A 45613-nucleotide genomic window follows, 5' to 3' on the forward strand; every position below is an offset into this window, starting at 1 on the left:
GACACTGCCTTTGTTCTGACACTGCCTTTGTTCTGACACTGCCTTTGTTCTGACACTGCCTTTGTTCTGACACTGCCTTTGTTCTGACACTGCCTTTGTTCTGACACTGCCTACTGAGTCAGAACTGCGGCAAACTGTTATGCGAACTCACCCCGTTTTGGCTACCGGCATTTCTTTGCCGCAACGAGCGTTGCCACAAAGCTTGCCCTGAGATGCCGGTCCGCACTGACCCGCTGCGATCATATCGTTCCAATTAGCTGCGCGACAATAACAGGATTAGTCACTGAGGCGGCGCGCTCGCCTGCGCTTCCGATCATAATCTCGCCGCGTAAAAATGCAAGCGCTGACATGCGACTTTTGTGAGAAGTGTGTTAAGACCGAACCTCAATTCATAAACCGCAAATTTCGCTCGGACCCCGCTCACTTTGCGGAAGACCAGGAACGTCGGGATTCGATGGAGATCAAGCTCTTCAAAGGCGGTTCAGGCCTTATCTAATCATGATTGCCGTTAACTAGCAGTGCCGCCAGGCTTGGCAGGGGTGGAGCCGCCGTTTTGGCCCAGAATTCGCCGCCATTGCCAGGCTCCGGGTTCCAAAATTGCCATCGCCAAAGGCACAGCCAGCAATCGTAACACAAGTGCCAAGCCGAAAATTGCAACGTACGGATTCACTCCGACCCAACCCCAGCGGGCCGGAGCGTCGGCATCGGCAAGCCAATCGAACAAAAATCCCCCGGCCAATGTGGCCAGCGCATGGCAAACGCTGGCCAACGCTTCGTGCGCCCCCACATAGGGCGATTTTTCTTCCGCCGGCGCCAACTTCAGGGCCAAATTTGGCAAGCAGATATTGTGACCTGCGTAAAATGACCACAACGCCCAAGCTCCCAACAGGAGCCACGCGTGCCAGGCCGGCGCCGGCGAGGCGATTAGAAAAAACACCATCGCGACCGAAACCATCCATTGGCAAGCGATCAAGACCGGCCGGTTGCCATAGCGATCGCTGAATGGGCCTGCCCACCGCGACACGCCGATCTGACCCACTTGCATGACGTTTCGCATGATGGTCATGTCGCCCACGCCCAGCAACAACACATTTTTGGGAAACGACTTTTCGGCTGCCTGCGAAATGCCGTTCGCAATCGAAAGTCCAGCCCGAAACGAAAGCAGCCGACGAAATTGCCACTGCCGAAACGGGGTCAGCATCGCACGCCACGGTATGCCGACCAAGCTCGGCACATTGCCTTCCGCGGGCATCAACCATAAGGGAACGAGCGAAGCCAACATGCAGGCTGTGCCCACCGCGTTGGGAATGGCGTAACCAAGCAGCTTCATGCTCGGCACGCTTTTGTAGGCCGCGCTCCAATGATCGGCAAAAAAACCTGCCGCAAGCGCCGTCGGAATGCTGACGCAAAGCTGCACCACTTGTCGCCAGCCGAAATAATTCCCGCGCACTCGCAATGGCGCCAGTTCTGCAAACCAGGACCAGAGCGCAATGTAGCCGATAAAATCGAGCACCTGATAAATACAGACGACGGTAATCAGTAGTGCCAGGGCGATCCCCGGCGGCATACTCGGCGCCAGCCAACCGACCAGCGGCAAACCCAACAACACCAGGTAGCCCGTCCCCAATGCTCCCAGGCAGGTTCGCTTCGTGCTGCCTGAAAAAGCAATGATCGCCGGGGTGAATAACCGCAGCAGCCCTGCCAAGGAGGGTGCGGCCAACAGCAGGCTTAACCCCCGCCCTTTCGCTCCCAAATCCTGAGCCAAATAGGTGACGAGGGCGCCGGTGGTCAGCGCATAACCCAGCGAGTAAACCGCCGCGTTGATCAGTCCCAGCCGCAGTGCTCGGCGGCGCGCAATTGGCGTCAGTCGATTGGCCATGGCTGTGTGAAACCAGATGTGGTTGAATGTCAAAAGCTGGCCGCCGGACTACCTTTAACCACCGGTTACCCTTGCCTCCTGGATTGCTCGATGAGTTTTGCCGCGCCGGCCGCCAACAATTGTTCGGCGGCCTGTCGACCGATTTGAATTGCATCGGCGGCATTGCCCAGCAGGTCGACGCTCAGTCGGTCTGCTCCATCTGCGCTGAGCACGCAGGCCGATAAGTGCAAGCGGCCGTCATCTTCCACGCGTCCCCAAGCGCCGATCGGTGCCAAGCATCCCCCGCGTAACGCGGCTAACAAGGTGCGCTCCGCCAAAACCGATTGATGTGAGGCCAAATCATCAATTTTGGATAAAACATCTCGCGTGGCCTGATCGCTTGAGCGAGCTTCCAAACCCAGCGCTCCTTGACCGACCGCCGAGAGCATCACACGCGGCGACAAGACTTCGGTGATTTGTTCGGCGAAATTCAATCGCTTCAGCCCCGCCTCCGCCAGGACCAACGCCTCGTACTGTCCGGCACGTAGTTTTTGGAGCCGCGTTTCAACATTCGCTCGGATATCGGCCATGTGCAAATCGGGCCGAGCGTGCAGCAATTGGCTTCGCCGCCGCAAGCTCCCAGTGCCCAGCCGCGCCCCCGGCGGCAATTTGAGGAGCGTTTCCCCCTCGCGGCTCACCAACACATCAAAGGGGGATTCCCGTTGCGGTATCGCCGCCAGAATCAAGCCCCTCACCACCTCGGTCGGCAAATCTTTGAGACTGTGGACGGCCACGTCAATGCGCCCATCGAGCAGCCACTTTTGCAGCTCTTTGGTAAACACCCCCTGCACGCCCATGGATTCCAGCGGTGCTTCAGGCTGCTGATCGGCCGGGGTGCTAATCCGGACCACATCGCACTTCGTTCCAATTTCTCCCAAACGCATGGCAACCCAATTGGCTTGCCACATAGCCAACGCACTGCCGCGGGTTCCAATACGAAGCGCTCGATTCATGGATTTTCCGTATCGACGGCCCCCGCCGCTCCCACCGCCAGTTGATGGCTCGGCAATACCACGCCGCAACTGATGATGAACTGAAGCGCCTGGTCGATCGTCATATTCACGTTGTGCGTTTTGCTTTGTGCAATCATCACCGGCTTCACGGTGAACAGCGCGGGCGAAGTGGGCAGCATCACCGTGACGCACGGTTCCTTCACCGCCGCACTAACATCGGTGATCGCTTCCCCCATCACCAGGCCGATGCTCCACAAACCGGGTCGAGGATATTCGATGGCCACGACTCGTTTGTAATGGGCAGGTAAGTTTTCGGCGAGATTCTCGCCGAATACGAAATCGGTGACCTGCTTCACGGCGGCATATACTTTCCGCACCATCGGCAGCCGCAATATGCCCCAATCGAACAGGCCCCCGATTTGCTTCGTCAAAAATTTCCCAAGTACGTAAAGCAACAACACAAATACGCACAAAAACACCGGCACAACCACCTGCGGCTGCAACTGCCGGGCTTCCACATAACGGCGATAGACAGCTTCACCGGTGGCCGGCAGCGGTTCGTCAGGCAGGTTTTGATGCAGCCAGTCGACCACCCTGGACGGCACATACTGGCCGCTAGCAAGCCGGGTATACGTCTGCCCATCGAACAGCAGCGTCGTTTGATTTGGGACCGTGCCCGGCGGTTCCTCGCGCACGTCCGCGGTGGCCCACACCAATACTTCGCGGGCCGCCAGCTTAACCGGCTCCAACACGTAAGTCTGCACGGTATTGGCCACCCATAACAAAATCACGATCGTCAGAATTGGCGGCAGCAGGAGCGACAAGCCGCGCAACAACACGCCGCGAAAAGTGCGCGGCCGGGGACGAAGTCGGCGGGCAACAGGCGGAGCGGTGGACATCAGCTTAATCTACCACAATACACGGGTTTGGAAATTGGAATTGGCCGCGTGACTCGTACTTGGCAGTCGCCAATCACATTTTTCTTACAAGGCATCGTCTCCGATTCCGCGGGCGATAGCTGCCACGGTTACCGCCGCGGCGCCGGCTGTTAGCAGGGTGTGAGCGGCCTCCGCGGCCGTGGCGCCGGTGGTCAATACATCGTCGACTAACAGGACTCGCCGATCCTGGATTTGCCGCCCAGCGCAGACGCGGAACGATTTTCGTTGATGGATGTGCCGCTGGGCGGGCAGCACGTCGACTTGCAAAGGCGTCAGCCGACGCCGCTTCAGCACGCCGGTTTTCAGCGGCAATTTCAGCTGCGCGGCTAAGGCTTCCGCCAGCAAATCGGGTCCGTTCACGCGCCGGCGCAGTCGCCGAAGCCAATGCATGGGAAGCGGTGCCACGATCTCGGGCTTTGATTCCTGTAAATCTGCGCCGCGGCGCTCAAACAGCAAACGGCCCAGTGCTAAAGCCAGCGGTTCGTTTCGAGGCGTTTTGCAGCGAACTATGGCGCGGCTCAAATCTCCCCGATAACGCCCCAAGGCCACCACACGCTCCCAGGGAAATGCTTCCCCAGCGCAATGCTCGCACTCGTCAGCCTCGGCAGCGATTCCTTCCAAAGGCGCGCCACAGCGCAAGCACCAACCACTGACCGGCGGCGCCAGCCGTCGACGACAATCCTGGCACAGCGCTGAATGATTACCGTGCTCCTTGTCCGATCCCGAAGCCATGTCGATATGGCACCACACGCAACGCTTCGGGTAAACCATGTCCGCCACTGCGTTGCCCGATATCGACACCCCGCGATGCCAGGGGCTGCTTGATGCGTTCGCGGGGTCAGAAAGCCTGCGCGTCGATTTCACACGGCACCCATGCGGCGAGAGACGAATCGGAAAAATCTTCGTTCCCAAGTCGACCAAAAGCAATGAATTAATCCAAAACCAATCCACCGACATCATAGCTCGGGCGAATTCGGCTGCAATCATGATGACAGCACCTGATCGGTCTTGACCATTTTTTTGGGACCGGGTATGCGGTACGCGATGGGTAGGGAATTTCCTGCGAAATCGGCGCAAAGCCGCAAACGGATGGAATGTTCCTCGACCGCGAATCGGCCTAGCGGCCCCAGGCCAAACCACCGGACCGCGCCCTCGGGCAACTCACGCCTCACTACTTGCTCCCCATCCGCCCCCATGACCATTCTCGATCGCTATTTGTTGCAGCAGTTTTTGCAAAACTTTTTGATCTGCTTTTGCAGTTTGGCCGGACTGTACATCGTCATCGATGCGTTCGGTTATCTGGACTCTTTCATTCGCGCTGCGGGCGAGCACGGAAGCCTGTGGGCCATCATGGGCGAGTATTATGGCTATCAAACAATCGGCTTTTTTGATCGGACCAGCGGCATCCTGACGCTGGTTGCCGCCATGTTCACCATCTCGCTATTTCAGCGCTACAACGAAATGACCGCACTCCAGGCCGCCGGCATTCGCAAGTGGCGAATTATTAAACCGTTGGTGGCGGCCATCCTCGTGTTCACTGCCCTGGCAGTCGTGAACAGAGAAGTGGTCATCGCCAGTCCAGCAGTCCGTTCGCATTTGAGAACCGGCCTCGCTCAAGACCTCAAGGGCGAAACTGCCGTCGACATGATCCCCCGCACCGACAACAAAACCGGCATCATTCTGCGCGGCAAACAAACCGTGGCCAAGGAGCAGTGCATCGAAAAGCCGGCTTTCGCATTGCCGGCTGAACTCGACGATTACGGTAGGCAGTTGACTGCCGCCAAAGCCTTTTATCAGCCGTGCAACACCGAGCATCCCAACGGATATTTGCTGAAAGGGGTCACGCTCCCGAAATCGATCGCTTCCAAGCCAACGCTCAGTTTAGATGGCGAACCCGTGATTCTGACGCCCCACGATTACCCCTGGCTGGCGCCCGACGATTGCTTCGTCGTCAGCGGCATTACCTTCGAATACTTGGCCGGCGCCGACGATTGGCGGCGAAACGCCTCGCTGCCGGAATTAGTCGCCGGTCTGCACAACCCCAGCCTCAACTTAGGGTCTGACGTGCGTGTGGCCATGCACGCGCGGGTGGTGCAACCGGTTTTAGATGTGGTGTTATTGTTCCTGGGTTTGCCGCTGTTGTTGTCGCGATATAATCGGAACGTGTTTTTCGCCATCGGGCTGTGCGTGGCGCTGGTCGTCGGATTTTATTTGGTGATCTTTGGCTGTCAGTATTTGGGGTCCAACTATTTGATTAACCCATCGCTGGCCGCCTGGCTGCCCCTGATGATTTTTGTGCCGCTGGCCTTTTGGATGAGCGAACCCCTGCGGGAGTAAGTGAAAGCAAAAGGCAAAGTGTAGAATGCAGGGGACGATTGCGGATTACTGATTGCAAATTTCCGATTGCAGACTGGGGAAGCAGGGAGTGCCGAGTGGTTTTTGGGGAGTTGCCGCTATGTCCGGAGCGACGCCGTCGCTATGGCTTCAAGACCTGACAATCCCACAAGTGTTGGAGCACACGGTCCATCGCTTTGGCCAGCGCGATGCGGTGGTCTTTCCACAGCTTGCTCTGCGCTGGAATTATCGGCAATTCTCCGATCAGGTTGACCAGGCGGCAAGAGGCTTGTGCGCACTGGGAATCCGCCGCGGCGAGCATGTCGCCATTTGGGCCACAAATTTGCCCGAGTGGGTCGTACTGCAATTTGCCACCGCTCGGATTGGCGCTGTGTTGGTGACAATCAATCCCGCCTATCGCGCTCACGAGCTGAAATACGTGCTCCGGCAAAGCGACGCCGTCACGCTGGTTTTGACGGACCACTACAAATCGTCCGATTACTTCGCCATGCTTGCGGAAGTTTGCCCGGAGACCATTCATTTAGCCCCCGGCGAGTCGCCGGGGGCGCGCTTGAACTCTGTCGGATTTCCGAATCTGCGCCACGTGATCACGCTCACGGGTAATCCTCCGCCGGCCGCCCTCTCCTGGCAACATCTGCTCGCATTGGGCAACACCGTGCCGCTGGAGCAAGTACGGACCGCCGCGGCGCAACTCAGGCCCACCGATCCGATCAACATCCAATACACCTCGGGCACCACAGGTTTCCCCAAGGCCGCCATGTTAAGCCATCGCAACTTGCTGCTGAATGTTTTCTACAGCGGCCAATGCCAGGCGCTTACGGAGCAGGACCGCATTTGCATTCCCGTGCCGTTTTATCACTGCTTTGGTTGCGTGCTGGGCACGCTGATGGCTGTCACTTATGGAGCCGCCATGGTGGTGCCGGCCCAATCGTTCGAGCCCGCCGCCACGCTGGACGCCATCCAGCAGGAGCGTTGCACGTCGCTATACGGCGTGCCCACAATGTTCATCGCTCAATTGCACGATCCGTCGTTGGCCGGCCGCAATTTGAATTCGCTCCGCACGGGAATTATGGCCGGCAGTCCGTGCCCCATCGAAACCATGCGGGCGGTAGTGAACACGTTGGGTTGCCGCGAAATCACCATTGGTTACGGCCAGACCGAAGCTTCGCCGATCATCACGCAAACCCGGATCGACGACCCGCTGGAATTGCGCGTCGAAACCGTGGGCCGGCCGCTGCCAGGGTTGGAAGTGAAAATTGTTAATACAAATTCGCTTAGCCGCGCGCCGGTAGGCGAGCGCGCTGCAGTTGGCTTGGGCGACAATCAGCCCGGCGAATTGTGCGCCCGCGGCCATTGCGTAATGCTGGGTTATTACAACAATCCCGACGCCACAGCCGAAGCCATCGATTCCGACGGCTGGCTGCACACCGGCGATTTGGCAATTCGACTGCCGGACGGTTACTACAAAATCACCGGCCGCATCAAAGATATGGTGATCCGCGGGGGCGAAAACATTTATCCGCGCGAAATCGAAGAATTTTTGTTCACGCACCCGTCCGTGGAACAGGTCTCCGTAGTGGGCGTGCCCGACGCCAAATTCGGCGAGGAACTGTGCGCGTGGATTAAATTGAAGCCCGGATTTTGTGCCGAGGTGGGTGATGTCGTCGCGATTGGATCGGAACGAGGAACCGCCATCCCACCGTTTAGCCGCGACGCGGAGTCTTCGGAGCGGATCGCTACCATTGTCACCGCCGACCAAATCCGCGACTTCTGCCGCGCGAAACTAGCCAAATACAAAGTCCCTCGGTACGTGAAATTCGTAACGGCGTTTCCGCAAACCGTGACCGGCAAAATTCAAAAATACAAAATCCGCGAGCAAATGCGCGACGAGCTGGGATTAAAAGAGCAGGAAACGGCGTAATCAATCCCCAAGCCGACGCCATGGCGTCGATGACCGACCGCGAGTGGTTACCTGGTACCTCCGATGGCTGGAAATTACAGCCGAAATCCGCTGCTTTTGTAAGAAAGTTCACCGCGGCGGAGGCGGCGGTACATGTCGAGCGCTTCGCGGATAATCTTGATGGCCTCCGGCGGGCCCAAAATATCTTCCACTTCCACGGTTTTGTGTTCCAGCTTTTTGTAATCTTCAAAAAACCGTTTGATTTCCACCAGGGTGTGCTTGGGGAGTTCCGAGCGATCGTTGTATTCCTCCACGGCCGGATCGCAGACGCTGACGGCAATGATTTTATCGTCCAGCCCTTTTTCATCGCGCATCCGCATCACGCCAATGGCCCGAGCGGTAACAATGGTCAGTGGATAAACCGGTTCCTGGCCCAGCACGAGCACGTCGAGCGGGTCGCCATCTTCGCAATGGCTGCGGGGAATGAAGCCGTAATTGGCCGGGTAGTGGACGGCGCTGTAGAGCACGCGGTCAAGGCGCAGCAGGCCGGTTTCCTTGTCGAGCTCGTATTTATTTTTGCTGCCTTGTGGCACCTCGATGACGGCGGGAAAGGCGTGCTCGATTTGATGATCGTCAACGTAAATATCATGCAGGGGATGCATGTGCGAAGTGTAGCACATGCAAGGGCAGGTTGGCGACGGGCGGCAAGACCAGGAGTTGCTAGTTGAAAGCGAAGCTTGTCTATCGCCGCGAGCCGCCGAAGATGCCGCCCAGCACGCCGCGCAAAATTTGCCGGCCGACTTGGCTGCCGACGGTGCGGGCGGTGGATTTGGCCATCGCTTCCACCATTCCTTGTCGGCGGCCGGAACCCCAGAGAATTTCGCTGACCTCGGCGCCAAAACCCGTTGCTTTTCCGGCGGCGGCTTTTCCCGACGCGGCTTTTCCGGCGGATGAATCGCCGGCGGAAGCGGTTCCAGCCGGCGCGGCAGCAGCGGAACCATCGGCCCCGCCTTTGCGCGCGTTCAGCATTTCGTAAGCCGATTCGCGGTTGACGCGGGTATCGTACTTGGTGCCGACGGGGCTGCGGGCGCGGACGGCGTTGCGTTCGTCGGTGGTAATGGCGCCCATGCGGCAGCGCGGGGGACAGATGAGCGTGCGCTCCACGGGCATGGGAATCGCCTGTTCTTGCAATGTGGAAACGAGGGCCTCTCCCACGCCAAGCTGCGAAATGACTTGGGCCACGTCGAGCTTCGGGTTGGGCACAAATGTTTCGGCGGCCGTCTTCACTGCTTTTTGATCGCGCGGCGTGTATGCCCGCAGGGCGTGTTGAACCCGGTTGCCGAGTTGGCCGAGGACTTCGCTGGGCATATCGTCGGGGAATTGCGAGCAGAAGTACACGCCCACGCCTTTGGAGCGAATGAGCCGCACGACTTGCTCTACGCGCTGCAGCAGAGCGGGCGGGGCATCGTTGAACAGCAGGTGTGCTTCGTCGAAAAAGAACACGAGCTTGGGTTTGTCCATGTCGCCGACTTCGGGCAGCGTTTCGAACAGCTCCGAAAGCAGCCACAGCAAAGAGCTGGAGTAGAGCCGTGGTTTGAGAACGAGCTGATCGGCCGCCAGAATGTTGACAATGCCGCGGCCGGTCGTATCGGTGCGCATGATGTCGGCCAGCTCCAGCGCCGGTTCGCCGAAAAAGCTGTCGCCGCCGTCGCGCTCCAGCGTGACCAAGGCGCGCTGAATGGCGGAAATCGACTGCGTGCTGACCAGCCCGTAATGCGTGGAAATATCTTTTTGGTTTTCAGCTACAAAGCCGAGGACCGCCCGCAAGTCGTCCAGATCTAACAGCAGCAGGCCGCGATCGTCGGCCATTTTAAAGACGATTTGCAACACGCCTTCTTGCGTATCGTTCAGTTCGAAAATGCGGGCCAGCAGCGTGGGGCCAATTTCGCTGACGGTGGCGCGGACCGGATGGCCCGACTTGCCGTACAAATCCCAAAACACGACGGGGCTGGCTTCGGGAGCAAAGTTTTGCACGCCGACCTGAGCGGCCCGCTGCGTGAGTTTGTCGCTGGGAGTGCCGGCCAGCGCGACGCCGGAAACATCGCCCTTCACATCGGAAATGAACACGGGGACGCCCATTCGCGAAAAGCCTTCGGCCAGCACTTCCAACGTGATGGTTTTGCCGGTTCCCGTGGCGCCGGCGACCAGGCCGTGGCGATTGCCATATTTGGCCAGCAGAGTGACGGGCTTGTCGCCTTTGCCGATGAGGATATCGCTCATGATTAATTACTCCCGAAGTGTGGAAACTGCCGCGGGCTGCAGTTGCGACCAGATGGATAAGGAAAGAATGCCGAAGAGATCAATTTACCCATCGCGTCTGGGAAAATCGACAACCCGGCGTAGAAAATTGAAGAGTAAAAAAAGCACCAGGACCATCGCGGCGATGGTACCCGCAACCCCGGGGCTTGGCATCGATCGCTAATCTAAATGCATGGGCAGCAAATTCACTCGGTTAATGCGCTTCGCGGAAGATGCCGGTGGCGTACCAAATGCCGTTGGTCCCTTCGCGGATGTCGTAGCCGTAGCTGGCTTGCTTGGCGCTCACGGCTTCCCAATGGCCGGGCGATTGTCGCCAACTATTGACGCAATCGACGCAGGAATCCATCAGGTCTTGGTCAGGCCAACTTTCGGCCACCACTTCCACCGGCGTGCCCGGCTCCCCACGGCCCAACAGCTTGCCGAGAATGCGCTCAAACCGTTCGCCCCAACCTTGGTGTCCCTGCACATGAATTTGAGCCTGATAGTCAGAGTGCGCTGTCGCCTCCGAGAGCAACACCGGATTGTATTCTCCGTTGGTGCTGGCCGGATGTTCTGGATGAATCCGGACCGCGAAAATCATGCTGCGCTGCGTCAGCGTTCCTTCGGGCAAGTTGACCAACGTTTCCACCTGGCTGGGATGAAATCGGTAATACTTGCCGGGCGTGAACGGTAGCGCGCTGACAACATAGCCCCAGTATTCGGTCTTTTCGTGCGCCAGATCAATCACGGCCAGCCCAGGGCCCTTGTGCAATTCGGAAAAAGCACCGTGATCGAGGAGCCGAATGGTTTGCCCTTTGACGGTAATTTGCGCGTCGATGGGGAGCTTGGTGAGCACCATGCCGGATAGTTTTTCGCGTATGGCCGGTTGGTTGAAGGCTTTTTCCACGTTCACGACCGAATCGCCGGCGTTTGCAGCCTCTGATCGTTTTTGGTCTGACGGCCGGTAAAAGTGAATCAGCATCAACTTCTTTTCAGCTTTGGCCTGGTCCATGGCTTGCGAATAGCTATCCAGCCAACTTATCGGAAGCGAAGCAGCGTCGGTTGCCGATGCGGCCTCGACCGCTGCTGGTGCCGCGGTTGCAATGGGCGTCGTAGCCGCAGACGTTGAGGCGCTGCTTGAACCCGACGGAACCGTGCTGGATGCCGACAAAGCAACGGCTACCGCTGATGGAACGGTGCCCGCCGCGGTTGATGCTGCAACCGACGCAGGCGGAGCGGATTCCGTTATTTGGTCAGCTACATTCAATGCCGCTACCACTGGCGGCAGCGGAGCCGGCGGATAGTCGTCCTCAGCATTGGCAATCTGAATAGCCAAGCAAAGGCACATGGCCATCGGAGCCAGTCCAAACCAGCCCCACAAATCGTCGCGTAAAGTCACCATAAACTGCCTCCCTACATTGCAATCCAGGAATAATTGGGTGAACTCTTCGAGCACAACAAAGGCGGGCCAAACTCTGCACTAACCAGCTGCTAGCCAGTGGCTTATCATCAATTTCACTCGAAGGATTGCCGGTGCTGTCAGGCATTGGCAGCAGGGGCATTATGGGCGGGTTCGAGCTTTTCTATTGTGCTAGCGTCCGAAAGGTAATCCGGGACATTAAGGCAGCATGAATAGAATCCGGCAAGGGGGTTAATCAAGCGATTTGAGAAAAATAATCAGACTTTTCCGATTTTTTCCCTTACTGCAAGATGCTCTCTGACCAGGAACGAATTACGCTCAACTGCTTCCATCTGGATTTTTGGCGATCAGATCGAGTGGGATGTTTGTTCTGATTTTTCCAAAGTTGCAAATTAGGGTGTTGGCGTGGCCTGGGATTTCGTGGTATGAATTGACGGCACACACTCTGCCTTGCCCATTTTTGTAAGGAACCGTACGGATGCGATTGCCCACACATTTTCTGGGTGCCATAGCGCTTGGAATTAGCTTGCTGGTTTTATCCCATGTCGCTGCCCAATCTCGTTCGCAGCTAGATGTTCAGGATGCCATTTCCGAACAAGAAACATGGCTCTCTGGTCAAGCCAGCGGGGCGGGCTGGGACAAATATTTGCACACCCAGGAACTCGAACAACAAATCAAGAAAGGCGCCGCGGCCGATCGCGATGCGGTTCGCAGCATTCTAGAAAAATACGAAGCGCACGAGCCCGGCTTGCGGCTGCCGCAATTCCAATCGACACGCAAAGCCCTGACCGCATGGCTCGAGGAGCTTTCGCAACCCAAAGCGGCCGACTTACCAGCCCTGGCTCGAGCGGCCAAAGCCGACTACAAGCCGGTCGATAAAGCGGATGTTATGGAACACCAAGTGGCATTGGATGCGGCCGTGCGGCGCTTGGATCGTTACTTGAAAGCCTCCGGTCCCAACGGCGAAGCTTGGCGCAAGTTCCTCAACTTGGACGACTTGCAGACTCAGTTGAGAAAAGACTTGAACGCCGATCCCAAAGTCCTGGATGCACTGGCCGATCATTACACCTCCGGGTATTCGGGATTGGAACTACCTCAATTTCGCGGCGTGACCGGCACGTTGCGACCGTTCGCCGATTTGTTGGCGGCTTATCAAAATGCACAAGCTCGTGAGGACTTTGATAAAAACTTGGACGCCTTGGCGGCTAGTTTGGAAACAGCGGTGAAAGATCCGGCCAAACTCGATCGGCAACAATTGGGCGATTTGCTCAACCGAATCGCCGCTTCGGGACAGGTGCCGGCATTGGTCTCCGCGGTTCGCAGTCAGTTCTCGCAATCGAATTTGCTCGTCCAAGTTTCCAGCAATATCGTGGTGGCCGGCATCAATGATGATGTCGATGAACAAACCCCCATCAAAGACGAGATCTTAGGAACCGATGTCGTCGGCAAAGGACACACCACGGGGCAAGTGCGGGCGGAACTCGTGCCCAATCGCGACAAAGCCGTCGTCGAAATTGGTCTCACAGGCCAAACACAATCCAAAACCGTCGGCTATCACGGCATCGTTACCGTCTTCAGTCACGGCACGACGCAATTGTCTGGAAAAAACCGTGTTGAGTTTGACGAAGCCGCTTTCACCGCCGATCCGGCCAGCGCCCAGTGTTGCACCAATAACGATATCGATGGCATCGATGTTTGCGCCGGCGCCCTGATCACGCACCTGGCTACCAAACGCGTTTACGCCAGCAAATGCGAAGCGCAAGCCATTGCGGGCGAACATGCGGAAGCTCGGCTGGAAAATCGCATGGACAGCCGCACAGGAACTATGTTGGGCAATTTGAATCGTTCGTTCGATGACAAATTCCGAAACCCGCTCACACGGCGCGGGGCGTTTCCGCAACAGCTTTCGTTCAGCACCACCAGCGATTGGCTGAATGTGGTGGGCTTGCAAGCCCGCGCTGACGAATTGGGGGCGACTACTCCGCCGCCCGACGCCGCCGCCGACACGCAACTTTCGCTGCGGTTGCATGAATCACTGGTCGATAATTTAACCGCCGCGGTGGAAGCAGGCCGAGAAGTTCGCTCCCTCGCCTATCGCCGGTCGGTGCGCGATGCCGCTAGTATGCGGTATGAACAGTCTGAGTTTAATGACTATTTGCAGTGCCTCGCCGAATCCGCCGCTCCAACCGATCATCGCGACAATTCGCTGGTGGTGCCGCTCGATCAATTCCAATCGTTGATGAAAGATCGAAATGGCCTCACCGTGACCCAGGCTGATTACGATGCGCTGACCAGTGCTGTTTACAACGCCACCCTCACGCAAGCACAGTTCGACCGGTATTTGGCGGGCTTGTCGCGAGAATCGGTTTCCTACGCCGACGTCATGAAGTTTTTAGCCGATGTGAAACGAGGCGACGCGCAGGTCAATTACAGCGGCATGACCTTCGCCGACGAGCAGCCGGTCGAGATTCAATTTCGCGATGGCACGGCCCGTTTGACGTTGCACATCAAATCCACCACGCAGCCCAATTTGGATTCCAACGGCAAGCGGGTGGTCAATCCGTATCCGGCCGAAATTTTCGTGACTTACAAGCTCACGCTGGAAAATGGCGTGGCCAAGGTCACTCGAATCGACAACGAATTCGGCGTGAAACCGCTGCCAACGCCGGGCGAATCCGAGGCTAATCTTTCGCTCCGCGAAAAAACTCGCCGCAGCACGCTGCTGACCAAAACGCTGCCACGGCGATTCTTTGGCGTGGGCGAAGCGCCCAGCGATGACACCGAACCCGCCGCCGAACCCATTTTTCCCCAGCAATTAAAATCCGAAGGCTTAACTCTTAAGGGTCGTTGGGCCAAGCTGGGCCAACTCGCCTGGACGCAGTTGGTGACTAAGGATGGTTGGCTCGCCGTCGGCTGGACCGTGCCGGCGCAAGGCGCTACTGCGGAGCAGGCGCAGCCCGCGCGGAGTTTAGCATTGAACCATGCAGCGTTACGTTGAAATTACGTTCGATTGTTTGCCGTTGCGTTCCATATCGCGGCTGGAAATTCCGCTCGATGCTTCGCCCCGTTACCGTCAACGGTGCGAGAACATCAAGGCGGCTATGGAAACGCACGGCTCACATAATTCCTACTATGTTTACAACGCTCATTGCGTTTTCCATTTAACAAATTCGGCGGACGAAGGCATGCTGGAATTCAGCTTCGAAGGCACCGTGCTTACCGACGAAGCCGATCAACAGGCCGCTCACGCCCATCTGCAAGTCAAATTGGAACGCGAAACTTGCGAATGGCTCACCGAACCTGTCGTGGCCTGGTTCAAAGACACGGTGCCCCGCGCCCTGATGGTGGAGTTCAATCGTTACATCGCCGCCGGCGATTTGGAACAGGCGAAAAAGCGGATTGCCGCGCTGCAAGCCAAAGCTGACCAATCGGGCGGCTACATGGGGATGTATTTGTAACGCAGTGGCCGATTGATGTGGCAACTGCGTCGATGGCAAACCCAGCGAACTCATCTGCGGCGAAATGCGTATAGTGCAATGAGGGGCTTATAATACGCGCAAAGCGGGCGAACGTTTCGATTTTTGCAGCTAACGCCGAAAACCCGCACGGAACGCAAATCTTTTCCTACTAAGCCAGTTCCGGGCTTGGCAGCGCCAAGGTGTTTTATGCCCCGGTTCCCCCGCGATGTGACTGGGTACATTCAGAAACATCGGTTTCTGGCGTATTCGATCAGCGTGCTCAGCGTGGCGGTTGCCTCGGCGGTGACATTTTATGTGGAACCGCTGCACGAAGCCCCGACAGATTTATACTTTGCGGCGATTGTAGTCACGGCCTGGCTGTGTGGAAAGTGGCCGGCGATATTGGCGACGGCGCTGTCGACATTGGCGGTAGATTATTTCATCATTCCGCCCATTTTTTCGATTTTGCTGGACTTTGCCGATTTAACGCGGTTTGTAATTTTCGCCTCGGTGGCGCTTTCGATTTGCTACTTGCAAGACCGTTACAAGCAGGCTGCAAATCGGCTGCGCGAAGCAAACGACGTGCTGGAGGCACGGGTCCAGGAGCGCACCGCCACCTTAGCCACCGCAAACGAAGCGCTGCTTAACGAGATCAAAGAGCGGCAAGCCGCGGAGGACGCGTTGATCCAGTCGGAGGCCAACCTGCGGCTGGCACTGGGCAGCACGGAATTGTCGCTCAAGGAAAAAGAAGTGCTCAATCGCGAATTGAATCATCGGGTAAAAAACAATCTGCAGATCATCAGCAGTCTGCTCAGCATTCAATCCAGCAAAATTCAAGGCCGGGAAAATCAGGAGATTTTTAAGGAATGCCAGCACCGCATCCGCGCGATTGCGCTCGTCCATCAACGGTTGTGCGGCGCCGCGAATTTGACGAGCATCGATATCTCCGATTATTTCGGCAAGCTTGTGCAGGAGCTGTTCCGGTCCTACTACGTGGGGCGTGGCCAGGTTACGCCACATGTCACGGTTGAGGCCCTGGCACTGGGCATCGATCGGCTGGTGCCCTGCGCGCTGATTGTCAACGAGTTGGTTTGCAACGCTTTTAAGTATGCATTTCCTGACGGTAAATCGGGCGAAGTGAGCGTGGAACTTCGTCGAGCCGACGATCGCATCAGCCTCTCGGTTCGAGACAACGGCATTGGCTTTTCTCCAAAACAAGCGCCTCAGCGCTCCAGTGTCGGGCTGCAAATTGTGCGGGCCCTGGTCGATCAGCTTTCCGGTGAATTGCAATGGACCAATGGCTGTGGCACCGGCGCCACCGTTACTTTTCCAGAAATAAATTAAAAGGAGCTTGCTGTCATGTCGGCGACACAAATTCTTGTGGTTGAAGACGAGCGTCTTGTCGCCACGGCGATTCAAAATGAGTTGGAGCAGTTCGGTTACGAAGTATCCGGCATCGCCTCCTCGGCCCGCGAAGCCGTGGAAAAAGCCTTGGAGAATAAACCGGACCTGGTGCTGATGGATATTCACCTGCAGGGAGAACTCGACGGCATCGAGGCCGCCCGAAAAATCCGCTCTTATTGCGGCGTTCCCATCGTTTATCTTTCGGCCTTTTCCGATCTGGAAACGGTCGCCCGCGCTGGAGAAACCCAAGCTTTCGGATACTTGCTGAAACCTTACGAGGAGCAAGAACTGCACACGACCATTGAAATGGCGATCGCCAAGCATCGAGTGGAGCAAAAGTTGGAAGAAACAGAGCGGTGGCTGGCCGCCGTTCACAATAGCATTGGCGATGCGGTTATCACAATCGATCCGGAGCAGCATGTCCGGATGATGAACGCCGCTGGTGAATCGCTGACCGATTGGGAGAAAGATCAGGCGGCGGGCGTGCCGGTGATGACGGTTTGTAAAATCACTGTTGGCGATCAGGCGGCGCCGCTACAAGCGCTGATTGATTTAGTTTCTCGGGAAAACCGCGCGGAAGATTTGCCGGCGGGGTGCAGCATTGTTTCGCGCAAAGGCCGCGTCACGCCGGTGGAGGGAACGCTGTCGGCCATTTTCGATTCGCGAGGCGATTTTCTCGGAATCGCCCTGGTGCTGCGCGATATCAGCGTTCGTTTGGAATTCGAAGCGCTGCGGCGGGAAAACGAAGAAAAGTTGCGCCGCCAGCAAAAAATGGAAACCCTCAGCCGGTTGGCCGGGGGATTGTCGCAAAAATTGAACAGCTTGTTGACCTCTGTCATGGGCAACACGTCGCTGGCTTTGGCCATGACGTCGCGGAAGTCCGAAAGACGCGAACTGCTGGAGCGCGTCGAAGCGGCGGCCCAACATGCCGTGGAGCTGGTTCAACGGCTGCAAATGTTTTCGTACGCGGGCCGCAGCACCGGCAAAATCCAGCCGCTCGATTTGGAAGAGTTGGCCACGAATTGCTTGAAGGAAATCGATGCCCGCACCGATGCACGGATTTCGTTCGACTTGAGTTCTGATCCTCAGCTTTGGGCAGTGGACGGGGACGAGCTGTTGTTGGGGCAGGCTATTTTCGAACTGGTTTTGAATGCCGAGGATGCCGTGCCGCGAGAGGGCGAAGTGTGGGTGGAACTGGAAAATGTCGAAATCAATTGCGGCGAGTTGTCGAGCCATCCTGAAGGACGTGTTGGGCAATTCGTTCGTGTTCGGATTAGCGATACCGGAGCGGGAATGAAGCCGGCGGTCCGTGCGCAGATTTCCGAGCCGGGCTTCACCACCAAAGCGGAAGGACGGCCGACGGGGCTAGGGTTGGCGTTGGTGTTCGCCGTGATCGAGCAGCACCGGGGTTGGATAGAGTGCGCGAGGCATGCGGGGCGAGGCACTCGATTCGATTTGTATTTGCCAAGACAGAGGGCGGAATCGTCAGCGGAAACCACGCCCAGCCGTTAGGCGAATCTGCGGCTGAATCGCGAGGCCGATTCTTCCACGAGCCGGTAAAATCCCGCCGCCGCGATCAGGCTCGCCGCAAATGCAATGGCTAATCCGCATACCGTTTGCGAGGGTGAATCCCACTCCAGCCGAATCCATAAAGAGGCCACGATTAGGAACACAGGAAAGTGAATCAGAAACAAACTGTAGGACATTCGGCCCACTTTGTTAATCATCCCGCTCGTCGACCACCGTTGCCGGATGCCTCGCGACTCGCTGAAATAGAGCAGCAACGCCACGCCCAGCGAGGTTACCAGCCGCCAGCGCCACTGGAACGCAATCGCGGCCGCCATCAGCAAAATGTACCACGAAAACCACTTTCGCCCAGATTCGCTCTGGATGGCCAGCTGTGCCAATATGCCCAAAAAGAATTCGGAGAAAAAATAAACGCACCACACGCTCCACCGCTCGTCGAGATTAAAAAAGAATAAAGACGCAACAGACAAAATCATTCCGACAGTTAACGGCACGTCCACCCACCAGACATTCGACGGAACGCTCAGCCGGTAAGACAACGAGTCACGCATCCAAAGCATCAAGGCGTAAACCAGGCCCAATTGAAAATTGATGCATACAAACCATAATCCCGCCGATAGCGAACCGTACCCCAATATGTCTTGCAAAAACACCGTATGGGCCAACACTTGAGGCAGTGTCGGCGGCGGGCCGATCAATTCGTCCGAAAGCAAACCACGCCCCACGGCGCATGCCCCAATCGCCAGCAAAATCACCGCCAAATAGGGCAATCCCAACCGGCAATAGCGGTACGCGATGAAACTGCCCACTTTCACCCCGTTCCAATGTCGGTGGGCCATGCTTCGGGCCATCACAAAACCGCCGATGACAAAAAACACTTGCGCCGCGCGGGCATGATTGTTCAGCCAACTGAATGCATTGCCCAGCACCGGTTGGGATGATTCTGAAAGCGGCCAATACTGCGCGAAATGGTGCCACGCAATCGTGGTGGCCGCTACGGCACGCAGGGCATCGATCAGTAAAATTCTGGATCGAACTCCGGCCTCTGCCCTAACCACCGGGCGCGCAGCAACGCCCTCTAACGCAACGGTAGACATGCATGTTTCCTTACGCCAAAGCTGAACCGGAAAAGAATGCGGTTCGAAAGAATTTTCCTGAGAAGAGCAATCCAAAGAATGGGCGCAAGGGCGTGAGGCTGATTATGAATTGGATCGATTTAAGCGTCAAGAGCCTCAACCAAAATCACTCCTGACAAGACGAAATGGGAACAATTGGTAAAATTTGCGGGCCAATGGTTTTGCAAAGCATGATGGCGTCGAGGCAACCGATCGTCAGGAAGGAACTGTTTGCATGGTTCATCGGTTTTGCTGCCGCTCAATTTGCAAATCAGCAAAAAACGAGTGCGGCTTTCCAATCGTTGGACGACGGCCACCGCTTGCTAAGCGTGCTTGAATGGAGCCGCAGCCTCAGGCAGGTGGGGCGGCATTCGCCGGTGGCGACGTCAAACGTCGGCGTCCCATCAGGCGTCGGCCTTGAAATGCAATGCCGATGACGGCCAGAACCAAAAACGCAATGGGCATCGTGCGATTGTCAAGCTTCGTTTGAAACGGCGTCAGAATGGCCGCGGCTCCCGCCAGGCTGGAAAGCACGATGATGGCCCAATCCATCACCATAACAGCTACAATCGCGCCGATAATCCCGCCCACGATCATCCATAAGTGCGGATCGCCGCCGGCGTGCAACCGCGCCGCTAGCGCCAGGGCGAAATATCCTCCGGCAAAAAATCCCGCTATCGCAAACGCCAGCCGCTCGATCAGTATGCCCAATACCGCGCCCAGTATGCCCGCCCCAATGGCCGCCAGGATTTGAATCCACTCCGGCTTATCGGCCAGCCATTCCTGCGCCAGTGCCATGCCTAGCAGAAATCCGACGATGGCAATGAAGCCCCAAAACAGCGATCGCCCAAATAACAACACCACCACGCCCAGTAACACTAGTACCACCGGCGGCAGCGCGTTGAGTGCGTTAGGATCAAGATTGATGTTCAAGCCCTGTAGGTTTGGGATATTTTGCGGCATGGTCCAATTACTCCCAAATGATTTTGTAGAACCGTTGCTCGATTGAGCAATTTCTCTTCCCCTTTACATCGCTTCTTTAATTCCGCGGCTCACCAACCACCATGTTACCGGATAACTTGTCAAAAAGCCTGCGCACATCGCAATTTGCATCATGAACCAAAATACCGGGTCGGTCTTAGACAGATCGTGCCCCACAATTCCAAAAATGATGCTGGCCATCCACCCGTACATCCCCACCTGCCACGCGGTGAGGGACAGCGAATCGATCTTTATCGCCGTCAAAAGCGCCTGTGCGGAGGTCAGGTTTTTCATCGGCTTTATGGTGAGGTACTGGAACGCGATGCCGAAGATAAATGCCAAGATGTAATCCACCACCCAGGCCGCGAAGATCGGCTTGCCAAACAACGTGAGGGGCACAAAGTATAGAAATGTTTCCGCGATCATGTCGCCCACCGTGCAGCCGCTGCCGCAGTGCGTGGTAGCCACGGCTACCGATTGCCACTTCGGACGCCACATGCTGGGCATTTTGGCAAGGGGCATTGCGCTAAACTGCGGTGGCATTCCAGACATGCTGTCCTTGCCCGGCGCGCCGTGTTGCATGTTTGCCATACTCCCCCGGCTCCCGCTGCGGCCGATGCGCATATAGGCCCACAGCGCCAGCGGGCCCCCGTACAGGGCCGTGATCGGCCAGACCAGGTTCATGATGGCCATGGGTTGGCGATGCCCGGTGAGTAAATCGATCGCTATCACCACGGCGCACACGCCGGCCAACACCAGCGAAATCACCGACACCACGCTGAGCCAAACTGGCATAAATCAAACCGATTGCCCTTTGCCAATGATGAAATACAACAGCGAACCCAGCAGGGGCAAGAAGATAATCACCAATACCCAAATCAGTTTTTCCGTTCCTTGCAACCGGGAATTCTTCAAACAATCGACCAGTGCCACAATCCACAGGATGAGACACAATAACCCCAGCAATCCGCCGAAGCCGCCGAAAGCAAGCAGACCGGTAAACATGCAATGACCTCGCAACTTGAAAACAGCGTCGATGGGTTGAACCTCGCTCTCACCTTATTCGCATGGCCGTTTGCGATCTTGGTGACTCCCGAACCACGCCTGGCCGAACGTGCCATGCGGTACACCCTTGTATTCGGTCAACAATCAATGGCCCGCGTTATTTCGCATCGCGGCGGCGATTGGCCAACCGTACGGCATCGCCGTAAAAATGCAGCACTCGGTTGGGGCGATCCAGGATGTTCATCTCCTTGATCTCTTTCGATTTTTCCGTTCCCGGCGGCGCCACCGTCCAGGAAGCGCGAACCGGAGCCACATCGACCAATGCCACAATCGCCACAATCGCTAATAAAAACCGACGCATGAAACAACCTCGCATGAAGAAAACTGGATAGTTTTTTGTTTGGAACAATTCGCCTTCACCGGATGGGCAATTCAGGTGCTCGTCCTATTGTTCGGCAACGTGGCCCAGACGAATTCAATTCGCCGGCGTTCCGACCGAATTCCGCAAATATGCCGTTAATTTGCTCGCTACCGCCGGCATCTTTGGTGCAACTCACACGACGGTCTGGCAACTGCATCCTTCTGCAAAGGTGTTCTGCGAAAGGCTACGCTCTGCGAAGCCCGGCCATCGCCTCTACGACGTAACCAGTGCCACGGAAAAACCATCGTATCCTTTACTGCCCACGGTTTGCAAAGCGGTGACCGAAACGCGCGGTTCGGCGGCCATCGCCTCGTTGCAGCGACGCACTCCCTGAACGCTCTTGTCACGGGTCGCGGCTTCGATGACGTGGCCTTCACGCACGACGTTGTCGACGATAATCAAACTGCCAACACGCGATAATTTCAGCGCCCAACGAAAATACTCGGCGTTGTTTTCTTTATCCGCATCGATGAAGATCAGATCGAACGGCCCACGCTGCTCCGCGGACAACTGCGGCAACGTCTCCAGTGCTTTGCCGAGCCGCAGCTCAATGACTTCGGATACGCCGGCGCGGACGAAATTCTTCCGCGCCACGTCGGCGTGTTTTGCATCGGCTTCCAGCGTAATCAACCGACCACCCGGCTGCAGCGCGCGGCCCAGCCAAATGGTGCTGTAACCGGCCAGGGTGCCGATTTCTAAAATGCGTTTGGCGCCGATGGCCTGGCCCAACAACATTAGCAGCTTGCCGTGGTTGGGGGTAACCGCGATCGGTGGCAGGCCGGCCGCTTCGCCGGCAGCGGCGGCGGCTTGCAACACCGCATCGGGACGCACCACTAAATTTACGAAGTATTGCTCGACGGCTTTCCAGGTCTCTTCTGACATCCCTCTAATTGTAAGGCGCAAAGTGGGGATGTTGGGAGTGGGTGCTAACGGCACAATGGTGGTGGCCCGATTCGCTGTTTCAATGTGCAACCGCAGTTAGGTTGCGGATTCCACCCCCAGCTCCGTCCCCGATGACGAACAGCGAATATCCCGCCGCTGCTTTTTTATGATGTCGAACTGGTTGTCCGCTGGGCGCCTTGGAAATAATAAAAAACCAGCAGAATGCAGAGTGATGTGAGCATCAGATTCCTTTCTGATTATGATGAGGGCCTGGCGGATCTGTAGTGTATTCGGGTTTAGAGTATGTGGTACAAGGTTGCTCTGTGTCTGAGATTACGGAATTCTGATTGCCCGTTATCCGCCGCCGGGTTTTTTCATCGCCAGGCTGTGCAACACACAGACCGCGCCCACCGAAATGAGCGCCCAGCCCAGCCATTGCGGCGGCTGGATGACTTTATGGGGAATGGAACCCGGCAAAGCCGCCATCAGTCCCGTCGTGCTGGAACCGGCGTGCGCAGCCAGAAATTGGGTGGTTTTTTCGTTCAGCGTGGCCGATTCTACCAGGCGGAACTGGACGCCCAGCAGCACCAACAACACGCCGATCATGAAAAACTGATTGCGATTGAATTCCATGGGCGGTAAGCCGTAGGCAATGCACGGCCGGCGTGTGAAATGATGTCACTGTCGTCCACTCATATCGAACCGCTGCTGCTAGCGTCTTTATCGATATGGCAAAGTTGACGGCTGGTACGAAATTGCCACCGGCAGCGGCCGTGCGGAATGCAAGGCGCGGAGCAGCGATTTGAAACCGCTCTTGCGGCAGCAAACCGTTTTCGCTAAAAGCCTTGCCCCTGAGCAGGTTTTCGCTGCTTGGAAATCCATCCGCCCTGTCCCAAGGTTCCTTGGGTACACCCCGCGGATCGCAAGGTTGGCACTGCTTTTCTTACGGTATTCCCGATTTTTCGCCCTTCTTTCAGGAGAGTTCCGATGCGCTTTGCCAGCGGCATCGCTTGGATCGTTTGCGCCATATTGCTGCCCGTGGTTTCCGTGTGGAATGCCGCAGATCGGGCTTCGGCTGCTGACAATTTCCCCTATACCGCCTACACCAACTCCAACGAGGTCTACGTTCGCAGCGGACCAGGAAAAAATTATTTTCCCACCGACAAGTTGCCGCAGGGCGCAGCGGTGGAAGTGTATCGCCAGGATCCCGGCGGATGGTTGGCCATTCGACCGCCACAGGGAAGCTTCAGTTGGGTGCCGGCCGATGCCATCAAGCCCTTGGGCGACCATTTGGCCGTAGTCGAGAAAGATCACGCCATGTGCTTTGTGGGCACGCGCTTTAGCAACGCTCACGACGTGCATCAAGTCCGATTGGACAAGGGGGAACAAGTGGAAATCATGGACATCAAGCAACTGGGCGACGGGGCCGAGGCACAATCGTGGTGCGAAATTGCTCCCCCTTCCGGTGAATTCCGCTGGGTGTTTGGCAAGTTTGTGGAACGTGATCCGCCCACTGGATTGTCGCACGACGACGACGGCGACCGCACCACACGGCGGACAGCGTCTTTCGACGATGACGGGGCTTCTCACGGCGGAACCGACGCAGCGATGCATCCCGCGCAGCAAACCGAGTGGGCGCCCAAAGGAAGCGGCATCATCGCATCGTCCGCTTCGGCATCGACCCGCGTTGATACCGGCGGCGTTGTCAAGCACGATTCCAATTGGCAAGCCTCCAAAGGCTCCGGAATGAGCAGCGATCCGTCGCAGCCGCCGGGTGATCCGTTTCAGACCGAGTTGAACGCGATTGATTTTCAAGTCTCGCAGATGGTCGTCGATGATCCGTCGATGTGGGAATTTACGGCCTTACGCCGCCGCGCCGAAGCGCTCCTCCCCAGCGCCGATACCGCCTTGGAGCGCGGCCGCGTTCGCTTGGTACTCAACCGCATTGCCCGTTTTGAAGACGTGAAGCACCGCCAAGATTTGCTGGGCGAGCCCGGCAGTGCTACGGCCAGCGCGCTGGCCAGCCATCGGCCCTCGGTCTTGCCGACGGACGACCCGGATCGGTTCGACAGCGTGGGCAAATTGACGCCGGTTATTTCGCAACGACCCAATGCGCCAACCTTCGCGCTGGTCGACCCGTCAAACCAGGTGGTATCGTTCATTACACCGGCCCCAGGCGTGAACTTGCAGCCTTATGTCGGCAAAGAAGTGGGCGTCACCGGACAGCGCGGATTCATGCCGGAGCTACAGAAACCGCACGTGACGGCCATGCATGTGAACGTGCTGGACGACGGCCCGATTTTGCGATGAAAGTGCGGCGCAGAGGATTTGAACCAGCAACCGAGCACGCTCGCCGGGCGGCGAGCGAGCGCAGGGCGGTAGTGAGCGAAGGGCCCTGCCCATGAAAGTGCGGTTGAGAGGATTTGAACCTCCACTCCCTTGCGGGAACAAGCTCCTGAGGCTTGCGCGTCTGCCAGTTCCGCCACAACCGCATACGCTGGCGCGAGCCGACATTATACATGGTCCCATCGCAATCGCAGAAGGGTCAAAAAGTCGAAGCGTCCAAAAGTCGAAGGGATTCTGGTTCAGACTTTTCGACGCTTCGACTTGTCGACCTCTTTATACCTCGATCCCTCTCAATAACGCGGCACCGTGGGATCAATTTCTTGCGACCACTGGTCGATGCCCCCGGCCATGTATTGCGTTTGGGTAAAGCCTTGTTCCCGTAACCAGCGGGCGACCCGCAAGCTACGGCCACTGTGATGGCAATGCACGACAATAGGACGCCCGCGGTGGGGCTCCAGTTCGCGCAGGCGGCCAGCTATCTCGCTTATGGGCAGCAGCTTGGCCTGAGCAATTTTGGCTGTGGCATACTCCTCCGGCTCGCGGCAATCGAGCAAGAGAAAATCTTCGCCGGCCACCAGCTTTTGCTGGACGGCGCTGCAATCGATTTCAAGCGGCAATGGAGATTCGGAGTTCATAGATTGCGTTCCAGCCACAGGGCCAGGCCGCGTTCGCCGCGGCGCATGACGTAATGGTGATTGGCGGCAAAGAGCCATTTGAGCAGCGGAGCCAGGCGATTCAACCAGCGGCCCTTCGTCGATACGTTCCAATAAATCGTGACTTCGGTGTTGGGGATAGAGCTTCCGTGGGGCTTGCTGCGAATGTCTCGCAGCTCAAAACGGCCCTCACCGATCAAATCGCCCTCGGCATCATAGGCCAATTCGCTGGGTGATTCGCAGCGCGTGATAGTAGTTGTATATTGCAGCGAATACGGCAAGAAGCCGCGAACGGCCCGGCGGCCGCACGCACCAACGCCACGCGGATTTTCTGGCGTAAGGCACTGGTAATACAAAATATCGGCCCACCAGCGCGGATAATCTTCCGCCGCATTGATGGCCTCCCACACCCGCTCGATGGGCTGCTCAAACCGCCAAATCGTAATGAACTGGTACGCGGCCATTGACCGGTGGTGCGATTTATACGGGGAAGCTGGAATGAAATGCCTCAAGCATTTGCCGCGAACGGGGGCCCAAACTCCAAGGGGACGAGGGACTCAAGGTCGGCATAATCGGCCTGTGCAACGCAGCTTGTGAAGCTCGCCAGCCGGATACGTCGAGGTTACGATTGACGGACCATTAGAGCAAGAGAACCGTTGACCATCGCGGTGAATGGGTAAAACGCAAACGCAAAGTCTAACCGAAATCACCGAACAAGTCCGGGGGCTTACCTCATGCAACCGCTGCCGCTCAAATTCGCTCGCCGACGTTTGGAGGCCTTTCGTGATCAGAACGGCGTGCCCCACCTAATGGCCGGTTCCTGGCGGGCTGCCTTGTACGGGCTGGGTTATTTGCACGGGCTCGATCGGCCCACGCAGATGTTGTTTGCCAGGGCACTAGCCAGCGGGCGGTCGGCCGAACTGATCGCCGACAAGCCGGAACTGTTGGAAACGGATCGGTTTTTTCGCCGCGTGGGTTTGCACTTGCTGTTGGATGACGAAGTCCGCCGGCTGGACGATCGGACGTTCGGCGACATTACCGCTTATTGCGAGGGTGTCAACGACGGACTGCGTGAATCCGGACGATCGCTCCCCATGTGGGCCACGGGGTTTCGGCCCCAGCCGTGGAATCAGCAAGCGGTGCTCTTGATCGGCAATTTGCTCAGCTACGGTGGCTTGGCTGTCGGGCAACAGCAAAACGAACGCTTGTTGGTGGAACTCATTCAAACCGGCATCGACGATACACGGCTGCGCGAATTGTTCTATCCGCATTTGGAGCGCGTCAATTTGGAATTGCTGCGGCGCGTCCGAATTGCCAGCCAGCTTTCCGACGAGGCGATTGAACTCATCACCGACTTGCCGCGCCTGGCCGGTAGCAATGCCTGGGCTATTTCGCCGGCACGCAGCGCCACCGGCCATGCGCTGTTGGCCGCCGATCCGCATTTGGAAGTCAACCGCCTCCCCGCCATTTGGTACGAGGCCGTGTTGCGCTGGAACGATCAATACGTGCTCGGCGCCACATTGCCCGGCTGCCCGCTGTTTGGCGTGGGACGGACAGAAAAATTGGCCTGGGGCGTGACCTACATGAAGGGGGATGCAATTGATTTTTTCATCGAAGATTGCCGGCCCGGCGGCACGACCGGCTGGCAATACCGCCGGGGGCAGGAATGGCGCGATTTTCAACTGCGCGACGAAACCATGCAACGCAAATCGGCAGCGCCCGCAACATTACCGGTGTATTTCAATCCGCAAGGCATTTTGGAAAGCGATCCGACCGGCGCCGGTTATTACCTCTCGTTCAATTGGATTGGCAACAGCCCGGGGGCGTCTCGCTCCATCGCCACCTGGCTCGATGTCGCGGGTTGCCGCTCTGCAGCCGACGCCATGGAAGTGGCACGGGAATGTCCGCAGCCGACGCTCTGCTGGCTGTTTGCCGACCAGGATGGGCACATCGGTTTGCAAGGCGGGGGCTGGTTGCCCAAGCGGAATCCGGCCAATAGCGGATTATTGCCCGTGCCGGCTTGGGACGAGGCAAACCATTGGCGGGGCCGCCTGGAAAGTTACTATCTGCCGCACATTTACGATCCGCCCGAAGGCTTCATCGCCACGGCGAACGAAAACATCAACGCGCCGGGCGATCCGCCGCTGACGACCATGCCGTTGCCCGACTATCGCAAGCGGCGCATTGTCCAGCGGCTGCGCGAACTGCCGCAGGCCACACTCCTGGACATGCAGCAGTTGCAATACGACGTAATCAGCGTCCAGGCCAAAGAGTTGCTGGCAATTTTTCTGCCGCACCTGCCGGACGGCCCGCTCAAAAAACGGTTGGATGCTTGGAACTGCAGTTACGACCAGGCCAGTTTGGAGGCGACCTTGTTTGCCAAGCTGTATCGCAACGTGCTGCTGGTCATCTTCGGCGAAGCCCCGCACCGTGAAGGGGGCGGAATCGGCTGGCGGCGGATGTTGTATCTGTCATCCCGGTTTGGCTACTCAACGATGGTGCTCACCTGCATCGATCGCTTGCTGAAAGAAGAAAACTCGCGCTGGTGGAACGAACGAGAAAAGGGAGAACTGATCCGTCGAGCGGCAGAACGTTTGGTCGGCGAGAAGGACTTGCCCTGGGGTGAATTCAACTCGTTCCATTTTGTGAATCGGTTCATCAGTGACCGCCGGATGGGGCGCTACCTGGGTTTTCACACGCGCCAAATGCCCATGCCGGGCTGCCACGCCACGCCCTTTCAAGGACATTTGCTCACCACCGCCAAGCGGGAAACAACGTTCGCGCCGTCCTATCATTTTGTGACCGATTTGGGCGCCGACGAAGCGTGGACCAATTTACCCGGCGGACCGTGCGAAAGCCGGTTTTCCCCCTATTACAAAATCGACATTCCCCGCTGGCAATCCGGAACTTATAAGCGAGTGGCGCCCGATCTGGACGCAGGGGACCGGGCACAGGGGACGAAAAGTAGAGGCCCAGAAGTAGAAAACCAGGGAGAAGAGACCGAAGGTGCGGCGTAGCGTATCGGAAAAATTATCGCGGCAATCGCCGGTGCGGGTTCAATCGGCGTCTTCCGACTTAACGCTGGCAATCGCGCTCAAAAATCGTTCCATACTGGGACAGCGATCGTCCGGGTTATTCACCAAGCACCACATGATCGCTTTGGCCAAAGTTTTGTTGATTTTCGGACGGCGCTCCGTAATCTCCACCGGAGGCGCTAGATCGTGTTCCAGCGCGGCCCGGCCATCGATGCCGCGCGTCCAGGGAAGTTCGAAGGTCATCACTTCATAAGCGGTGACTCCGAAGGCAAACACATCGACCCGAAGATCGGTTTTCTTCCGACGCACGATTTCCGGCGACATGTAATTGGGCGTGCCGGTGCGGTTGCCAGGCTGCATGAATTCCGGCTTGGCCGGCAGCGTCAGGCCAAAATCAATCAGCGTGACGCGGTCGAACTGGGGTGATACCATAAAATTCCGCGGACAAATATCGCGGTGGATAAAACCTGCCTTGTGCACCGCGCCGACGGCTTCCGCCATTTTGCGGATGATGTCCAATCGTCGGCCGTCCAGCTGCACGCTGCGACTAATCAACAAAGAATTCAGCCCCACGCCTTCCAGGAATTCCAGGACAATGAACTGCTTGTTATCGTACGAAGTGCCATGCGCTAAGGTTTTGACAATATTGGAATGCTGCAGCGCCAGCCCAATTTCAGCTTCGCTGGGCTTATTGCAACCCTTAAAGCGGCTTTCCACAATGCTGGACTTTTCCGGATCAAGAATTTTCAAGCCGACAATTTGCCCCGTTTGACGATCGCGGACTTTGAAAAAGCTGGACATCGTGCCCGAAACCGTTTCGCGGAGCATCTCGTATCGGCTGTCGAGATCGACCTTGCTGGAAAGCATCGACAAGAATTGATCGAACAACTTCATAGCACTTCAAACGTGAAACTCGCGCGAGGGGAGCTGCGGCACTTTCATTCTACTGTAAAGACACAGGCCAGCGTAGACAAGCGGATGAACGCGAAAGGCTGGGTGAACTTCGTCGCCGAATGACGTTCGCTGCTATTCAGGTCGTTCCCTTTGCATTGGCCCGCGACTCAAGTTGCTCGCAGTAGACGCTACGTTCTTTTGGAAAATCGGCGGGCTTGTTCCGCAATGTTCACGCCGGACATTTCATTCCAGGCGGCCAACAACTGCCGAAGTATTTTTCCCGGCTGACCGTTGCCGATCGGGCGGCCGTTGAACCGGGTAACCGGCAACAGGCAATTGGGGGTGCTGGTAAGAAATGCTTCGTCGGCGCGGCTGAATTCGTCGGGCGTAAGGTCCCGGGTGACAAACGGAATGCCCAATCGTCCGGCTAATTCGGTAACCACTTGCAGGCTGATGCCGGGAAGCACTTGTGGAATCGGCGGTGAAATTAAACCCTCCTTCGCATACCAAGCCACGACGTTGGCCGTCGAAGTTTCCGAAATCAATCCGCGCTGATCGAGCAGCAAAGCCCGCGATCCCGGCTCAGCCTTGGCGGCTTCCTGGTCGGCCAGAAAATAGTGCATTCGACTGCGGCATTTTAGTGCGGCAGGCCAGCAGGATGGCGGCACTTGCTGAATCGCAGTTGTTCGCAAGGCAATGCCCGTCTGGTATCGGTCAGCCCACAGATGAAACGGTAAGCGATACGTGTGCAATCCGACCGTGGGCCCAGTCACGGAAACTTCGGCCATGGCAGTGTAAGGTCCCGGCGTGATGAAAATGCACAAACCCAAGTCGTCGTCTGGCTCAACGAAGCTGCGGTTATTAGCGACCAACCGCATGGCAATCTCTGCCAGCTCAGCGAGTGATTCTCGCGGTTGAATGCCAGCGGTTCGGAGCGAAGTGTGCAGGCGCGCCAAATGCTCGGGCAAGCGGAACAGCTCGCCGCGGAAAGTTCGCAATTGCTCGGTGACGGTTACGCCCAGAACAAAGCCGGCATCGAATACAGGAATGACCGCTTCCGACGCGGGAAGCAATTGACCGTTCAAGTAGGCCAGCGGTTCGGACATGGCGGATTATCGGTGAAACGGAATATCAACGCGGACGCAACAAAACCGCTTTCCAAGATGACAGACGGCGTGGAAGAGCGTCAAGCGGCCGTGTTTTCGGACAGAAGCCGGCAAACATCCTGTCCGTGATTTCTTGCCTTTGCCCGTCCGGTTATTGCCCCAACCCCACGTAAGGCCGAATCATGGCCACAATGCCCGGATTGTAGAAATAGTTTCCCCAATAGTGCTGTTTGCCTACCGCACAGCACATATTGAACTGCCGCAGTTTGCTGCCGTTCTCTCCAAGGTAACCAACGGCGCCGGTATACCCTAAGGCCACCGGTTTGGTGCAGGGATCGATTGCCGCGTAGTGTTTCAACGCTCGATCGCAATAATTATTGAGCGACAACATGCGATCGACGGCTACCAACGCCTTGCCGTGCGCATGGCCGATCGCCAACCAGTCGTTATTCACAGCTGGAGCCACCAGCACCGCCTGCAAAGGCGCCAGTCGTTTGATCGGATGGGGCAGCGACCACCCGCAAATATCGCCGCCGCCGAGAATGTGCAAGGCGCCGGTCACGATCCGGGCCCCGAAGCTGTAACCGATCAAATCGACCGACACGTGCGGATCAATCTGATTGACAAGCGCAGCCAAATAATAACCGTCGGCATTGGTCCGGATGGCTTTTTCGCGCGCATCCTCGCGCAGGCCACGGACGGGTACGGCCGGCCAGGAATAAATCACAAATCGAATCGGGCGATCGCCGGAAACGCCGGTGGTCAACTGATCGTAGACCTCCATTCCGTCTTCGCGCGCTTCGTCGGCGTATTTCCGGTTGCCATGCACCCAAAACACCGTGGGCAGGGCCGGACGATTCGACGCCAAAAACGCTGCCTGCGTGGAACTGTTCCACTGATGTGCGTTCAAATCGTACTGCCAGACCTGAAACTGCGGCGGGTTAGCTTCGTCGTTGGGGCAGCCCAGGCAACGGGAACTGACCAGCCACACCTCGTCCTGGGTGCGCGGCAGGCAAACTGGGGCCTCATGACCACACGCTGAAGATGTCGTGCCGCAGGGAGCATCGCCCGCTACCGCCGGCCGGACGCAGGGTGATAAGCCGGACCACAATACGGCCCAAGCCACGAGCATTCGCAGGGCGGCGGAGCAGGGCGTCAACCGGATGGAAGAGGTGTGCATAACCCGCAAATGCGCCAGGGTTGACATTCTCGGAGGATGTGGTGCGCGCGGAACTTCCGCAAAGCGGCACCATACATCGCATTGGAAAGACATATCATCTATTCCACCCACGGGCGTTTAGAAAAAACAATCCGGTTGCGAAAAAAAATCTGCATGTTGCGTTTGCACATCACGGGGCGTGGTGTAGAGTTGCTCGACCCGAAGCAAATCGCCTTCCTCCCGACTTTGTTTTGCATTGGAGAGTTCAGTCATGAAAAAGTTTCTTATTGTAACGACGCTGGCGGCATTGACGAGCGCAACGCTTGGATGCTGCGGCCTCGGAAATCCTTGCGGCGGCTGGGGCGGTTGCTTCGGCCGACGCAGCGAATGCGCTCCTTGCGAGGAGCCCATGGGCGGTGATTGCGGCTGCAACCATTGCGACGCTTGTAGCGGCGGCGCCGTGGGTACTCCGGTGATGACCGCGCCGGCCACCACCATTACGCCCGGCCCTGCTTACACCACTGGCTATTTGCCCAAGAACTAGCCAACGGTTCGCTGAACCGCAGAGCGAATAAAACAGCGATGAAATGCCCTGTCAACGACAGCGCCTTCTCATCGGCAATAAACGTCTGTTTCGTCGTGGAACGTACGTATTGTCAAGGAACGATTGTCCGCAATCCGGCAATCGTATACCGGTGGCGCGAAAGTGCGCGGACGCCGCCTCAATGCCGCTTCGGCTGCGCACGCTCTGTCATCCTGAACATGGCGGCGCGCCACGGCATAACTTCGGATATGCCTGCGCCGATTGATCGTCGGCGCAGGTTTTGCGCGTTGGTGTTCATCGTTCGGGGCATGAAATGAAATCGACTTTTTCTCGATCGCGATCTTCACGCCGCGGACGAATGCTATTGCGTGCCTTGATAAACACGGCGGAATTCAATCAGCCAACCGATTTCAACTTGCAAGCGAAATCCGCATCGGCAGGGGCCAAGCTGTCGTCGCCGGCTGCCCGGCATGAAATCCGGCCACCCAAGCCTTTGCCCATTCCGCAGCCCACGCCGCAGGCGCTAACTGATCCGGCCAGCCCGGCATTCGGCAGACCCTCGTTGAACTAGCGGGCAGGCAGTCCACCGGCTGTGTGCGGTGGGTGGCGCCGCATCAAGGCTCTATCTCTTCGTCGTTCGGGCGGTTATGCTCAGTATTGCGCCTGCGAACATCTGTCACGATAGCACGCGTTTTTGGCGAACGGGTAACACATCCGTCGCCGTTGAGCATTGTCATGTCAAATGCCTCACAAACCGTTGAGCCAATTTCCCCCGCTGGTGAAACCACCGCAGGAATCGGCGTCGCGCAAGTGATTTTGAAGCCCCGGAAGGCACAACCGTTTTTTGGCCGTCACCCGTGGGTATTAGATACGGCGATCGCGCGCGTCGACGGCGGGGTGGCCGACGGGGACGTAGTCGACCTGATCTCCGACAAAGGCCGCTTCATTGCCCGCGGATTTTTCAACAGCCGCAGCCGATTGCGTGTGCGACTTTACACCTGGGATGCCGGCACGCCATTGGACGATGCATTTTTTCGACGCCGCTTGGAAACGGCCCTCGCGCTCCGACATGATTTAGGTTACGACTCCCCCACCGGCGCCGCGCGGCTGGTCTATAGCGAAGCCGACGAGCTGAGTGGGCTTATCGTCGATCGCTACGGCCAGTATTTGTCGGTCCAGGCCACCTCACTGGCGATTTGGCAGCGATTGGACAAAATTGTGCCGCTGCTCGTCGATTTGGTTCGTCCCCGCGGTGTCGTGCTGCGTCAGGAACGCGGGGCCGTCCAAATGGAGGGCATGCCGCATGAAGAGGGGCGCGGATGGGGGGAATTGCCCACCGGGCCGGTGTTCATCGAGGAACATGGACTGCGTTACGGCGTCGATTTGCGCGAAGGGCACAAAACCGGATTGTATTTGGATCAGCGCGAGAATCGCCGGGCCGTGGCCGATTTCGCACGGGGCAGACGGATGCTCGATATGTTTTGTTATAGCGGCGGCTTCGCGCTGAATGCCGTTAAACATGGCGGCGCCAGCGAAGTGCTGTGTGTCGATACCAGCGAGAAAGCCCTGGCCCTGGCCCGCGCCAATGCGGAACTCAACGGCGTGGCAAATTTGCACTTTCAACAGGGGGACGGATTTCAAACCCTGCAAGAGTTGGCGTTACGCGGCGATAAATTCGGCATCGTGGTGCTCGACCCACCCAAGTTTGCACGCAATCGAGCATCGGTAAACGACGCCTTAATGGCGTATCACCGCATCAATCGCCTGGCGGTCGACTTGCTAGAACCCGGCGGCATTTTGGTGACGTGCAGTTGCTCCGGTCATGTGCTGCGGGAAGATTTTTTGCACATGCTGGCCGGCGTGTCGCAGCGCACCAATCGATCCATTCAGGTGCTTCAGCATCGCGGCGCGGCCCCAGATCATCCGATTAGCACTACTTGCTTGGAAAGCGAGTATCTCAAGTGCTTTGTGTGCCGTGTGGGATGAGGGGACCCATGGCCACTTATCCCAAGATAGCCCAACTCAAAAACACAGCGGCCCTTGCTGCGCGGTTGGCGGAATTGGGTCTGGAGTTGCCCATCGACGAGCGAATTCTCACCGCCGCCGAAGGTTCGCCCATGGCGCAGCCGCTCAAGATCGGCGGCTTTCAGGTCGGAAACCGTTGGTGCATTCATCCCATGGAAGGCTGGGACGCCAACACCGATGGATCACCTTCTCCACACACACTGCGTCGCTGGCAGAATTTTGGGCTGAGCGGAGCCAAGTGGATTTGGGGGGGCGAAGCAGCGGCCGTGCAGCCCGATGGCCGGGCGAATCCTCGGCAGACGTTGGCCACGGCAACAAACCGCTCCGGTCTGGCGGCATTGATCAACACTTGCCGACAGACACATAGGGAAGTGTTTGCCAACGATGATGATTTATGGGTCGGCTTGCAACTGACCCATTCTGGGCGATTTTCGCGGCCGCACAATCGACGCTTGGAGCCGAGAATTGCGTATCATCATCCGCTGTTAGACGCCAAGTTTGGCATCAATCCACACGATGATTCCATCGTCTGGTCTGACGACGATCTGCAACGACTGGTGGATGCGTATGTCGCCGCGGCGGGTGTCGCGGAAGAAGTGGGATTCCAATTTGTCGATATCAAATGTTGCCACGGTTACTTGCTGCACGAATTGTTGAGCGCCCGTTGCCGCCCAGGCCGGTTTGGCGGCGATTTGGCCGGCCGGTCGCGGTTGATGCTTTCCATCATCGAACGCATCCGTGACCGCCATCCGCATTTGATGCTGGCCGTGCGACTCAGCGTGTTCGATACGCTCCCCTATAAAACCAGCCTCGCCATCGGCGAACCACTGAAGTACCGCCACTTACTGCCTTACGAATACGGTTTTGGCGTCGATGCCCAAGATCCGCTGAAAATCGACTTGCGCGAGCCGATCGAACTGATTCGCCGCTTGCACGCGGCCGGCGTGGCGGCGGTAAATATCTCCGGCGGCAGCCCCTACTATAATCCACACATCCAGCGGCCGGCGATTTTTCCCCCCAGCGACGGTTACCAGCCGCCGGAAGATCCGCTGGTCGGCGTGGCGCGGCAAATTCATGCCGCCCGAGAGTGCAAGCTGGCCGTGCCCGAAATACCTATGGTCGGCAGCGGTTACACCTATCTGCAAGATTACGTGCCCCATGTGGCCCAAGCGGTAAGGCGCGCCGGGTGGATTGACGCCGTAGGGTTAGGCCGCATGGTGTTGGCTTATCCCGCGCTGCCTGCCGATACGCTGGCCACAGGCAAATTGGCCCGGAAATTGATTTGCCGCACCTTCAGCGATTGCACGACCGCGCCGCGCAACGACATCATCTCAGGTTGCTTTCCCTTGGATCCGTATTACAAGGCTTTGCCAGAGGCCGAAGAGTTGCGGACGATTAAATCGGCAATGGAAGAAAACGCAACTGACTGAAATCGCTCGGTCATTAACGCCTGGCTACAACAACTTCTTTTCGGCCGGATGATCCTGATGATGTTGCAGCTTTGGTTGTTGGCGCTGATGCTGACGCATTCTCGGCATTTTGGCGTCCCAAGAATCCACGCACTGTTTCCGGCGACAAAAATGCCAGGTTCGCCACCAGCATGATGACGGCAAAGCTCACCGACCCGCCAATTAGCGCCAATCCGGCCCACATGAAAACGCCCAAGACCAGCAAAATAGGCCGGGCTAGCGAGTTCCAAATCAAAAACACAAAGCACAATTCGTAAATCACAATGCCGTGCGTGAATAGGTTGACCATGTATTCAAACGCCAGGCCTATGCGACTCAAACCCGTGAGATCGACCAGGCGAGATTCAGGCCGGGCCATCAGCCACCAGACGGCCGTGCCTTGCCACCAGGTTCCCCCCTGCAATTGTGCGATGAGCATGGCGGCGTAAATCATGGTCAAATGCACCTGCATCAGGCGAATCGCGACCGTGGCGGCGCTGGACCAATAAATGTTGGCGTCGGCGGAATTGAGCGCTGGCCGTTCGCGCTGTTGTTTTTTACGGCGCAGCCAACCGTCGATCGAAAAATTTGCTCCCGACGGCCCCAGGCACAAATAGAACATTAACAGGGGCAAAATATCGTCCACCGTCCGCGAAAGCATGGGAGCTCGGTGGATGAACGACAGCACAAACACCAGCGACGCAATGGTGGCAATCCGGCTAAACAGCCCGAACAACATCATCGCCAAGGCCGCAATGCCCAAGCCGTACACCAACCACAATTGCGAGGCCGAGTTGACGTAATCCAACAGCGAGATGGCATATCGCGACTCCGATGCATTGCGCACTTGCAACGCCAAGTCGAGCGAGAACAGGCCGTTGGGGCCAAACCAATACTGCAAATCGGTCAGCAGGCTCAAGTACCACCATAATGCCACCAGCGCCGTCAACACCCGGATCAGCGACAACACGATGGCATCGCTCGGCGTGAACCAAAATCGGGTCCAGCCGGCTCCGAATCGGCTACCTACAGTTCGAATATAATTGCCCATGGCAAATCAGGCGTGGTAATGTGCGGTGGTGGTCGGCAGATTTTATTTTGTTTTTTCCGGCAAAGGGGGCGCATCGTTGAAATCTCCCGGCAGCGGCAGCACGGTTTTATGAGCTGGGCTGCCGGTATTTGACGATCCATTGCTTGCCGGCGGGCTGGGCGCCGTGTCGTCGGGTGTTTGCGGATTATTGGCGGGTTGGTTCTGGCTGCGGTTGCGGCCACGCGGTCCGGTGACGGGAGCGACATCACGGGCCGCTTCGCCTAGATCGTGAACTTCGGCTTCGCCCAGGCTGTTGAGCGTTACCGTGCCGGCATAGAGATCGGCGAAGGTGCGCTTGTTATAAGGATCGTGGAGCCCTGGATCGTCGGCCTTGGCATCCTCGATGGACAATGGCTGATGTCGGCGAATTTGAACGCGGACTTCTTTCGCGCCGCTTTGCTGCAACAAATCTTCCCCAATTTTCGTCAGCAGCGTCTTATCTGGGGAATCGCCATAGAAGGGAACCGCCAATTGCCGGACCAACGCTTCGTACCGTTCGCGCTGTTCGCCGTGGGAATCGGCCGGAGGAAAGTTTCGCTGCTCGGTATGGCCGTCCGGGAAAGTTAAAATCAGTTCGACCGTATGGTCGGCATCGGTGTAATCGCCGTAAGTCAACCAATAGTTGTGGGGCGTATCGAGCCACATGGCATACATGTATTGCGCGAGCAGCGGGGTCGATTTCAACGCCGTGAACAACCTCGAGTTGTATGGCGAATCGACATCGACCGTTTGCGGCGAGGGCAACGCCGGAGCGTTAGGATTGGTCGTCAGCGCCAACGCCACACCGAACAAATGGAACAGCAGAAACAACGTGACCAGGGCCCGCACCGTTTCGCCAGGCATTTTTGCGGCCGCGGACGGCGAGGCGGTGTTCGCAGCGGAAAGGGAGGACGGGGAGTTGCTCATCGCATCACTTCAGGAGGGTGTGCGGCGCAATTGCAGGTTCCGCCACGATGTTGTGCATCGGCGGCCTGAAACCGGCGCCTCGAATATGCCTTCTTCGCTTCGCGCAAGCCGTAAAGCCTGCACTCCGCTTACAGACAGCATGCCGCGCGCCGTCCGCACATTCCACATGCTACACTTTTTACGCGGCGTTTTCATCGGGTGATATTTAGTTTTTTCACGGTGAAGAAATCATGATGCTCCATCGAATTGGGCTCGCCGGGGGATTACTACCGCTGGTACTGTCCTTTGGGGCCGTGTGCTTGGCAACGGCCACGGCCGCAGCGCGCGAAATTTACGTGAACAACGTCGCCGGCAACGACATTTTGGATGGAGCTGCCCCCAACAGTGTGAATCCCGGCCAGGGGCCGTTTCGGACCATTGCCAAAGCACTGCGGGTAGCGTCGGCGGGGGACCACATTATCCTGGCCAATGTCGGGCAGCCATATAAAGAAAGCGTCAGTCTGGTCGGCAGCCGGCACAGCGGCACGGCCTATCAACCGTTCACCCTCGAAGGCAACGGAGCGGTGCTCGATGGAACACGGCCCGTGCCGCAAAATGCCTGGGAATGGGTCGCTGGCGACGTATTCCGCTTCCAACCGGAAGAAAAGCAATTCCAGCAACTGTTTCTCGACGGCGCGCCGCTGGTACGCCGCACGGCATCGGATTCCAACCCGGCTTCGAATCACCAAGTGCCGGCTTTGGAACCAAAACAATGGGCGCTGGTCGATGGCTGGATTTACTTTCGCGTAGAACCGGTTTCGCTTCCGCAAAGTTACGCGCTGACATACGCAACCCTGCCCGCTGGCCTGACGCTTTATAAGGTCGAAAACGTCGTGATCAGCAATTTGACGATTCAAGGTTTCCGGACTGACGGCGTTTATCTGCACGATGTTGCTGGCCCGTGCGCGCTGGTGGGATTGAACTGCCGCTGGAACGGACGTTGCGGGGTCGCCGTGGAAGGCGTCTCGCAAATGCAGTTGATTTCCTGCACGCTGGAAGGCAACGGCCAGCGTCAACTGCTTTTGAACGGCTACAGCGATGTTGATTTGAGCAATTCGCACGTCTCAGGCAACGGAACCACCGCCTGGCAGCTGGGAAAGAATGCCCATCTATATGTCGACGGCCAACCAGCGGAACCCGACGGAGCGAAATAACCGGTGATTCACGTCGAAGCAGCCGGTTTGCCGACTTCCGCGGCATGCTGTTCTTCGGCAATTTCCTCTTCCGCCTCATGTATCATGGCCGATACTTCGCGCCGGTTTACGAAGAAAATGACAGCCCCCACAATCGCAATTACAATCGTCACCAAACGGTAGCCTAACGACACGATAAATCCAGCGCCGGCGATCGCGGCGGTTCCCATCAATTGGTGATACATCAATTCCACCAGCCACTCGAACGTGCCCAGTCCGTTGGGCGCCAGCGGCAATACACCGGTGATCATCGCCATCGGAACCACCACCAAATTTTCCCCCAGCGAGGGCGCATCGCTGAGCAATCCGCGGGCGATGAGCCAAAAGCTAATTGCATACATCACCTGGGCAAAAATGGTCAGTGCGACGGCAAAAGGCAATACCGACCAATGCCGGTAATACATTCTCGTCGCCCGATTTAACCGCTCGACAAATGGGCCCACCCGCGGCAAGCCGTGCAGCCAGCGCGAAACCGGCCCTTGCGAGAAACCCGGCATTGCCGAAACCGCCAACAGCAGCGTGCTGATGCCGGCGCACCAAAATATCACGCGGCAGGCCAAGCGCACATCGGCCGAATCAAAATGCCACATGCCTGTGAACAAAATGGCGCCAGACGCCAGCAGAAACAATCCGTACAGGCCGACTATCCGATCGACCAACACCGTTAACGCGGCCTCGGTACGACGGCCCGGTTGCTCACGAATTAAGAACCCCACTTTAACCAAATCGCCGCCGACACCGCCGGGCAGCACGAAATTATACAAATAGCCCAAAAAACCCAAGCGAATGGTGTCACGCAGCCTCAGTGGCAAACTGACCGCGCGCACTAAAAAATACCACCGTAAAATGGTGACAAGCGTGGCCAAAAAACAAACCAACGTCGCCAGGGCCAGTAAATCCCAATGCTTGGGCTCGTCCCACAATTGTGAGAAACTTTTGTCGCGAACGACGACGCTGACCAGCCAGGCGATAATCGCCGCCGGAATGCCCCACCGCAACAAATTCCAAAGCAGTTTTTTCAAACGATTGATACCTGAGCAGTGTTTGAGAGGCGGCCTTCCGCCGTTGACAATCGGCCAGCCAGTCGATTACTGTTTGTAGTTTGCCCTGAAGGCCAGACGATTTTACTTTCCACCAGATTCCCGCGAAATACCAGGGGGATTAGCTCAGTTGGGAGAGCGCTTGCATGGCATGCAAGAGGTCAGGGGTTCAAGTCCCCTATCCTCCATTTTCGACCCATTACGTTTGCTAGGTCACGGTGAAATATGTGAGCCGCCGCCGGACGGGCCCATCTGGCTGACTTTCGACACACTTATCTTATGGCGTGAGCTAAACTTGCGAGGAACGTTTTTCCCTCGCAATCTGTTTTTCAACGCTCATGCCAGACAGCGTCCCCGCCAGTAGTTTTGCGCGTGTTTCGCCAGGCGCCGCACGGAGCGTGCTGCTGGTGAGCCTCGCAGTGATTGTTTCGTTCGTGGCGATTAGTTTGTCGCCGCTGGCCGGCGGATTTGTCAGCCAGCATCCCACCGGCCCGGGCGACGTCCCCCTGTACCTGGCCGAAATACAACGCATTTCGCACGGCGAAGGATATTACGAAGCCGCCAGCCACGAGCTGCACGCCCGCGGTTATCCGACGCTTAGCACGTTCAACTGGCGCACGCCGCTGCCCATGTGGCTGCTGGGAAAGCTCCCCAACCAAACCGCCGGCAGGTTGTTAATTGGTGGATTGGCGCTTTTACTGCTGGTGTTGGCTGTGATCATGGTAGCGCGCGATGGTGGCATTCTGCGCGCGCTGGGTTGCGGATTGATGATGTCCGGCGCGCTATTGCCCGGTTGGTTGGAACAAATTTACGTGATGCCTGTAGTGTGGGGCGGCATCTTGATTTGTCTTTCGATATGCGCGTATGGTTTGGATCGGCCCGGCTGGGGCGTGGCCTTTGGATTAGCGGCCGTGGTGCTGCGCGAATTGGCGGCGTCTTACTGCGTGATTTGTTTGCTGCTGGCCCTGTACGACAGGCGCTGGCGCGAAGCGCTGGCGTGGGTCATCGGGCTGGCGGCATTTTTGGCGTTTTACGCCTGGCATGCCCTTCACGTGATGACGCTGGTTCAGCCCGGTGATCACGCCCATACCACCAGTTGGCTGCAATTCGGCGGCGCATCGTTTGTGATTGCCATCGCCCAAATGAATGCGTATCTATTGCTGTTGCCGCAATGGGTGAGTGCCATTTATTTGCCGCTGGCCATGTTGGGCTTTGCCGGCTGGAATACCGCGACGGGCCGCCGCGCCGGACTAACGGCTTGCGGGTTCGTGATTTTTTTCGCGTTCATTGGGCAGCCGTTCAATCAGTATTGGGGATCGTTGATCGCGCCGCTGTTGACACTGGGCGCCGCCCAAGCGCCGACGGCCATTTCCGATTTGTTTCGTCGCAGCCGCAGTTTGGAATGTGACCAAGCAGCCACACTGGCCAGCGCGAATATCTAATTTCTCACGGTTGTCAAGCGAACTGGAACAGCGGCTTACCCAACGGCATCTTTCTCAGCCGAGTTCGACCTGCTACAGTAGAACGCTTGCTGGAGACCGTAGCTCAGTCCGGTAGAGCAACGGACTTTTAATCCGTAGGTCTTGGGTTCGAATCCCAACGGTCTCACTGATAGTTAAACACGGCTGAAATCACCACTTAGATTACCTGTCGATGGTCGGCAGTGTGGCCCGTAAGTTCCCGAATAACCCGGTAGACTACCGGATTCGGTCTTTTACGGAGTTACACGCTATGACCACTCAATCTCTTCCACGCGTTCCCACGTATCGTCGCCACAAGCCCACTGGCCAAGCTGTTGTCACCCTGGACGGACACGACATTTATTTGGGCAAGTGGAACGCTACAGCGAGCCGTCAAGAGTACGATCGGCTAATCGGCGAATGGTTATCCGCTGGCCGTCGATTGCCCCGTGCCGCTGCGTCGCACGATACCACGATCATTGAATTGGCTGCCAGCTATTGGCGATTCGCCCAAGGTTACTATCGGAAAGACGGGAAACCGACGCGCTCTCTGGAGCGGGTCCGCCTTGCGCTAAAGGTGCTGCGGCAACTATACGGTCCAACTTGTGCCGGCGATTTTGGTCCCCTCGCCCTACAAGCAATTCAGCAGCGTTTCGTCAGGGAAGGGAAAGCCCGACCTTACGTCAACTGCTTAATCGAAGAAATAAAGCGCGTGTTCAAGTGGGGTGTATCGCAAGAGTTGGTCCCAGCTTTGGTTTTCCAAGCCCTGGCCACGGTCCCAGGTTTGCGCAAAGGCAGAACCGACGCTCCGGAGCCGCAGCCGATCGGTCCGGTTGCAGCGGCGGTAGTCGATGCCACACTGCCCCATTTGCCACCCGTTGTCCGCGAAATGGTTCGTTTCCAATCGCTGACCGGCTGTCGACCGGGTGAAGTTTGTATTCTGCGCCCATGCGACATAGATCGTTCCGGCGACGTGTGGGCTTATCGCCCATCGACTCACAAAACTGAGCACCACAGCCGTCAACGGGTAATTTTCATTGGCCCACAGGCACAAGAGATTCTGCGGCCCTACTTGCTCCGTAATGCCGAAGCGTATTGTTTTGCGCCGGCCGATTCGGAACGTAAACGGCTGGATGCGCGCCACGAAATGCGCAAAACACCCCTTTCCTGCGGCAACCGGCCGGGCACAAATCGCAAGCGCCGCAGGAAGATTGCACTTGGCGAGCGGTACGATACAAATGCGTACGCAAAGTGTGTTCGTCGTGCGTCTGACCTTGCCGATCGAAAAGGCCGCCAGCAAGCCCGCGACGCCGACCCCAATGTGAAAGATGATCGGATTATTCCGCGATGGTCCCCGAATCAACTGCGCCACAGCAAAGCCACTGAGGTGCGCCGGCGTTTCGGTTTGGAAGCCGTGCAAGTGGTGTTGGGTCACGCCAAGGCTGACGTGTCGCAAATCTACGCCGAACGCGACCTGGGCTTGGCGGAGCGCATCATGCGGGAAGTTGGATGATGGCTGTAGCTCACCTACAATCAATCGCTGAGTGTTCGTACGGGCTGGGGCATGCAACGCATGGATCATCATCAATCTCGCCGGGGAGTAATGCTTTGTGTAAAGCATTGGCAATCACTTATTCCATCGACGTAATCTTGACTTTGCGGCCCAAAATTCGATTAGGGCGACCGCCAAAATCTAAGTAAGCGGATTATAGCGATTTGTCCGCCACAGCCCCAGGCTGCCAGAAGCGAGCCACCGGGCGATTCTCGCCCTGGTCGATAGTGGCCAATAAGGGGGGAAGAAGGTTATGCTTATAAGAACTATGCGCAACATGATATTTAACACTATGCGTTGTTGCATTCTGCTGCTCGCAGTGTCGGTGGTGGCGATAAGCTCCACGGCTAGTGCGCAGCAGCAATACATCCTAAAGACGCTTGTCTCGTTCGCAGGTTCGAACGGAGATAAGCCCCAAACGGATTTATTTATGGATGCCAGCGGCAATCTGTTCGGGACAACGGTGTACGGCGGAGCGCATGATTACGGTACCGTGTTCGAGGTGACTAACCACACGCTCACCACCCTGGTCTCATTTAATGGCTCGAATGGACAATCACCCGCCGCCGGTCTATCGGCTGATTCCAGCGGAAACCTATACGGGACGACAATGTTTGGAGGGGCACACAACGATGGTACTGTATTCGAAGTAGCCAATAACTCAAACCACACTCTGACCACTCTCGTTTCATTCGGTGGCACGAACGGATCACAACCCGAAACCATCCTGACAGCCGACTCTAGCGGCAATCTGTACGGGGCGACAGAAGGAGGCGGAACGAATGGCAACGGCACTGTGTTTAAAATGAGCAACAACATTAATCATACGCTGACCACTTTAGTGAACTTCAACATCCGATCTACTGGACAAGGGTCCGCCGGTTTATTGGCTGACGCCGGCGGAAATCTTTATGGCCCGACGTGGTGGGGTACGAGTGCCTATGGCGCTGTGTTTAAGGTCGCCAACGATGCCAATCATACATTCAGTACCCTAGCCACATTCAATGGCACGAACGGGTATAAACCCACATCCAATCTTGTCGCTGACGCTTATGGAAATCTGTATGGGACGACGGCTTTCGGCGGAGCAAATAACGACGGCACGGTGTTCGAGGTGGCCAATGATACAAATCATACACTCACCAACTTGGTTTCTTTTAATGGCACAAACGGGCAAACATCCGAAGGCCATCTTATTGCCGATGCCGCTGGTAATTTGTATGGAACGACAGGGTACGGTGGGGCGAACGGCAACGGCACGGTGTTCGAGATAGCCAATAACGCCAACCACTCGCTCTACACTCTGTTCTCGTTTGCAAACTCCAACGGAACCAATCCCGCAGGCGTAATCATGGATGCCAGCGGAAATCTGTTCGGGACAACGATATACGGCGGAGCAAATAACGAAGGCACGGTGTTCGAACTGTCCCCAATACTCCTAGGAGATTTCAATTTCGATGGGCATGTCGATGCCGCCGACATTGCGGCAATGGAACAGACCTTGGCTAATCTGCCCTCTTACCAATCCGCTAACGGACTTTCCAACTCACAACTATTAGCCATTGGCGACATTAACGGAGATGGCGTATTCAACAACGCCGACTTACAAGCGTTTTTGGACTATCTCCAATCCGGTGGCGGCTCGACTAATCCTGTCCCCGAGCCGAGCACTTTTGTGCTGGCCGTCTTGGCGTTTGGGCTTTTCGTGGTGAGGCGGTTTGAGTAAGCGCCCATCGGCTACAATGCAGAATATGGCTGATTCTCAAGACAAAGCGCCCTGGACGCCGACAATGCTCGCCCTCTTGGGCAAAATGCCTGATGGTAAATTGGCCAAGTGCGTCGGCTGTACACGCCAGGCTGTCGAACTGCGCCGCCGCAAGGCTGGCATCCCACCGCTGGTGCGAAAAGTCAAACCGGCCAAGTGGGGCGAAACCGAAGTGGGGTTGCTGAGGAATTATTTGGACGCCGAGATTGCTAAAATGACGGGGCGCACACTGGCAGAGATTAAGGCGAAGCGGCGGAAACTCTGATTGTGTCCTACGCCAAAGTGCTTGACTGAAACATTAGAAATTGCATAATCCCTAGCGCGCGGGGGTGCTTTTTAGCAATTCAATAAATCGGGGCACAACGATGAAATTGAAAGACTTTCTTATTACAGGCAGACCGCCTGGGAAAATAATATTTCGTGCTGTAATCACGAACTCGCCAAATTCAAATTACGTCAAGATTGAAAACAATCCTGACTTACAGTTGGAGTTTCGCAATGCAATTCAAAGAGAGCTACTCTATGAATTGCGGACAGCGCGATTGCAAGTAACACAAATCGAGATTGTCGACGAGGGAGAAGGCAGTTGGTGGATTGAGTTTGCTGTGGCCCTTGGTGCGGCATATACATTCGTTGCGCAATACCACGATTTTTACGAAAGTGTTGTTCTAATTCGCCGTCAAGCGCGCGCAATTCTCAGAAGAATCGCCTCTGCTACTGGTACGATACTTTCTTCACTTGAAATTGTATGGATTGATCCGCAAACGGGCGCAAGGCGGCGCG

General features: G+C 57.0%; 41 protein-coding genes and 3 tRNA genes. 20 read left to right on the plus strand and 24 right to left on the minus strand.

Going from position 1 to position 45613, the window contains the following annotated elements; genetic code table 11:
- Positions 1–508 precede the first annotated feature (508 nt).
- The 4 genes from VMJ32_17320 to VMJ32_17335 form a co-directional block, all read right to left on the minus strand.
- Entirely contained in the window at positions 509–1879 is a 1371-nt protein-coding gene (locus VMJ32_17320) for a hypothetical protein (GenBank protein HTQ40786.1), read from the minus strand.
- 65 nt (positions 1880–1944) lie between these two features.
- A complete protein-coding gene (gene hemC / locus VMJ32_17325; GenBank protein HTQ40787.1) occupies positions 1945–2871 on the minus strand; it encodes a hydroxymethylbilane synthase in 927 nt (308 codons plus the stop codon).
- Entirely contained in the window at positions 2868–3770 is a 903-nt protein-coding gene (locus tag VMJ32_17330; protein ID HTQ40788.1) for a DUF502 domain-containing protein, read from the minus strand. The genes hemC and VMJ32_17330 overlap by 4 nt, the downstream gene beginning before the upstream one ends.
- Positions 3771–3854: 84 nt before the next feature.
- Positions 3855–4796 (minus strand): double zinc ribbon domain-containing protein, encoded by a 942-nt coding sequence (locus VMJ32_17335; GenBank protein ID HTQ40789.1) that lies wholly within the window; start codon positions 4794–4796, stop codon positions 3855–3857.
- Between the two features lie 207 nt (positions 4797–5003).
- Here VMJ32_17335 and VMJ32_17340 point away from each other — a divergent pair, with 207 nt between their 5' ends.
- Together VMJ32_17340 and VMJ32_17345 are read left to right on the plus strand one after the other, a co-directional pair.
- Positions 5004–6146, plus strand: coding sequence for an LptF/LptG family permease (locus VMJ32_17340; protein ID HTQ40790.1), 1143 nt, complete (start codon positions 5004–5006; stop codon positions 6144–6146).
- Positions 6147–6264: 118 nt separating this feature from the next.
- A complete protein-coding gene (locus VMJ32_17345; protein ID HTQ40791.1) occupies positions 6265–8085 on the plus strand; it encodes an AMP-binding protein in 1821 nt (606 codons plus the stop codon).
- A 74-nt stretch (positions 8086–8159) separates the two neighbouring features.
- On the opposite strand, the gene VMJ32_17350 is transcribed toward VMJ32_17345, so the two are convergent.
- From VMJ32_17350 to VMJ32_17360, 3 genes are all read right to left on the minus strand, one after another.
- Complete coding sequence (locus VMJ32_17350) at positions 8160–8726, minus strand: inorganic diphosphatase (GenBank protein ID HTQ40792.1); 567 nt, start codon at positions 8724–8726, stop codon at positions 8160–8162.
- 79 nt (positions 8727–8805) lie between these two features.
- Positions 8806–10344 (minus strand): helicase HerA-like domain-containing protein, encoded by a 1539-nt coding sequence (locus VMJ32_17355; GenBank protein HTQ40793.1) that lies wholly within the window; start codon positions 10342–10344, stop codon positions 8806–8808.
- A 232-nt stretch (positions 10345–10576) separates the two neighbouring features.
- Positions 10577–11764 (minus strand): hypothetical protein, encoded by a 1188-nt coding sequence (locus VMJ32_17360; protein HTQ40794.1) that lies wholly within the window; start codon positions 11762–11764, stop codon positions 10577–10579.
- Positions 11765–12260: 496 nt separating this feature from the next.
- Between VMJ32_17360 and VMJ32_17365 the strand changes: the two genes are divergently transcribed.
- From VMJ32_17365 to VMJ32_17380, 4 genes are all read left to right on the plus strand, one after another.
- Positions 12261–14780, plus strand: a complete 2520-nt coding sequence (locus tag VMJ32_17365) for a hypothetical protein (GenBank protein HTQ40795.1) — start codon at positions 12261–12263, stop codon at positions 14778–14780.
- On the plus strand, positions 14764–15240 hold the full coding sequence (locus VMJ32_17370) for a hypothetical protein (GenBank protein ID HTQ40796.1): 477 nt from the start codon (positions 14764–14766) through the stop codon (positions 15238–15240). The genes VMJ32_17365 and VMJ32_17370 overlap by 17 nt, the downstream gene beginning before the upstream one ends.
- Before the next feature lie 207 nt (positions 15241–15447).
- Positions 15448–16584: a histidine kinase dimerization/phosphoacceptor domain -containing protein gene (locus tag VMJ32_17375; protein HTQ40797.1), complete on the plus strand. Its 1137-nt coding sequence runs from the start codon at positions 15448–15450 to the stop codon at positions 16582–16584.
- A 15-nt stretch (positions 16585–16599) separates the two neighbouring features.
- Positions 16600–18156: a response regulator gene (locus VMJ32_17380; GenBank protein ID HTQ40798.1), complete on the plus strand. Its 1557-nt coding sequence runs from the start codon at positions 16600–16602 to the stop codon at positions 18154–18156.
- Here the strand turns inward: VMJ32_17380 and VMJ32_17385 are convergent.
- The 7 genes from VMJ32_17385 to VMJ32_17415 all read right to left on the minus strand — a co-directional run bounded on the left by VMJ32_17385 (position 18153) and on the right by VMJ32_17415 (position 23208).
- Positions 18153–19268, minus strand: coding sequence for an acyltransferase (locus tag VMJ32_17385; GenBank protein HTQ40799.1), 1116 nt, complete (start codon positions 19266–19268; stop codon positions 18153–18155). The genes VMJ32_17380 and VMJ32_17385 overlap by 4 nt on opposite strands.
- A 369-nt stretch (positions 19269–19637) precedes the next feature.
- Complete coding sequence (locus VMJ32_17390) at positions 19638–20249, minus strand: hypothetical protein (GenBank protein ID HTQ40800.1); 612 nt, start codon at positions 20247–20249, stop codon at positions 19638–19640.
- 63 nt (positions 20250–20312) lie between these two features.
- Positions 20313–21062: a DUF4396 domain-containing protein gene (locus VMJ32_17395; protein HTQ40801.1), complete on the minus strand. Its 750-nt coding sequence runs from the start codon at positions 21060–21062 to the stop codon at positions 20313–20315.
- Positions 21063–21065: 3 nt separating this feature from the next.
- Positions 21066–21272 (minus strand): PLD nuclease N-terminal domain-containing protein, encoded by a 207-nt coding sequence (locus VMJ32_17400; protein ID HTQ40802.1) that lies wholly within the window; start codon positions 21270–21272, stop codon positions 21066–21068.
- 157 nt (positions 21273–21429) lie between these two features.
- On the minus strand, positions 21430–21633 hold the full coding sequence (locus VMJ32_17405) for a hypothetical protein (GenBank protein ID HTQ40803.1): 204 nt from the start codon (positions 21631–21633) through the stop codon (positions 21430–21432).
- Between the two features lie 273 nt (positions 21634–21906).
- Positions 21907–22575 (minus strand): O-methyltransferase, encoded by a 669-nt coding sequence (locus tag VMJ32_17410; GenBank protein ID HTQ40804.1) that lies wholly within the window; start codon positions 22573–22575, stop codon positions 21907–21909.
- A 354-nt stretch (positions 22576–22929) separates the two neighbouring features.
- Entirely contained in the window at positions 22930–23208 is a 279-nt protein-coding gene (locus VMJ32_17415; GenBank protein HTQ40805.1) for a hypothetical protein, read from the minus strand.
- Between the two features lie 354 nt (positions 23209–23562).
- Between VMJ32_17415 and VMJ32_17420 the strand changes: the two genes are divergently transcribed.
- A complete protein-coding gene (locus tag VMJ32_17420) occupies positions 23563–24885 on the plus strand; it encodes an SH3 domain-containing protein (GenBank protein HTQ40806.1) in 1323 nt (440 codons plus the stop codon).
- Between the two features lie 98 nt (positions 24886–24983).
- On the opposite strand, the gene VMJ32_17425 is transcribed toward VMJ32_17420, so the two are convergent.
- From VMJ32_17425 to VMJ32_17435, 3 genes are all read right to left on the minus strand, one after another.
- A tRNA-Leu gene (locus VMJ32_17425) sits at positions 24984–25067 on the minus strand.
- Between the two features lie 144 nt (positions 25068–25211).
- The gene (locus tag VMJ32_17430) at positions 25212–25556 is read right to left on the minus strand and encodes a rhodanese-like domain-containing protein (protein ID HTQ40807.1); all 345 of its coding nucleotides are present in this window, start codon (positions 25554–25556) and stop codon (positions 25212–25214) included.
- The gene (locus VMJ32_17435) at positions 25553–26038 is read right to left on the minus strand and encodes a hypothetical protein (GenBank protein HTQ40808.1); all 486 of its coding nucleotides are present in this window, start codon (positions 26036–26038) and stop codon (positions 25553–25555) included. The genes VMJ32_17430 and VMJ32_17435 overlap by 4 nt, the downstream gene beginning before the upstream one ends.
- A 270-nt stretch (positions 26039–26308) precedes the next feature.
- On the opposite strand from VMJ32_17435, the gene VMJ32_17440 reads away from it, so the two are divergent.
- Positions 26309–28591 carry a penicillin acylase family protein gene (locus tag VMJ32_17440; GenBank protein HTQ40809.1) on the plus strand — a complete coding sequence of 761 codons (2283 nt, stop codon included), beginning with the start codon at positions 26309–26311 and terminating at the stop codon, positions 28589–28591.
- Between the two features lie 39 nt (positions 28592–28630).
- Here VMJ32_17440 and VMJ32_17445 read toward each other — a convergent pair whose 3' ends face one another.
- From VMJ32_17445 to VMJ32_17460, 4 genes are all read right to left on the minus strand, one after another.
- Complete coding sequence (locus VMJ32_17445; GenBank protein ID HTQ40810.1) at positions 28631–29503, minus strand: serine/threonine-protein kinase; 873 nt, start codon at positions 29501–29503, stop codon at positions 28631–28633.
- A 188-nt stretch (positions 29504–29691) separates the two neighbouring features.
- Positions 29692–30609, minus strand: coding sequence for an aminotransferase class IV (locus tag VMJ32_17450; GenBank protein HTQ40811.1), 918 nt, complete (start codon positions 30607–30609; stop codon positions 29692–29694).
- Positions 30610–30760: 151 nt separating this feature from the next.
- Positions 30761–31789 (minus strand): hypothetical protein, encoded by a 1029-nt coding sequence (locus tag VMJ32_17455; GenBank protein HTQ40812.1) that lies wholly within the window; start codon positions 31787–31789, stop codon positions 30761–30763.
- A gap of 117 nt (positions 31790–31906) precedes the next feature.
- Complete coding sequence (locus VMJ32_17460; protein HTQ40813.1) at positions 31907–32041, minus strand: hypothetical protein; 135 nt, start codon at positions 32039–32041, stop codon at positions 31907–31909.
- Between VMJ32_17460 and VMJ32_17465 the strand changes: the two genes are divergently transcribed.
- From VMJ32_17465 to VMJ32_17480, 4 genes are all read left to right on the plus strand, one after another.
- A complete protein-coding gene (locus VMJ32_17465; protein ID HTQ40814.1) occupies positions 32040–32312 on the plus strand; it encodes a hypothetical protein in 273 nt (90 codons plus the stop codon). The two genes, VMJ32_17460 and VMJ32_17465, sit on opposite strands and share 2 nt — an antisense overlap.
- Positions 32313–32676: 364 nt before the next feature.
- The gene (locus VMJ32_17470; protein HTQ40815.1) at positions 32677–32883 is read left to right on the plus strand and encodes a hypothetical protein; all 207 of its coding nucleotides are present in this window, start codon (positions 32677–32679) and stop codon (positions 32881–32883) included.
- A gap of 164 nt (positions 32884–33047) precedes the next feature.
- Entirely contained in the window at positions 33048–34298 is a 1251-nt protein-coding gene (locus VMJ32_17475; GenBank protein HTQ40816.1) for a class I SAM-dependent rRNA methyltransferase, read from the plus strand.
- 8 nt (positions 34299–34306) lie between these two features.
- The gene (locus VMJ32_17480) at positions 34307–35767 is read left to right on the plus strand and encodes an NADH:flavin oxidoreductase (protein HTQ40817.1); all 1461 of its coding nucleotides are present in this window, start codon (positions 34307–34309) and stop codon (positions 35765–35767) included.
- Positions 35768–35780: 13 nt separating this feature from the next.
- Here the strand turns inward: VMJ32_17480 and VMJ32_17485 are convergent, their stop codons facing one another.
- Together VMJ32_17485 and VMJ32_17490 are read right to left on the minus strand one after the other, a co-directional pair.
- Positions 35781–36836 carry a hypothetical protein gene (locus tag VMJ32_17485; protein ID HTQ40818.1) on the minus strand — a complete coding sequence of 352 codons (1056 nt, stop codon included), beginning with the start codon at positions 36834–36836 and terminating at the stop codon, positions 35781–35783.
- Between the two features lie 42 nt (positions 36837–36878).
- Complete coding sequence (locus tag VMJ32_17490) at positions 36879–37781, minus strand: hypothetical protein (GenBank protein HTQ40819.1); 903 nt, start codon at positions 37779–37781, stop codon at positions 36879–36881.
- Between the two features lie 230 nt (positions 37782–38011).
- On the opposite strand from VMJ32_17490, the gene VMJ32_17495 reads away from it, so the two are divergent.
- Positions 38012–38974, plus strand: a complete 963-nt coding sequence (locus VMJ32_17495; protein HTQ40820.1) for a right-handed parallel beta-helix repeat-containing protein — start codon at positions 38012–38014, stop codon at positions 38972–38974.
- An 8-nt stretch (positions 38975–38982) separates the two neighbouring features.
- On the opposite strand, the gene VMJ32_17500 is transcribed toward VMJ32_17495, so the two are convergent.
- Entirely contained in the window at positions 38983–40035 is a 1053-nt protein-coding gene (locus VMJ32_17500; protein HTQ40821.1) for a lysylphosphatidylglycerol synthase transmembrane domain-containing protein, read from the minus strand.
- A gap of 133 nt (positions 40036–40168) precedes the next feature.
- Here VMJ32_17500 and VMJ32_17505 point away from each other — a divergent pair.
- The 7 genes from VMJ32_17505 to VMJ32_17535 all read left to right on the plus strand — a co-directional run.
- Positions 40169–40241, plus strand: a tRNA-Ala gene (locus tag VMJ32_17505).
- A gap of 150 nt (positions 40242–40391) precedes the next feature.
- Complete coding sequence (locus tag VMJ32_17510; GenBank protein HTQ40822.1) at positions 40392–41495, plus strand: hypothetical protein; 1104 nt, start codon at positions 40392–40394, stop codon at positions 41493–41495.
- 92 nt (positions 41496–41587) lie between these two features.
- Positions 41588–41661 (plus strand) — tRNA-Lys (locus VMJ32_17515).
- A gap of 123 nt (positions 41662–41784) precedes the next feature.
- Positions 41785–43026 carry a tyrosine-type recombinase/integrase gene (locus VMJ32_17520; protein HTQ40823.1) on the plus strand — a complete coding sequence of 414 codons (1242 nt, stop codon included), beginning with the start codon at positions 41785–41787 and terminating at the stop codon, positions 43024–43026.
- Between the two features lie 331 nt (positions 43027–43357).
- Entirely contained in the window at positions 43358–44791 is a 1434-nt protein-coding gene (locus tag VMJ32_17525) for a choice-of-anchor tandem repeat GloVer-containing protein (protein ID HTQ40824.1), read from the plus strand.
- 25 nt (positions 44792–44816) lie between these two features.
- Positions 44817–45095: a hypothetical protein gene (locus tag VMJ32_17530; GenBank protein ID HTQ40825.1), complete on the plus strand. Its 279-nt coding sequence runs from the start codon at positions 44817–44819 to the stop codon at positions 45093–45095.
- Between the two features lie 100 nt (positions 45096–45195).
- On the plus strand, positions 45196–45613 hold a 418-nt coding region (locus tag VMJ32_17535; protein HTQ40826.1), incomplete at its 3' end, for a hypothetical protein.

This window comes from Pirellulales bacterium (assembly GCA_035499655.1).
Classification (GTDB): domain Bacteria; phylum Planctomycetota; class Planctomycetia; order Pirellulales; family JADZDJ01; genus DATJYL01.

What these genes read in the sequence shown, in the direction of transcription:
- VMJ32_17320 (HTQ40786.1), bottom strand. Translation starts at nt 1,879, where the DNA reads ATGGCCAATCGACTGACGCCAATTGCGCGCCGCCGAGCACTGCGGCTG.
- hemC (HTQ40787.1), bottom strand. Translation starts at nt 2,871, where the DNA reads ATGAATCGAGCGCTTCGTATTGGAACCCGCGGCAGTGCGTTGGCTATG.
- VMJ32_17330 (HTQ40788.1), bottom strand. Translation starts at nt 3,770, where the DNA reads ATGTCCACCGCTCCGCCTGTTGCCCGCCGACTTCGTCCCCGGCCGCGC.
- VMJ32_17335 (HTQ40789.1), bottom strand. Translation starts at nt 4,796, where the DNA reads ATGATTGCAGCCGAATTCGCCCGAGCTATGATGTCGGTGGATTGGTTT.
- VMJ32_17340 (HTQ40790.1), top strand. Translation starts at nt 5,004, where the DNA reads ATGACCATTCTCGATCGCTATTTGTTGCAGCAGTTTTTGCAAAACTTT.
- VMJ32_17345 (HTQ40791.1), top strand. Translation starts at nt 6,265, where the DNA reads ATGTCCGGAGCGACGCCGTCGCTATGGCTTCAAGACCTGACAATCCCA.
- VMJ32_17350 (HTQ40792.1), bottom strand. Translation starts at nt 8,726, where the DNA reads ATGCATCCCCTGCATGATATTTACGTTGACGATCATCAAATCGAGCAC.
- VMJ32_17355 (HTQ40793.1), bottom strand. Translation starts at nt 10,344, where the DNA reads ATGAGCGATATCCTCATCGGCAAAGGCGACAAGCCCGTCACTCTGCTG.
- VMJ32_17360 (HTQ40794.1), bottom strand. Translation starts at nt 11,764, where the DNA reads ATGGTGACTTTACGCGACGATTTGTGGGGCTGGTTTGGACTGGCTCCG.
- VMJ32_17365 (HTQ40795.1), top strand. Translation starts at nt 12,261, where the DNA reads ATGCGATTGCCCACACATTTTCTGGGTGCCATAGCGCTTGGAATTAGC.
- VMJ32_17370 (HTQ40796.1), top strand. Translation starts at nt 14,764, where the DNA reads ATGCAGCGTTACGTTGAAATTACGTTCGATTGTTTGCCGTTGCGTTCC.
- VMJ32_17375 (HTQ40797.1), top strand. Translation starts at nt 15,448, where the DNA reads ATGCCCCGGTTCCCCCGCGATGTGACTGGGTACATTCAGAAACATCGG.
- VMJ32_17380 (HTQ40798.1), top strand. Translation starts at nt 16,600, where the DNA reads ATGTCGGCGACACAAATTCTTGTGGTTGAAGACGAGCGTCTTGTCGCC.
- VMJ32_17385 (HTQ40799.1), bottom strand. Translation starts at nt 19,268, where the DNA reads ATGTCTACCGTTGCGTTAGAGGGCGTTGCTGCGCGCCCGGTGGTTAGG.
- VMJ32_17390 (HTQ40800.1), bottom strand. Translation starts at nt 20,249, where the DNA reads ATGCCGCAAAATATCCCAAACCTACAGGGCTTGAACATCAATCTTGAT.
- VMJ32_17395 (HTQ40801.1), bottom strand. Translation starts at nt 21,062, where the DNA reads ATGCCAGTTTGGCTCAGCGTGGTGTCGGTGATTTCGCTGGTGTTGGCC.
- VMJ32_17400 (HTQ40802.1), bottom strand. Translation starts at nt 21,272, where the DNA reads ATGTTTACCGGTCTGCTTGCTTTCGGCGGCTTCGGCGGATTGCTGGGG.
- VMJ32_17405 (HTQ40803.1), bottom strand. Translation starts at nt 21,633, where the DNA reads ATGCGTCGGTTTTTATTAGCGATTGTGGCGATTGTGGCATTGGTCGAT.
- VMJ32_17410 (HTQ40804.1), bottom strand. Translation starts at nt 22,575, where the DNA reads ATGTCAGAAGAGACCTGGAAAGCCGTCGAGCAATACTTCGTAAATTTA.
- VMJ32_17415 (HTQ40805.1), bottom strand. Translation starts at nt 23,208, where the DNA reads ATGGAATTCAATCGCAATCAGTTTTTCATGATCGGCGTGTTGTTGGTG.
- VMJ32_17420 (HTQ40806.1), top strand. Translation starts at nt 23,563, where the DNA reads ATGCGCTTTGCCAGCGGCATCGCTTGGATCGTTTGCGCCATATTGCTG.
- VMJ32_17430 (HTQ40807.1), bottom strand. Translation starts at nt 25,556, where the DNA reads ATGAACTCCGAATCTCCATTGCCGCTTGAAATCGATTGCAGCGCCGTC.
- VMJ32_17435 (HTQ40808.1), bottom strand. Translation starts at nt 26,038, where the DNA reads ATGGCCGCGTACCAGTTCATTACGATTTGGCGGTTTGAGCAGCCCATC.
- VMJ32_17440 (HTQ40809.1), top strand. Translation starts at nt 26,309, where the DNA reads ATGCAACCGCTGCCGCTCAAATTCGCTCGCCGACGTTTGGAGGCCTTT.
- VMJ32_17445 (HTQ40810.1), bottom strand. Translation starts at nt 29,503, where the DNA reads ATGAAGTTGTTCGATCAATTCTTGTCGATGCTTTCCAGCAAGGTCGAT.
- VMJ32_17450 (HTQ40811.1), bottom strand. Translation starts at nt 30,609, where the DNA reads ATGTCCGAACCGCTGGCCTACTTGAACGGTCAATTGCTTCCCGCGTCG.
- VMJ32_17455 (HTQ40812.1), bottom strand. Translation starts at nt 31,789, where the DNA reads ATGCACACCTCTTCCATCCGGTTGACGCCCTGCTCCGCCGCCCTGCGA.
- VMJ32_17465 (HTQ40814.1), top strand. Translation starts at nt 32,040, where the DNA reads ATGAAAAAGTTTCTTATTGTAACGACGCTGGCGGCATTGACGAGCGCA.
- VMJ32_17460 (HTQ40813.1), bottom strand. Translation starts at nt 32,041, where the DNA reads ATGACTGAACTCTCCAATGCAAAACAAAGTCGGGAGGAAGGCGATTTG.
- VMJ32_17475 (HTQ40816.1), top strand. Translation starts at nt 33,048, where the DNA reads ATGTCAAATGCCTCACAAACCGTTGAGCCAATTTCCCCCGCTGGTGAA.
- VMJ32_17480 (HTQ40817.1), top strand. Translation starts at nt 34,307, where the DNA reads ATGGCCACTTATCCCAAGATAGCCCAACTCAAAAACACAGCGGCCCTT.
- VMJ32_17485 (HTQ40818.1), bottom strand. Translation starts at nt 36,836, where the DNA reads ATGGGCAATTATATTCGAACTGTAGGTAGCCGATTCGGAGCCGGCTGG.
- VMJ32_17490 (HTQ40819.1), bottom strand. Translation starts at nt 37,781, where the DNA reads ATGAGCAACTCCCCGTCCTCCCTTTCCGCTGCGAACACCGCCTCGCCG.
- VMJ32_17495 (HTQ40820.1), top strand. Translation starts at nt 38,012, where the DNA reads ATGATGCTCCATCGAATTGGGCTCGCCGGGGGATTACTACCGCTGGTA.
- VMJ32_17510 (HTQ40822.1), top strand. Translation starts at nt 40,392, where the DNA reads ATGCCAGACAGCGTCCCCGCCAGTAGTTTTGCGCGTGTTTCGCCAGGC.
- VMJ32_17520 (HTQ40823.1), top strand. Translation starts at nt 41,785, where the DNA reads ATGACCACTCAATCTCTTCCACGCGTTCCCACGTATCGTCGCCACAAG.
- VMJ32_17525 (HTQ40824.1), top strand. Translation starts at nt 43,358, where the DNA reads ATGCGTTGTTGCATTCTGCTGCTCGCAGTGTCGGTGGTGGCGATAAGC.
- VMJ32_17530 (HTQ40825.1), top strand. Translation starts at nt 44,817, where the DNA reads ATGGCTGATTCTCAAGACAAAGCGCCCTGGACGCCGACAATGCTCGCC.